General features: G+C 46.9%; 61 protein-coding genes, 1 tRNA gene and 1 other RNA gene (2 of these 63 cut by a window edge). 30 read left to right on the top strand and 33 right to left on the bottom strand.

All coding sequences use genetic code 11. From position 1 onward, the window contains the following. From nuoL to carA, 24 genes are all read right to left on the bottom strand, one after another. Window positions 1-451, bottom strand: partial view of an NADH-quinone oxidoreductase subunit L gene (gene nuoL, locus MDMS009_RS10245; protein ID WP_008291303.1) — the 5' portion only. It extends 1,496 nt beyond the left edge of the window; only the first 451 of its 1,947 coding nucleotides appear in the window; its start codon is at window positions 449-451; the stop codon falls past the left edge of the window. Between the two features lie 4 nt (window positions 452-455). Continuing rightward, window positions 456-761, bottom strand: coding sequence for an NADH-quinone oxidoreductase subunit NuoK (gene nuoK / locus MDMS009_RS10240; RefSeq protein ID WP_008291324.1), 306 nt, complete (start codon window positions 759-761; stop codon window positions 456-458). Further along, complete coding sequence (locus MDMS009_RS10235; protein ID WP_008291386.1) at window positions 758-1,357, bottom strand: NADH-quinone oxidoreductase subunit J; 600 nt, start codon at window positions 1,355-1,357, stop codon at window positions 758-760. Before MDMS009_RS10235 ends, nuoK begins: the two co-directional genes overlap by 4 nt. Window positions 1,358-1,369: 12 nt before the next feature. After that, a complete protein-coding gene (nuoI, locus tag MDMS009_RS10230) occupies window positions 1,370-1,858 on the bottom strand; it encodes an NADH-quinone oxidoreductase subunit NuoI (RefSeq protein WP_008291749.1) in 489 nt (162 codons plus the stop codon). Further along, window positions 1,858-2,907 carry an NADH-quinone oxidoreductase subunit NuoH gene (gene nuoH / locus MDMS009_RS10225; protein WP_008291240.1) on the bottom strand — a complete coding sequence of 350 codons (1,050 nt, stop codon included), beginning with the start codon at window positions 2,905-2,907 and terminating at the stop codon, window positions 1,858-1,860. Before nuoH ends, nuoI begins: the two co-directional genes overlap by 1 nt. A gap of 5 nt (window positions 2,908-2,912) precedes the next feature. Beyond that, window positions 2,913-5,018, bottom strand: a complete 2,106-nt coding sequence (nuoG, locus tag MDMS009_RS10220; RefSeq protein WP_272941077.1) for an NADH-quinone oxidoreductase subunit NuoG — start codon at window positions 5,016-5,018, stop codon at window positions 2,913-2,915. 75 nt (window positions 5,019-5,093) lie between these two features. After that, on the bottom strand, window positions 5,094-5,252 hold the full coding sequence (locus tag MDMS009_RS16505; protein ID WP_008291358.1) for a 2Fe-2S iron-sulfur cluster-binding protein: 159 nt from the start codon (window positions 5,250-5,252) through the stop codon (window positions 5,094-5,096). A gap of 12 nt (window positions 5,253-5,264) precedes the next feature. Next, window positions 5,265-6,542 (bottom strand): NADH-quinone oxidoreductase subunit NuoF, encoded by a 1,278-nt coding sequence (gene nuoF / locus MDMS009_RS10215; RefSeq protein WP_008291445.1) that lies wholly within the window; start codon window positions 6,540-6,542, stop codon window positions 5,265-5,267. Next, on the bottom strand, window positions 6,539-7,051 hold the full coding sequence (gene nuoE / locus MDMS009_RS10210; RefSeq protein WP_008291756.1) for an NADH-quinone oxidoreductase subunit NuoE: 513 nt from the start codon (window positions 7,049-7,051) through the stop codon (window positions 6,539-6,541). The genes nuoF and nuoE overlap by 4 nt, the downstream gene beginning before the upstream one ends. Beyond that, a complete protein-coding gene (locus tag MDMS009_RS10205; RefSeq protein ID WP_008291665.1) occupies window positions 7,048-8,301 on the bottom strand; it encodes an NADH-quinone oxidoreductase subunit D in 1,254 nt (417 codons plus the stop codon). The genes nuoE and MDMS009_RS10205 overlap by 4 nt, the downstream gene beginning before the upstream one ends. A 2-nt stretch (window positions 8,302-8,303) precedes the next feature. Then, window positions 8,304-8,963: an NADH-quinone oxidoreductase subunit C gene (locus MDMS009_RS10200; RefSeq protein WP_008291680.1), complete on the bottom strand. Its 660-nt coding sequence runs from the start codon at window positions 8,961-8,963 to the stop codon at window positions 8,304-8,306. Between the two features lie 11 nt (window positions 8,964-8,974). After that, on the bottom strand, window positions 8,975-9,463 hold the full coding sequence (locus tag MDMS009_RS10195; protein ID WP_008291298.1) for a NuoB/complex I 20 kDa subunit family protein: 489 nt from the start codon (window positions 9,461-9,463) through the stop codon (window positions 8,975-8,977). Further along, window positions 9,454-9,810, bottom strand: coding sequence for an NADH-quinone oxidoreductase subunit A (gene ndhC / locus MDMS009_RS10190; protein ID WP_036312609.1), 357 nt, complete (start codon window positions 9,808-9,810; stop codon window positions 9,454-9,456). The genes MDMS009_RS10195 and ndhC overlap by 10 nt, the downstream gene beginning before the upstream one ends. 400 nt (window positions 9,811-10,210) lie before the next feature. Next, window positions 10,211-10,296: transfer RNA gene (locus tag MDMS009_RS10185), tRNA-Leu, on the bottom strand. Window positions 10,297-10,310: 14 nt separating this feature from the next. Then, window positions 10,311-10,643, bottom strand: a complete 333-nt coding sequence (secG, locus tag MDMS009_RS10180; RefSeq protein ID WP_008291637.1) for a preprotein translocase subunit SecG — start codon at window positions 10,641-10,643, stop codon at window positions 10,311-10,313. 4 nt (window positions 10,644-10,647) lie between these two features. Next, window positions 10,648-11,433: a triose-phosphate isomerase gene (gene tpiA / locus MDMS009_RS10175; RefSeq protein WP_008291520.1), complete on the bottom strand. Its 786-nt coding sequence runs from the start codon at window positions 11,431-11,433 to the stop codon at window positions 10,648-10,650. A 163-nt stretch (window positions 11,434-11,596) separates the two neighbouring features. Further along, entirely contained in the window at window positions 11,597-12,943 is a 1,347-nt protein-coding gene (gene glmM / locus MDMS009_RS10170; protein WP_008291661.1) for a phosphoglucosamine mutase, read from the bottom strand. Continuing rightward, window positions 12,936-13,724 carry a dihydropteroate synthase gene (gene folP, locus MDMS009_RS10165; protein ID WP_008291222.1) on the bottom strand — a complete coding sequence of 263 codons (789 nt, stop codon included), beginning with the start codon at window positions 13,722-13,724 and terminating at the stop codon, window positions 12,936-12,938. The genes glmM and folP overlap by 8 nt, the downstream gene beginning before the upstream one ends. Before the next feature lie 65 nt (window positions 13,725-13,789). Beyond that, window positions 13,790-15,688, bottom strand: a complete 1,899-nt coding sequence (gene ftsH, locus MDMS009_RS10160; RefSeq protein WP_036312597.1) for an ATP-dependent zinc metalloprotease FtsH — start codon at window positions 15,686-15,688, stop codon at window positions 13,790-13,792. An 87-nt stretch (window positions 15,689-15,775) separates the two neighbouring features. Further along, a complete protein-coding gene (gene rlmE / locus MDMS009_RS10155) occupies window positions 15,776-16,393 on the bottom strand; it encodes a 23S rRNA (uridine(2552)-2'-O)-methyltransferase RlmE (RefSeq protein WP_008291696.1) in 618 nt (205 codons plus the stop codon). After that, window positions 16,394-16,852: a DUF4149 domain-containing protein gene (locus MDMS009_RS10150; protein WP_043888178.1), complete on the bottom strand. Its 459-nt coding sequence runs from the start codon at window positions 16,850-16,852 to the stop codon at window positions 16,394-16,396. It lies immediately after the preceding gene. A gap of 6 nt (window positions 16,853-16,858) precedes the next feature. Beyond that, entirely contained in the window at window positions 16,859-17,335 is a 477-nt protein-coding gene (greA, locus tag MDMS009_RS10145) for a transcription elongation factor GreA (protein ID WP_008291219.1), read from the bottom strand. Beyond that, on the bottom strand, window positions 17,335-20,553 hold the full coding sequence (gene carB / locus MDMS009_RS10140) for a carbamoyl-phosphate synthase large subunit (protein ID WP_008291666.1): 3,219 nt from the start codon (window positions 20,551-20,553) through the stop codon (window positions 17,335-17,337). The genes greA and carB overlap by 1 nt, the downstream gene beginning before the upstream one ends. 6 nt (window positions 20,554-20,559) lie before the next feature. After that, window positions 20,560-21,690, bottom strand: coding sequence for a glutamine-hydrolyzing carbamoyl-phosphate synthase small subunit (gene carA / locus MDMS009_RS10135; RefSeq protein WP_008291675.1), 1,131 nt, complete (start codon window positions 21,688-21,690; stop codon window positions 20,560-20,562). A 170-nt stretch (window positions 21,691-21,860) separates the two neighbouring features. Between carA and hemB the strand changes: the two genes are divergently transcribed. Together hemB and aroE are read left to right on the top strand one after the other, a co-directional pair. Next, on the top strand, window positions 21,861-22,871 hold the full coding sequence (gene hemB / locus MDMS009_RS10130; RefSeq protein WP_043888177.1) for a porphobilinogen synthase: 1,011 nt from the start codon (window positions 21,861-21,863) through the stop codon (window positions 22,869-22,871). Between the two features lie 46 nt (window positions 22,872-22,917). Next, window positions 22,918-23,751 (top strand): shikimate dehydrogenase, encoded by an 834-nt coding sequence (gene aroE, locus MDMS009_RS10125; RefSeq protein WP_008291529.1) that lies wholly within the window; start codon window positions 22,918-22,920, stop codon window positions 23,749-23,751. 81 nt (window positions 23,752-23,832) lie between these two features. On the opposite strand, the gene ssrS is transcribed toward aroE, so the two are convergent. From ssrS to MDMS009_RS10115, 3 genes are all read right to left on the bottom strand, one after another. Then, window positions 23,833-24,017, bottom strand: a non-coding RNA gene (gene ssrS, locus MDMS009_RS16100) — 6S RNA. A 43-nt stretch (window positions 24,018-24,060) separates the two neighbouring features. After that, window positions 24,061-24,366: a cell division protein ZapA gene (locus MDMS009_RS10120; RefSeq protein WP_008291724.1), complete on the bottom strand. Its 306-nt coding sequence runs from the start codon at window positions 24,364-24,366 to the stop codon at window positions 24,061-24,063. Further along, entirely contained in the window at window positions 24,363-24,572 is a 210-nt protein-coding gene (locus MDMS009_RS10115) for a TIGR02449 family protein (RefSeq protein ID WP_008291271.1), read from the bottom strand. Before MDMS009_RS10115 ends, MDMS009_RS10120 begins: the two co-directional genes overlap by 4 nt. 149 nt (window positions 24,573-24,721) lie before the next feature. Here MDMS009_RS10115 and MDMS009_RS10110 point away from each other — a divergent pair, with 149 nt between their 5' ends. From MDMS009_RS10110 to MDMS009_RS10090, 5 genes are all read left to right on the top strand, one after another. Next, a complete protein-coding gene (locus MDMS009_RS10110; RefSeq protein ID WP_008291563.1) occupies window positions 24,722-25,270 on the top strand; it encodes a UPF0149 family protein in 549 nt (182 codons plus the stop codon). Then, window positions 25,270-26,583 carry a Xaa-Pro aminopeptidase gene (pepP, locus tag MDMS009_RS10105; protein WP_008291768.1) on the top strand — a complete coding sequence of 438 codons (1,314 nt, stop codon included), beginning with the start codon at window positions 25,270-25,272 and terminating at the stop codon, window positions 26,581-26,583. The genes MDMS009_RS10110 and pepP overlap by 1 nt, the downstream gene beginning before the upstream one ends. A gap of 1 nt (window position 26,584) precedes the next feature. Beyond that, complete coding sequence (gene ubiH / locus MDMS009_RS10100; protein WP_008291429.1) at window positions 26,585-27,790, top strand: 2-octaprenyl-6-methoxyphenyl hydroxylase; 1,206 nt, start codon at window positions 26,585-26,587, stop codon at window positions 27,788-27,790. After that, window positions 27,787-28,998 carry a UbiH/UbiF/VisC/COQ6 family ubiquinone biosynthesis hydroxylase gene (locus MDMS009_RS10095; RefSeq protein ID WP_008291546.1) on the top strand — a complete coding sequence of 404 codons (1,212 nt, stop codon included), beginning with the start codon at window positions 27,787-27,789 and terminating at the stop codon, window positions 28,996-28,998. Before ubiH ends, MDMS009_RS10095 begins: the two co-directional genes overlap by 4 nt. Window positions 28,999-29,094: 96 nt before the next feature. Beyond that, window positions 29,095-29,697 (top strand): DUF502 domain-containing protein, encoded by a 603-nt coding sequence (locus MDMS009_RS10090; RefSeq protein WP_008291297.1) that lies wholly within the window; start codon window positions 29,095-29,097, stop codon window positions 29,695-29,697. Here the strand turns inward: MDMS009_RS10090 and MDMS009_RS10085 are convergent. The 3 genes from MDMS009_RS10085 to rhlB are packed head-to-tail and all read right to left on the bottom strand — an operon-like array spanning window position 29,694 to window position 32,020. Continuing rightward, window positions 29,694-30,389 carry a hypothetical protein gene (locus MDMS009_RS10085; RefSeq protein WP_043888176.1) on the bottom strand — a complete coding sequence of 232 codons (696 nt, stop codon included), beginning with the start codon at window positions 30,387-30,389 and terminating at the stop codon, window positions 29,694-29,696. The two genes, MDMS009_RS10090 and MDMS009_RS10085, sit on opposite strands and share 4 nt — an antisense overlap. Then, the gene (locus MDMS009_RS10080; protein WP_043888174.1) at window positions 30,376-30,723 is read right to left on the bottom strand and encodes a hypothetical protein; all 348 of its coding nucleotides are present in this window, start codon (window positions 30,721-30,723) and stop codon (window positions 30,376-30,378) included. The genes MDMS009_RS10085 and MDMS009_RS10080 overlap by 14 nt, the downstream gene beginning before the upstream one ends. Beyond that, window positions 30,707-32,020 carry an ATP-dependent RNA helicase RhlB gene (gene rhlB / locus MDMS009_RS10075; protein ID WP_043888173.1) on the bottom strand — a complete coding sequence of 438 codons (1,314 nt, stop codon included), beginning with the start codon at window positions 32,018-32,020 and terminating at the stop codon, window positions 30,707-30,709. Before rhlB ends, MDMS009_RS10080 begins: the two co-directional genes overlap by 17 nt. A 99-nt stretch (window positions 32,021-32,119) precedes the next feature. Here rhlB and trxA point away from each other — a divergent pair, with 99 nt between their 5' ends. From trxA to MDMS009_RS10030, 9 genes are all read left to right on the top strand, one after another. Beyond that, entirely contained in the window at window positions 32,120-32,446 is a 327-nt protein-coding gene (trxA, locus tag MDMS009_RS10070; protein ID WP_008291434.1) for a thioredoxin TrxA, read from the top strand. A 181-nt stretch (window positions 32,447-32,627) separates the two neighbouring features. Then, window positions 32,628-34,799: a DNA helicase II gene (uvrD, locus tag MDMS009_RS10065; protein WP_008291292.1), complete on the top strand. Its 2,172-nt coding sequence runs from the start codon at window positions 32,628-32,630 to the stop codon at window positions 34,797-34,799. Window positions 34,800-34,817: 18 nt separating this feature from the next. Further along, entirely contained in the window at window positions 34,818-35,930 is a 1,113-nt protein-coding gene (locus tag MDMS009_RS10060) for a TRAP transporter substrate-binding protein (RefSeq protein ID WP_008291720.1), read from the top strand. Then, window positions 35,930-36,181: a hypothetical protein gene (locus tag MDMS009_RS10055; protein ID WP_036312562.1), complete on the top strand. Its 252-nt coding sequence runs from the start codon at window positions 35,930-35,932 to the stop codon at window positions 36,179-36,181. The genes MDMS009_RS10060 and MDMS009_RS10055 overlap by 1 nt, the downstream gene beginning before the upstream one ends. Further along, window positions 36,181-36,687 (top strand): DUF411 domain-containing protein, encoded by a 507-nt coding sequence (locus MDMS009_RS10050; protein WP_008291519.1) that lies wholly within the window; start codon window positions 36,181-36,183, stop codon window positions 36,685-36,687. The genes MDMS009_RS10055 and MDMS009_RS10050 overlap by 1 nt, the downstream gene beginning before the upstream one ends. Before the next feature lie 6 nt (window positions 36,688-36,693). Then, window positions 36,694-37,560, top strand: coding sequence for a DMT family transporter (locus tag MDMS009_RS10045; RefSeq protein WP_008291621.1), 867 nt, complete (start codon window positions 36,694-36,696; stop codon window positions 37,558-37,560). Window positions 37,561-37,614: 54 nt separating this feature from the next. Then, on the top strand, window positions 37,615-38,487 hold the full coding sequence (locus MDMS009_RS10040; RefSeq protein ID WP_052298164.1) for an SMP-30/gluconolactonase/LRE family protein: 873 nt from the start codon (window positions 37,615-37,617) through the stop codon (window positions 38,485-38,487). Beyond that, the gene (locus tag MDMS009_RS10035; RefSeq protein ID WP_008291247.1) at window positions 38,487-39,695 is read left to right on the top strand and encodes a DEAD/DEAH box helicase; all 1,209 of its coding nucleotides are present in this window, start codon (window positions 38,487-38,489) and stop codon (window positions 39,693-39,695) included. The genes MDMS009_RS10040 and MDMS009_RS10035 overlap by 1 nt, the downstream gene beginning before the upstream one ends. Then, entirely contained in the window at window positions 39,685-40,188 is a 504-nt protein-coding gene (locus MDMS009_RS10030; RefSeq protein WP_319946226.1) for a paraquat-inducible protein A, read from the top strand. The genes MDMS009_RS10035 and MDMS009_RS10030 overlap by 11 nt, the downstream gene beginning before the upstream one ends. 4 nt (window positions 40,189-40,192) lie before the next feature. On the opposite strand, the gene ppc is transcribed toward MDMS009_RS10030, so the two are convergent. After that, on the bottom strand, window positions 40,193-43,036 hold the full coding sequence (gene ppc / locus MDMS009_RS10025) for a phosphoenolpyruvate carboxylase (RefSeq protein WP_008291289.1): 2,844 nt from the start codon (window positions 43,034-43,036) through the stop codon (window positions 40,193-40,195). A 3-nt stretch (window positions 43,037-43,039) separates the two neighbouring features. Then, window positions 43,040-44,503 (bottom strand): glycogen synthase GlgA, encoded by a 1,464-nt coding sequence (glgA, locus tag MDMS009_RS10020; RefSeq protein ID WP_008291738.1) that lies wholly within the window; start codon window positions 44,501-44,503, stop codon window positions 43,040-43,042. Window positions 44,504-44,581: 78 nt separating this feature from the next. Between glgA and zwf the strand changes: the two genes are divergently transcribed. Next, complete coding sequence (gene zwf, locus MDMS009_RS10015; RefSeq protein ID WP_081443617.1) at window positions 44,582-46,051, top strand: glucose-6-phosphate dehydrogenase; 1,470 nt, start codon at window positions 44,582-44,584, stop codon at window positions 46,049-46,051. A gap of 66 nt (window positions 46,052-46,117) precedes the next feature. On the opposite strand, the gene asd is transcribed toward zwf, so the two are convergent. Next, complete coding sequence (gene asd, locus MDMS009_RS10010) at window positions 46,118-47,095, bottom strand: archaetidylserine decarboxylase (RefSeq protein ID WP_237700513.1); 978 nt, start codon at window positions 47,093-47,095, stop codon at window positions 46,118-46,120. On the opposite strand from asd, the gene MDMS009_RS10005 reads away from it, so the two are divergent. The 13 genes in view from MDMS009_RS10005 to MDMS009_RS09945 are tightly spaced (at most 50 nt apart) and all read left to right on the top strand, a layout consistent with a single transcriptional unit that may run on beyond the window. Then, window positions 47,095-47,505 carry a flagellar basal body-associated FliL family protein gene (locus MDMS009_RS10005; protein WP_008291713.1) on the top strand — a complete coding sequence of 137 codons (411 nt, stop codon included), beginning with the start codon at window positions 47,095-47,097 and terminating at the stop codon, window positions 47,503-47,505. The two genes, asd and MDMS009_RS10005, sit on opposite strands and share 1 nt — an antisense overlap. 50 nt (window positions 47,506-47,555) lie before the next feature. After that, window positions 47,556-48,065 carry a flagellar basal body-associated FliL family protein gene (locus tag MDMS009_RS10000; protein ID WP_008291394.1) on the top strand — a complete coding sequence of 170 codons (510 nt, stop codon included), beginning with the start codon at window positions 47,556-47,558 and terminating at the stop codon, window positions 48,063-48,065. Between the two features lie 2 nt (window positions 48,066-48,067). Beyond that, entirely contained in the window at window positions 48,068-49,090 is a 1,023-nt protein-coding gene (gene fliM / locus MDMS009_RS09995) for a flagellar motor switch protein FliM (protein ID WP_008291425.1), read from the top strand. Further along, entirely contained in the window at window positions 49,087-49,554 is a 468-nt protein-coding gene (fliN, locus tag MDMS009_RS09990; RefSeq protein WP_008291500.1) for a flagellar motor switch protein FliN, read from the top strand. The genes fliM and fliN overlap by 4 nt, the downstream gene beginning before the upstream one ends. A 26-nt stretch (window positions 49,555-49,580) precedes the next feature. Further along, window positions 49,581-49,985, top strand: a complete 405-nt coding sequence (fliO, locus tag MDMS009_RS09985) for a flagellar biosynthetic protein FliO (protein WP_237700512.1) — start codon at window positions 49,581-49,583, stop codon at window positions 49,983-49,985. Continuing rightward, window positions 49,985-50,719 carry a flagellar type III secretion system pore protein FliP gene (fliP, locus tag MDMS009_RS09980; RefSeq protein ID WP_008291553.1) on the top strand — a complete coding sequence of 245 codons (735 nt, stop codon included), beginning with the start codon at window positions 49,985-49,987 and terminating at the stop codon, window positions 50,717-50,719. The genes fliO and fliP overlap by 1 nt, the downstream gene beginning before the upstream one ends. 2 nt (window positions 50,720-50,721) lie before the next feature. Beyond that, on the top strand, window positions 50,722-50,991 hold the full coding sequence (gene fliQ, locus MDMS009_RS09975; RefSeq protein ID WP_043888171.1) for a flagellar biosynthesis protein FliQ: 270 nt from the start codon (window positions 50,722-50,724) through the stop codon (window positions 50,989-50,991). 4 nt (window positions 50,992-50,995) lie between these two features. Continuing rightward, the gene (fliR, locus tag MDMS009_RS09970; protein ID WP_008291590.1) at window positions 50,996-51,778 is read left to right on the top strand and encodes a flagellar biosynthetic protein FliR; all 783 of its coding nucleotides are present in this window, start codon (window positions 50,996-50,998) and stop codon (window positions 51,776-51,778) included. Further along, a complete protein-coding gene (gene flhB / locus MDMS009_RS09965; RefSeq protein ID WP_008291270.1) occupies window positions 51,771-52,904 on the top strand; it encodes a flagellar biosynthesis protein FlhB in 1,134 nt (377 codons plus the stop codon). The genes fliR and flhB overlap by 8 nt, the downstream gene beginning before the upstream one ends. Window positions 52,905-52,910: 6 nt before the next feature. After that, window positions 52,911-54,995 (top strand): flagellar biosynthesis protein FlhA, encoded by a 2,085-nt coding sequence (flhA, locus tag MDMS009_RS09960; protein WP_008291226.1) that lies wholly within the window; start codon window positions 52,911-52,913, stop codon window positions 54,993-54,995. A gap of 23 nt (window positions 54,996-55,018) precedes the next feature. Then, on the top strand, window positions 55,019-56,221 hold the full coding sequence (flhF, locus tag MDMS009_RS09955) for a flagellar biosynthesis protein FlhF (protein WP_008291481.1): 1,203 nt from the start codon (window positions 55,019-55,021) through the stop codon (window positions 56,219-56,221). Beyond that, window positions 56,214-57,086 carry a MinD/ParA family protein gene (locus MDMS009_RS09950; RefSeq protein ID WP_008291273.1) on the top strand — a complete coding sequence of 291 codons (873 nt, stop codon included), beginning with the start codon at window positions 56,214-56,216 and terminating at the stop codon, window positions 57,084-57,086. The genes flhF and MDMS009_RS09950 overlap by 8 nt, the downstream gene beginning before the upstream one ends. Beyond that, window positions 57,083-57,468, top strand: the 5' portion of a protein-coding gene (locus tag MDMS009_RS09945; protein WP_043888170.1) for an RNA polymerase sigma factor FliA. The gene runs 337 nt beyond the window's last position; the window shows 386 of its 723 coding nt (coding positions 1-386); it begins with the start codon at window positions 57,083-57,085; the stop codon falls past the right edge of the window. The genes MDMS009_RS09950 and MDMS009_RS09945 overlap by 4 nt, the downstream gene beginning before the upstream one ends.

Below are 57,468 nucleotides of genomic sequence, written 5' to 3'. Positions count from 1 at the left end.
ACACCAGGCCTACAGCTTCCCAACCGAAGAACAATTGCAGGAAGTTATTTGCCATAACCAGCATTAACATCGCGAAGGTAAACAGCGATATATAGCTGAAGAAGCGGCAATAGCCATCGTCATCCTCCATATAGCCAATGGTGTAGATATGCACCATTAAAGACACAAAGGTGACTACCGTCATCATCACGGCAGTAAGCGCATCAACCATAAACCCGATTTCGAAGGTTAACGAACCGGCCTTGAGCCATTGATAAACACTGTCGTTAAAATAAGCGCCGTCAACAACAACTAGCTTGAACACCCACACAGACAGTGCAAAAGAAGTCGCCACGCCTGCAATCGTCAAACGATGCGACCATGTACGGCCTATTTTCTTGCCAAAAAAGCCAGCAAAAATGCTACCTAAAAGCGGTGCTAAGACAATGCTGAGCAGCAAATACTGACTCATGCCGTCACCCCTTCAACCGATCAAGGTCAGACACGTTAATGGTGCTAAGGTTACGGAACAACACCACAAGAATCGCCAAGCCTATTGCCGCCTCTGCCGCCGCAACGGTGAGGATAAAGAAAACAAACACCTGCCCAGCCGGATCGCCCAAGAAATGTGAGAAAGCGATAAAGTTAAGGTTCACCGCCAGTAGCATCAATTCAATGCACATCAATAAAATGATGATATTTTTACGATTCAGGAAAATGCCAGCCACAGAAAGGCTAAATAACAGCGCCGCGAGGATAAGATAATCAGATAAAACAATCATGATTGCTTCTCCTCCTTATCAACTTTGGCTGAACGTAAATCCACTAAACGCACACGTTCTTGCTTTCTGACCGCAACTTGTTTGCCTGGATCCTGTAGTTTTCGCGAATGTTCTCGCAAAGTGAGCGTAATCGCAGCCACAATCGCTACGGTCAGAATCACCGACGCAATCTCGAACGGATATACATAGACGGTATACAGCAAACGACCCAACATTCGGGTGTTGCTCTCACCCGCCACCGCTGTCGCGGCAATATCAAATTGCGGCGCATTTAACACGGTGATCATTTCAGCCACAATTAATGCTGCAACAATGATCCCAAGCGGTAGGTATTTGGTAAAACCTTCCTGTAGCGGTGCCAAATCAATATCCAGCATCATCACCACAAACAAAAACAATACCAATACAGCGCCAACGTAAACTAACACCAGACTGATAGCTAAAAACTCAGCTTGCAGCATCAACCAAATTGCTGCGCTGGTGAAAAAAGCTAGTACCAGGAACAGTGCTGCTCGTACCGGATTTCGCACCGTAATCACCATGGTGGCGGCAAACAGTAATATGGCAGCAAACGCATAAAAGATAATTTTTTCCATTAAGCTTTTATCCTAGCGGTATGGCGCATCTTCAGCTCGATCTGCGGCAATCTGATCTTCATATTTATCCCCAATGGCCAGCAGCTTGTCTTTGGTAATCACATGATCACCACGTTCTTCAAAGTGATACTCAAAGTGACGCGTTTCAACAATCGAATCCACCGGACAGGACTCTTCGCAGAATCCACAATAAATACACTTAAATAAATCAATATCGTAACGCGTAGTCCGCCGCGTCCCATCATCTCTTGGCTCAGTATCAATGGTGATAGCCAATGCTGGACACACGGCTTCACACAACTTACAGCCAATACAGCGTTCCTCGCCATTGGGATAACGTCGTAGAGCATGTAAACCACGGAAACGTGGTGACTGTGGCGTCTTCTCTTCGGGGTACTGAACTGTCACTTTACGGGCAAACAAATATTTGCCAGTCAGTTTCATCCCTTTCAGCAGCTCCCATAACAAAAAGCTTTTAAAGAAATGGCGTAGTTGGTTCATCACGCCCCTCCTGTAGCAATCGTCGCGTTTTCAGTAAACCATGGGCCAATATCAAAAACCTGAGCCGTTGCGATAATCACTAGCCAGACCAAGGTAACGGGGATAAAGATTTTCCAGCCCAGACGCATAATTTGATCATAGCGATAACGTGGAAAAGTAGCCCGTATCCACAAATAGATAAATAAGAAAAACGAGGTTTTTGCCAATAACCAGATTAACCCCGGTACCCAGGCAAACAGATCTTCCAGAACTGGAATCCCCTCAAAAGGTGATAACCAGCCTCCCATAAACATCGTCGCCGCCAACATTGATATCAAGATCATATCGGCATACTCAGCCAAAAAGAACACCGCAAACGCCATGCCTGAGTACTCGACATGAAAGCCGGCCACAATTTCTGATTCGCCTTCGGCAATATCAAATGGCGCCCTATTGGTTTCAGCAACACCCGATACGAAATAAACAACAAACAACGGTAATAAGGGTAGCCAGTACCAGTGCAAAATACCGCCTTGCTGCGCCAGTACGATTTCCCCCAGATTCAAGCTACCTGCTGCAATCAATACACCGACCAAAGCAAAGCCCATTGCTATTTCATAAGACACCACCTGCGCGGCACTTCGTAAGGCGCCAAGAAAGGCATAGCGTGAATTTGACGCCCACCCAGCCACAACAACGCCATAAACGCTCATTGATGTTATTGCCAGGATATAGAGCAAACCAGCATCAATATCAGCCAGCACCATGCCATCATCAAAGGGCATCACTGCCCACGCTGCCAAAGCAGGACCAATCGCCAGCACGGGGGCCACCAGGAACAAATAAAGGTTAGAGCGCGCAGGAAAAATAACCTCTTTCATCAATAACTTGAGGCCATCAGCAATCGGTTGTAATAAACCCCATGGCCCAACACGATTGGGACCAATGCGAGTCTGAATATAACCAATCACTTTACGTTCAAAATAGGTCAGATACGCCACACCCAACATTAACGGCACCACGATCAAGAATATCTTGGCGATATTGGGCAGGATGTACTCGAGTAGCATATCCATCAGCTTGATGGTCCTGCTTGAGTGATTTCAACCTGGCCAAACATTCGGCCAATAGCAACACTGGCCAGTGTTGCAGCAGCAACATAAATACAGCCATCCGCGATAGCATCATCAATCTCAAGGGGAAGACTGATTTGGTTTTCACCCTGTTTAATTATCACCGGTAATTGATGATTTACGCCCCGCTTGTCAGCTTCCTGCTGGTTCATTCGTGCAACATCATTCGCTTTATTTTCGGGCGTTTGCTGCAAGGCATTACTGTGCCGTAAAAGACTGTCTGTACGGTACATCGGCACTTCGGAAATCAGCATTAAATCTGATGTTACCGAGAAGGATTCGGGTATAAAATCATGGCTGGCGGGTTTCTGTCCCATGTTCCACTCAGACTCGATTTCATCCACCACATCCTGCGATGAAATATGTTCAAACCCATTCAACTGGCTGACATTTGCAAGGACACGCAAAATTTTCCAGCCGGGCCGACTATCGCCGCGCGGCTCAACGCCACCAGCAAATCGTTGCCATTGCTGATCAATACCAATAAATGTCCCTGATGTTTCAGCAAAACACGCTGCAGGTAAAATCACATCAGCATGTTCGTTGATAACATCACTATGGAAACTATTGATAGCCACAACGAAACTGGCCCTTTTCAACGCGCGTCGTGCATCATCCGGGATAGCCGTATCCATCTGTGGATCGACGCCCATGAGTACGTACGCACAAAGATCGCTTTGCCACATTTGCATGGTATTCATGCCGTTCTCAGATGGCAGTGTTTTCGCTTTCAAATGTGCATTGCTGTTGGCAGTTGGCAGGATCACCAAAGTGGTTTTACTCAAGGAGGCAATCAATTTTGCTAAAGCCCTAAAAACACTGGCCTGAGGGTGATGATTTATCAAATCCCCAACAAATAAGGTTGCATTCCTGGCATTGGATAACTGTAAGGCAACATTTTGTTCAAACGGCGAAGGACGTCTTTCGCCCAATAATTCTCGCCATTCCGCTGCGTCTTCTTTATTTGCCTGAGTAAGCGCTTTTGCAATGCCAGCCAGGGTATAATAGGCCATATCTTTTGCATCAACTGCTAGCTGATGCTGAACCGGCATCAATAAATCGCTTTCAAAAAAGTTGATATTACTCACCGTTGCCCCGGATAACGCCGCCTGACGTATGCGGTGAGCAATGATGGGTTGTTCCGCGCGAATATTGCTACCCAGCAAAACAATCGCATCGGAGTCATCAATGTCTGCTAGCGCCCAATCGTTCAGGCTGAAATCAGATTGACTGTCGGCAAAGTCTTGCTGGCGCAGACGATGATCAATATTTTTTGTACCCAGCCCACGTAGCCATTTTTGAAATAAATACGCTTCTTCCAATGTAGCTGTCGGTGAAATCAAGCCACCTAACTCTTCGGGGCCATGTTTGGCAACAATGCCTTTAACCCCTTCAACCGCCGTTTCCAAGGCTGTTTGCCAGTCTGTGGTTTGCCACTGCCCGGCTTTTTTTATCATCGGCTCAGCAATACGTTCAGCCGAATTAAGCCCAAGATAACTAAAGCGGTCCCTGTCTGAGAGCCATGCCTCATTGATTGCTTCGTTATCACGAGGCACAACCCGCATCACATCATTTTTGCGAATATGCAGTTCGATATTTGAGCCTACGGCATCATGAGGGGCTATGGTTGGGTGTGCTGTTAATTCCCAGGCACGGGCTTTGTAGCGAAACGGTTTTGACGTCAGGGCACCGACCGGGCATAAGTCAATGATATTGCCTGACAGCTCAGATACTAAGCTGTGCTCAACATAGGTGCCAATCTCCATATGCTCACCACGTCCTGTGGCACCCAGCTCCATAATTCCGGCGATTTCCTGACCAAATCGCACGCAGCGGGTGCAATGAATGCAACGGGTCATATCTGTCTGAATTAAAGGGCCAATATCTTTATCTTTAACAACCCGTTTGCCCTCAGTGAAGCGACTCACTCCGTCGCCGTATCCCATGGATAGGTCTTGTAATTCGCATTCACCACCCTGGTCACAAATCGGGCAATCCAGCGGGTGATTAATCAGTAGAAACTCCATCACACTACGCTGAGCATTAATCGCACTTTTGAGTCAGTATAGACTTTCTTGCCTTCCGAAACCGGTGTAGAACAAGCAGGCAGGGCTTTTCGCGCTCTATCGACTCAACCAGACACATTCGACAGTTGCAGCTATCGACAATTTTTTGTGGTAACAAAAACGAGGGATATCAATACCGGCTTCATCAGCGGCCTGAATAATCATTTTTGTTGAATCCACCTTAAGTGGAATACCGTCAATTTCGATATTAACCATATCTGTCAGTCTTTAACCTGTATGTTCCATACAATGACCGTGATCAATGTGATACTGGAATTCATCACGAAAATGTTTGATAAAACTCATCACCGGTGCCGCAGCCGCATCACCCAAGGCACAAATCGTGTTGCCATTGATGTTTTCAGCGACATTGACCAGCCTGTCTAAATCTTCCTGTTTGCCCTGCCCTTCTTCGATACGTTTGATCACACGATATAACCAGCCGGTGCCTTCGCGACAAGGGGTGCACTGGCCACACGACTCTTCGTAATAAAAATAGGCAATACGCTTCAACGCTTTCACCATGCAGGTTTTCTCATCCATAATGATGACGGAGCCTGCTCCCAGCATGGAACCACCTTTACCGATGCCGTCATAACTCATATCCAGTTGCAGCATTTTGTCGCCCGGTACCACCGGGGTAGAGGTGCCGCCCGGAATCACCGCTTTTAGCGAATTGCCATCCCTCACACCGCCAGCCAATTCCAGTAGTTCAGAAAATGGCGTCCCCAGCGGTACTTCATAGTTTCCCGGTTTGTTGACGTGACCTGTCATACAGAAGATTTTGCTACCACCATTATTCTGCGTGCCAATCTCATGAAACCAGTCACCGCCATATTGCAAAATAACGGGAATAGACGCCAACGTTTCAGTGTTGTTGATTGTAGTAGGACGGCCATATAAGCCATAACCGGCAGGAAACGGGGGTTTATAACGTGGCTGGCCTTTCTTCCCTTCTAATGACTCCAGTAATGCTGTTTCTTCACCACAAATATAGGCACCAGCACCGATGTGGGTATGCAACTCAAAATGGAAGTCACTACCTAAAATATTTTTACCTAACAGCCCTGCTTCCCGGGCTTCTTTTAATGCCGCTTCAAAACGTTCTATTGGCTCATAAAACTCACCGCGAATGTAGTTGTAACCGGTACCTGCTCCGATGGTATACCCCGCGATGATCATGCCCTCAATCAACTGATGCGGGTTATAGCGCAGAATATCGCGATCTTTACAGGTACCCGGCTCACCTTCATCAGAATTACAGACAATATATTTTTCGCCCGGCATGCGGCGTGGCATAAAACTCCATTTCAATCCTGTGGGAAAGCCTGCGCCGCCACGGCCGCGTAATGCTGAGTTTTTCACCTGCTCCAAAATTTCTTCCGGCCGCATTTTATTTTTCAGTAAATTTTCCAGCACCTGATAACCACCCACCTGACGGTAAGCATCCAAGGTCCATGACTGCTCAAGATGAGAGGTGCGAAAACAAATCTGATCGAGTTTCATGAATTCAGCCTATCAAGAATGTCATCAATTTTATCTTCCGTCAGGAATTCGTGATATTGCTTGTCAACCAACATCATAGGGGCACCAACACAGGCCCCCAAACATTCGACTTCTTTCAGCGTAAACAGACCATCTTCTGTTGTTTGTCCCGGCTTGATATTCAACTTCTGTTCGATGTGTTGCATCACCTTTTCAGAGCCACACAACATGCAAGAGATATTGGTGCAGACACTGATTTTATGTTTACCGACCGGTGATAACTCAAACATCGTATAAAAAGTGGCTACTTCATACACACTGATTGCGGGAATAGATAAATAACTTGCCAGTGCATCCATGATCGCTGTCGTCAGCCAGCCTTCATTAGCCGCCTGTAAAATATGCAGACAGGGAATAACAGCAGACTGCGCCTGACCAGCAGGGTATTTCGCAATCCAAGTATCCATCTGCTCACGCAGTGTCTCTGTGAATAAGCCTTCTTTTGGACCGGTTAGTAACATTTCCGTCATCGGTCTATCTCACCAAAAACGATATCCATCGTGCCGATAATAGCCACCACATCTGCCAGCATATGCCCTTTACTCATTTCATTCATCGCCGCCAGATGCGGGAAACCCGGCGCCCGAATTTTGACTCGATAAGGTTTATTGGCACCATCAGACACCATATAAATGCCAAACTCACCTTTGGGATGCTCAATCGCGCTATAAACTTCACCTTCCGGTACGCAATAGCCTTCTGTAAATAATTTGAAGTGATGGATCAGGGCTTCCATATCATCTTTCATCACCGCGCGTTTTGGCGGCGCGACTTTACTGTTATCAAGAATCACTGGGCCGGGGTTGGCTCGTAACCAATCAACACACTGTTTGATAATGCGATTGGATTGGCGCATCTCTTCTACTCTGACTAAATAGCGGTCGTAACAGTCGCCTTCCTTACCTATTGGAATATCAAAGTCGAGCTTGTCATAGACTTCATATGGTTGCTTACGACGAAGATCCCACTCAATACCACTGCCACGTAACATAGGACCAGTGAAACCAAGCTGCATGGCTCGTTCAGGGCTGACCACACCGATACCAACTGTGCGTTGTTTCCAGATCCGGTTATCTGTTAATAAGGTTTCATATTCATCAACACATTTTGGAAAACGCGTAGTGAAATCCTCGATAAAATCGAGCAGACTGCCTTCACGATTACTATTTTTCTTTTTAACTTCTTTTTCGTTATGCCATTTTGATGTTTGGTATTGCGGCATGCGAGCAGGCAAATCCCGATAAACGCCACCCGGACGATAATAGGTCGCATGCATACGCGCGCCGGAAACCGCTTCATAGCAATCCATCAGATCTTCACGTTCACGGAAACAATATAGGAAAACCGTCATCGCACCGATATCCAGTCCGTGTGCGCCCAACCACATCAAATGATTGAGTACACGCGTAATCTCATCAAACATCACCCGGATATATTGCGCCCGAATGGGTACTTCAAGACCAATCAGCTTCTCAATGGCCATCACATAGGCGTGCTCATTACACATCATGGATACATAATCGAGTCGATCCATATAACCAATACTTTGATTGAATGGTTTGGACTCAGCCAGCTTTTCCGTGCCACGATGCAATAAGCCAATGTGCGGATCAGCGCGCTCAATGACTTCACCGTCCATTTCCAAAATCAAACGTAATACGCCATGCGCTGCCGGATGCTGTGGACCGAAGTTAAGCGTGTAATTCTTAATTTCAGCCATTTTTAGTTCTGATCCTTGTGGTAGCGGTTATCATCTCGTATGACTCTCGGCACCAGCGTTCGGGGCTCAATACTGACCGGTTCATAAACCACCCGTTTTTTATCTGGGTCGTAGCGCATTTCCACATTACCAATTAGAGGAAAGTCTTTACGGAAGGGATGCCCAACAAAGCCATAATCAGTCAAAATTCGACGCAGATCATTGTGACCGTTGAATAAGATGCCAAACAGGTCAAATGCTTCACGCTCGAACCACTCAGCACTATTCCAGACAGACGTCACGCTATCCACCACTGGGCTATCGGCTTCTAACCTCACTTTCAATCTCAAGCGCTGGTTATGCTTTATCGATAGCAGGTGATAGACCACGGCAAAACGAAGTCCATCCTGAACGGGCTCAGCATGGCCCATGCCATCAACAGCACGACTGAAACCAAACTCACTGGATTGTTTTGTCTCCCATGCACTGCCACCATACTCAGAGTAATCAACGCCGCATAAATCTAGCAATTGTTCAAAGTCATATTGATCGCGTAAGCGTTGGCAGACGGCGACAATTTGTTCTGCTGCCACATGCATGGTGATTTCATCACGATCACTGTCACAATCCAGTAACTCATCCGCAAAATCCTGTTCCAGCTTGGCTTTCAACGCTTGCATCATCGTCTCCTGTCTTACCCGACGGCAGGTCTGGCTATGGTGTTAGTACGTTGAATTTTCTTCTGCAATTGCACAATGCCATATAACAACGCTTCTGCAGTGGGAGGACAACCAGGCACATAAATATCGACAGGAACAATACGATCACAGCCGCGTACAACCGAGTAAGAGTAATGATAATAGCCGCCCCCATTGGCACACGACCCCATAGAAATCACCCAGCGAGGTTCAGACATCTGGTCATACACCTTGCGTAATGCCGGTGCCATTTTGTTCACAAGGGTTCCTGCCACAATCATCACATCGGATTGGCGTGGGCTTGGGCGAAACACAACACCGAAACGATCCAGATCATAACGGGCGGCACCCGCATGCATCATTTCGACGGCGCAACAGGCGAGACCAAACGTCATTGGCCACAACGATCCTGTTCTTGCCCAATTGATTAATTTATCGGCGGAAGTGGTAACAACGCCTTTTTCAAGTACACCTTCTATTCCCACTCCAATGCCCCTTTTTTCCACTCGTAAACAAAGCCGACAACTAAGATGGCGAGAAACAGAAACATCGACAACAGCCCAAAAACACCGATGTCATCTAGAACGATGGCCCAAGGAAAAAGAAACGCGATTTCGAGGTCGAAGATGATGAACAGAATGGCTACCAAGTAATAGCGCACATCAAACTTCATATGTGAGTCTTCAAACGGTTCAAAGCCACACTCATAAGCGGACCGCTTTTCGTCATCGGGGTGACGTGGCCCCAAAATAAAACCAGCTAATAACGGCATGACACCAAAGCCAATGCCGATGATGATAAATAACAATATTGGGAGATAATTCTCCAACATACTGTCCATCCTCGATGATTTTATGAATCAATTCAGCATGATGGCGTGTTGTCACCAAACATGCCCCTGATCGAGCGTGACCGGCTATGCAGCAGCCGTCAACACACGATACTACACACTCTAGAGCATCATGAGAAGCCGCAATAATCGATAATTAATTTGTCAATAACGATTTAATTTTTTGTTACATGCTAAGGCGATGTTTATTGCACAAATTAACTAGCGAGTCACAAAGCTGACAACTGTATAAGGCAATCAGACGCCATTCGTTGTGAATAAAGAGTGAATTGCATCATTGATGACAAACAAAAATTTTTAAGGAAAGATTTTTATTAGGAAGAATGTTCAAACCACTAGACACAAAAAAAGCCCGATAAAATCGAGCTTTTCGCGTGTTTTTTGGTGCCGATGGGCGGAGTCGAACCGCCACGGGCTATGCCCACCACCCCCTCAAGATGGCGTGTCTACCAATTTCACCACATCGGCAAGGATTGCGTATTTTACGGTAATTCCGGTAAATCTGCAGGAGTTTCTTCTATTTTTTGTTCTGCAGGAGCGGTTTGTGTCACGCTCTGCACTTTGTCAGGTCTATCGACTGAAAAGTAGGCCAGCGTTAAGCTGGTCATAAAGAAGATTGCTGCCAAAATAGCACTGGTACGACTCAGGAAAGAGGCTGAGCCCTGACTACCAAACAGGCTGCCAGAAGCACCGCCGCCACCGCCACCGCCGCCAAAAGCTGCGCCGGCATCAGCGCCCTTACCATGCTGAATCAGTACAAAACCGACCAGCATCAGACAAACAATAATATGTATCGTCAAAATCAAAGCGTGCATGTATTTAACCTAATTTTAGAACTGCGGCCTGACATATTTTGACAAACTCGTCGGCGTTTAATGAGCCACCGCCTACAAGTCCACCATCCACATCAGGTTGTGAAAACAATGGCGCAGCATTATTACTGTTTACGCTGCCGCCGTAAAGTATCCGTAATGATTCCGCTATCGTCGGATCATGCTTTGCAACACGCTGACGCATGAAGCTGTGTACATCCTGAGCCCATTCCGGTGTTGCTGAACGACCCGTACCAATGGCCCAGACCGGCTCGTAAGCCAGTACGGTATGCGCGAGACCTTCAACCCCTTGATAGGCAATCACCGTATCAAGCAGTCTGGCAATAACTTCTTCTGTCCGCCCCACCGCGTGTTCTTCAGGACTTTCGCCAATACAGATGATCGGCGTAATGCCAGCCTTCACTGACATTTCATATTTTTCTGCAACGATGCGGTCTAAAACACGTTGATCGAGATCCAACTCTGCGTAAAGACAGCGTCGTTCAGAATGACCAATTAACACATAGTCACAATCAAAATCAGCCAGCATTAATGCGGAGATTTCGCCGGTGTAAGCGCCTTGGTTAAACTGGGACAGGTTTTGCGTTCCCCAGAACAGTCCTGTGCCTGCCAAGGCCTGTTGCACTTGATGCAAATAAACTGCAGGCGGAAACAGAGCAACATCCACGGATGCAAAGGTGTCAGACTTGGCGATGATACCGTCCAGTAACACGTTGTTACTCGCGCTAGAGCCGTTCATCTTCCAGTTACCAGCTACTAGCGGTTTACGCACAAATACAGTCTCTCGAAAGCAAAAATAGACACCAAGATTTCTTAACACTCCGTTGTTGCAACATCATTCGATGTTTACCCGAATCTGTTGCCAGAGCATGTCGTCAAAGGCTGTATTGTATAACAATTAGAGCACAGCAAAAAACTCATTGTTGGCCGATTGCTCAAGCGTCTAAAACTGCCTGAATAATATCGGCCAATTCTTGTGCAAGTTTTTTGGTCAGGGTTGCATCACGGCCTTCCACCATAACCCGAATCACCGGCTCTGTGCCTGATGGTCGCAACAATACTCGCCCTTCATCACCAAGGCGCTTCTCTACCGAGGCCACTGCACTTGCGATATCTTGATTACCGGCGATATCAACCATTTTACTGACTTTCACGTTAATCAGCTGTTGCGGATATTTAGTAACCACTGAACGTAAGGCATGCAGGTTATCACCTGTCTGACGAATTTCAGCCAGAACCTGAAGCGCAGCAACAATCCCATCACCGGTTGAGGTTTTATCAAGACAAATAATATGGCCTGATGCTTCACCGCCTATCAGCCCACCCACTTGTTTGAGTTTTTCCATCACATAGCGATCACCCACCTGAGCGCGATGCAATAATAAATTAAACTTCGCTAATGCATGCTCAAGCCCCAGATTAGACATCTGGGTACCTACTATATTACTGCTCTTATCGCCGTTACGCTGACGGGCACGTGCGATGATAAATAGCAGCTCATCCCCATCAACAATCTCGCCCCGATGATCGACCATGATGATTCGGTCACCATCCCCATCAAGTGCTAGTCCCAGGTCAGCTTTATTTTCTAATACGGCTTGCTGCAATAAACGCGGCTCTGTTGAACCACAATGCTGGTTAATATTAAACCCATCGGGTTCTGCCCCCATGACGACAACATCAGCGCCTAATTCACGAAAGACATCCGGTGCCACATGATAGGTCGCACCATGTGCGCAATCGACCACAATTTTTAAGCCATCTAAATCAACGCCGGAAGGTATGGTGCTTTTGCAGAACTCAATATAACGACCAGGTGCATCAGCAATACGATGTGCTTTACCAAGGCGGGTTGAATCAACCGTTTTTAATGGTTGATCCAGCATCGCTTCAATTTCATGCTCGATACTGTCAGGCAGCTTGGTGCCTTCTGCTGAGAAAAACTTAATGCCGTTATCATGGTACGGATTATGTGAAGCACTGATCACAATACCCGCCTGTGCATGAAATGTACGTGTGAGATAGGCCACCGCTGGTGTTGGCATGGGGCCTAACAAATAAATATCGACACCCGCTGCCGACAGACCAGCCTGTAGCGCTGATTCAAACATGTAACCTGAAATACGCGTATCTTTACCGATGATAACCCGGCTATTTTTTTCTTTCGCTAGGACACGACCAACAGCCCAGCCCAGCTTTAAAACAAAATCTGGTGTGATGGCACCATCGCCTACTTTGCCTCGGATTCCATCTGTACCAAAATAACGTCGTTGTTTAGTCAAAATCTGCTACCTGTTTAACGTGATGGCTCAGTTTTACCGCTTGAGCCGTCTCTTTCACGTCATGTGTTCGAATAAGTTTTGCGCCTTGCCAGACGGCAATAGAAGCTAATGACAGACTACCCGCTAAGCGTTCATCCACAGAAACCTTGAGCATATCGCCGATAATGGATTTACGTGACACGCCCACCAGTACCGGATAAGGTAAAGCCGTCAATCGTGACAAGTGTTTCATCAAGCGTAGATTATGACGTGCTCGTTTACCAAAGCCAAATCCAGGATCCAGCATAATCTTTTCGGCTTTAATTCCTGCCTTTTCGCATTCCGCAACACGTTCTAATAAAAAGTGCTCTACTTCAGTCACCACATCATCATAATGCGGCTCACTCTGCATTGTCTGTGGCGTACCTTGCATATGCATCAAGCAGACCGGCACGTCCAATTCAGCAGCGGTTTGCAGCGCATTTTCACTGCGTAACGCATTGACGTCATTGATCAAGCCAGCGCCAGCATTAACCGCCGCACGCATAACCTCAGCTTTCATCGTATCAATCGAAATAGGCACATCGATCTCAGCACGAATGGCTTCAATCACAGGGCTAATACGATCGATCTCTTGTTGAAGGGGGACAGCTTCGGAACCGGGACGGGTTGATTCACCGCCAATATCGAGAATATCGGCACCGTCTTCGACCAGTTTTAACGCGTGCTGAAGGGCCGCATCCGCTGAAAAGAATTTACCCCCGTCAGAAAATGAATCGGGGGTAACATTTACGATGCCCATAATACCAGGGACGGACAAGTCCAAAGACTTGCCCGCACAGTCAAATATCACGGATAGTTTCCTTCTTAGTGCAGTTGATCTGCCGGTTTACCAGAGGGTGTTTCCGACTCATCAGGCTCAGGACTGGCTGAAGGTGGTGTAGAACGATCGTTCCAATCTTTTGGTTCACCCGGTTCACGACCTTCCATAATCGCATCAATCTGTCCGCTATCAATTGTTTCGTATTTGATCAGCAACTGCGCCATGGTATGTAGTTTTTCCATGTTGTCATTGAGTAATTGCTGCGCACGATCATAGTTACGATTGATTACCGCTCTGACATCTTCATCAATTTGTTTCGCCGTTAAATCTGATACCGATTTATGTTGCGTGACGCTGCGGCCCAAGAAGACTTCACCTTCATCTTCACCATATGACAGTGGTCCCATATTGTCCGACAGACCCCATTTAGTGACCATGTTATGTGCCAGTTCTGTCGCACGTTGGATATCATTCGAAGCACCAGTTGTTACTGCTTCTTGACCAAAGATCATTTCTTCCGCCAAACGACCGCCATAAAGACTAGAAATCTGACTTTCCAGTTGCTGTTTGGTGTAGCTGTAGCGATCTTCTGTGGGCAAGAACATGGTGACACCGAGAGCACGACCACGCGGAATAATGCTCACTTTGTAAACCGGATCATGTCCTGGTACCAGACGACCAACAATGGCATGACCGGCTTCATGGTATGCAGTGAGTTCTTTTTCTTTATCACTCATCACCATCGAGCGGCGTTCAGCACCCATCATGATTTTGTCTTTCGCAAGCTCCAGCTGTTCCATGCTAACCAAACGTTTATTAGCACGAGCGGCAAACAAAGCTGCCTCATTAACCAAGTTGGCTAAATCGGCACCAGAAAAACCTGGCGTACCACGTGCAATCACGCGTGCATCAACATCTTCAGCTGCTGGTACTTTACGCAGGTGAACATTGATGATTTGTTCACGTCCACGAATATCAGGCAGTGGTACCACCACTTGACGGTCAAAACGGCCGGGACGCAGCAATGCAGGATCCAGCACGTCTGGGCGGTTTGTTGCAGCAATGACGATGACGCCTTCATTGCCTTCAAAACCATCCATTTCAACCAGTAATTGGTTCAACGTTTGTTCACGTTCGTCGTTACCGCCACCCAGGCCAGCACCACGATGACGACCGACCGCATCAATCTCGTCGATAAAGATAATACAAGGCGCATGCTTCTTAGCTTGCTCAAACATGTCACGGACACGTGAGGCACCGACACCAACGAACATTTCCACGAAATCAGAACCTGAAATCGTAAAGAAAGGTACTTTTGCTTCGCCAGCAATCGCTTTGGCAAGTAATGTTTTACCTGTACCCGGTGAACCCACCATCAAAATACCGCGTGGAATTCGACCACCCAGTTTCTGGAATTTACTTGGGTCACGCAAGAAATCAACCAGCTCAGCCACTTCTTCTTTTGCTTCTTCGACGCCGGCGACGTCTTTGAATGTGACTTTAACTTGGTCATCACTCAGCATGCGGGCTTTACTTTTACCGAATGACATGGGGTTTTTACCGCCACCGCCTTGCATTTGACGCATGAAGAAAATCCATACGGCTATCAAGAGCAGCATCGGGAACCAAGAAATGAAGATTTGCATGAACAAGCTGGTTTTTTCGACCGGTTCAGCTTGGATGGTGACGCCATTATCCAGCAAATCACCAATCAAACCTGGGTCGTAATCAGGGCTATAGGTAGTGAATTGGTTGCCATCAGTAAGCTCACCAGAAATGGTGCGCCCCTGGATTTCAACATTTGAGACAGCACCGTTTTTAACGTTGCTGATAAAGGTTGAATAATCCATTTCGCCGCTTTTACTGTTTTGAGGACCGAAATTATTAAACACGGACATCAGCACTATCGCGATGACGACCCACAGGACTATATTTTTCATCATGTCATTCAATGTTTGGTACCTCTGATTACCACTCTAAAAGTGGTTAACTAAAATCCCAGTAGTTGCTAAAGCGTTAAAACTACTGTGTTATTTGAGCCCTTTGCCCAATAAATATACTTCACGGCTTCTGGCTCTGGACGCCCCCGGCTTACGAGTCACGACTTTATTAAAACTATCACGCATTTGTTTTAGGTAGGCATCAAAACCTTCACCCTGAAACACTTTGACCAGAAAACAGCCCTGTTTACTTAAATTATTAACAGCAAAATCTAGGGCGAGCTCAACCAGATACATACTCGCTGGCTGATCAATCGACCCTACCCCTGACATATTGGGGGCCATATCCGATAATACAAGGTCTATTTCTCGACCATTGAGTACTTTATTAAGTTCATCGAGTACTTCATCCTCACGAAAGTCACCTTCAATAAAGTGTACTCCGGTCAGTGGTGTCATCGGCAAAATGTCCAGCGCAACTACTGTTCCACTGTCCCCTACTTTACGAAAAGCATAATCAGACCAGCCGCCAGGCGCAGCGCCTAAATCAACAACGCTCATGCCTGGGCGTAATAATTTATCTTTCTGATCAATCTCATCCAGCTTGAATGTGGCTCGCGAGCGATGACCTTCTTTTTGTGCCTTTTTGACATATTGATCGTCGAAATGTTCTTTTAACCAACCCTGACTGGATTTGCTTTTCGCCATTTAGACCTCGTCTGCTTCTGCGCTTTTGTCTGTGGTCAACACTAACATTAACCCAAACAGGCTCAGCAGCATATACAGGTTTTCACTTAGTTTATGTAAATCATCGAAACGCTCGAAAACACCTTCGGGTTGAGCTGCAATTTGTTTCAATGCCTGCATTTCTGGCTGTAAATAGGCGACAAAAAACAGACTCATTGCCAACATCAGCAGCAGCATCCAGCTTCGCCAGTACAAATGAAAACGTTTAAAACCAAAGATAAATAATCTGCTGATCAGCAGAATAACCGCAGCAGCAATACCAAGAATGTTGACGGCAAAAAACAGTTTGCCGGCATAGTCGCCGGCAATGCTGGTATCGAGATTAGCAAAAGCGATTGGGACGGCAAGATAGCCTATCGCCCATAAACCACCGACCCAGAGGGTCAGTAAAAGTCTTTCACCGGTGTAGCCGGACATCATCGTTATTTAATTCTCGTAACTAATCTCAATAATTTCATATTCAATATTGCCACCCGGAGCTTGCACAGTGGCAATGTCATCAATCTCCTTGCCAATCAGTGCGCGTGCAATTGGCGATGACACAGAAATACGATTAAGTTTGATATCTGACTCGTAGTCACCCACGATTTGGTATGCCTTTTCTTCATCCGTATCGATATTCAGCAAAGATACAGTGACACCAAATACGACTCGGCCATCTTGTGGCAAGCTTGCCGGATCGATCACTTGGGCGTTCGATAAAACGCCCTCTAATTCTTGAATACGACCTTCAATAAAGCTTTGTTGTTCTTTTGCCGCATGATATTCCGCATTTTCTTTTAGATCACCATGTGCACGGGCTTCTGAAATCGCAGCGACCACAGTGGGACGAGCAACCGACTTCAGTTCTTTCAGTTCATGCTTCAGTGCTTCCGCACCGCGGGATGTAATAGGTACAGCCATTAATTCAATTCTCCATGCAACGATTGCAGTCTGTTTACAGAAACAATATCTTCGCTGCTTAATGCTTGGATAGTGGCACGCGCCGCTGCGAGCGTCGTGGTGTAGTTCACCTGATGCTGTAATGCAGCACGACGAATTTCACGCGAATCAGCGACAGATTGACGACCTTCAGTGGTGTTAACGATAAGGCTAATTTCGTCATTTTTGATCATATCAACAATATGCGGCTGACCTTCAGCCACTTTGTTAACAGGCTCACAGCCAACACCGGCATCAACCAGTACTTTTTGCGTACCGCGAGTTGCCATCAATGAAAAGCCAAGTGCAGCCAAGTCTTTTGCTATTTGAACGGCAGAAACCTTATCAGCCTCACGGACACTAATAAAGGCTTTACCACCCGTTGGTAATACAACAGATGCCGCTAATTGCGATTTAGCAAAGGCTTCACCAAAGCTACGACCAACGCCCATGACTTCACCGGTAGACTTCATTTCAGGGCCGAGAATCGGATCCACACCTTGGAACTTGATAAATGGGAATACGGCTTCTTTTACTGAGTAATAACTCGGTACGATTTCTTTGTTAACGCCCTGCTCATCTAAAGAACGTCCAGCCATAGTTCGTGCAGCCACTTTGGCCAGTGGCACACCGATAGACTTAGAAATGTAAGGCACCGTTCGTGATGCACGCGGGTTCACCTCAAGGATATAGATTTCATCTCCCTTGATCGCAAACTGCGTATTCATCAAACCTTTTACGCCAAGTTCCAGCGCCATTTGACGCACTTGCTCACGCAACTTATCCTGGATTGCATTGCTCAAACTATAAGGTGGAATCGCACATGCTGAGTCACCTGAGTGAACACCCGCCTGTTCGATATGCTCCATGATGCCGCCAATCAGGACTTCTTTACCGTCACAAATTGCATCAACATCCACCTCAATCGCATCGTCAAGGAAGCGATCCAGCAGAACGGGCGAGTCATTAGACACTTTTACTGCATTTTGCATATAGCGTTGCAGTTCGTCTTCGTTGTAGACGATTTCCATGGCACGTCCACCCAATACATACGAAGGTCGGACTACCAGCGGATAACCAATCTCAGAGGCCAAGGCAACTGCCGTATCTGCTGAGTGCGCCAATCTGTTAGGTGGTTGCAACAAATTGAGTTTGTCCACCATTTGTTGAAAGCGCTCACGATCTTCCGCATGGTCAATCGCATCAGGTGAGGTACCAATAATCGGTACACCCGCCGCTTCCAGCGCTCGCGCCAGTTTTAACGGTGTTTGACCACCGAACTGTACGATCACGCCTTTGGGTTTTTCCAGATCAACAATTTCGAGCACATCTTCCAGTGTCAATGACTCGAAATACAAGCGATCCGATGTATCGTAATCGGTAGAAACCGTTTCCGGGTTACAGTTCACCATAATGGTTTCATAACCATCTTCACGCAATGCCAACGCCGCATGAACACAGCAATAATCGAACTCGATACCTTGACCGATACGGTTAGGACCACCGCCCAAAATCATGATCTTGTCACGATCAGTCGGGTTAGCCTCACATTCCATATCGTAGGTTGAGTACATATAGGCTGTGCTTGTTGCAAACTCTGCCGCACAGGTGTCGACTCGTTTATAGACAGGACGGATCTGCATTTCCTGACGATACTCGCGTACCTGCTTTTCAGTTTTTTGTAGCAGCTTAGCCAGTCGTGAATCGGAGAAGCCCTTACGTTTCAGGGCAAACATTTGGCTTTGGTCCAGATCATTCAACGAGCGTTCTTTCAGCTCATTTTCAATCGTGACCAATTCCTCAACTTGCACCAAGAACCATGGGTCGATATGTGACAGGCGCTGCACTTCTTCAAAGCTGAAACCAAAGCGGAACGCATCAGCAACATACCACAGGCGATCTGACCCAGGCAGGCTAAGCTCACGGCGTAACGTTTCTTCGATATTCTCTTCGTTTAAATCGATGATCTCAGTGAGGCCGTCTTTATCGATTTCCAAACCTCGCAAGGCTTTTTGCAAAGACTCTTGGAAGTTACGACCAATCGCCATCACCTCACCCACAGATTTCATCTGCGTGCTCAAACGGTTATCGGCTTGTGGGAATTTTTCAAAGGTAAAGCGCGGCACTTTGGTCACGACATAGTCGATTGAAGGCTCGAATGAAGCCGGTGTTGCATTACCGGTGATTTCATTTTGCAGCTCATCCAAGGTGTAGCCGACAGCCAGCTTCGCTGCCACTTTCGCAATCGGGAAACCGGTTGCTTTAGACGCCAACGCTGAAGAACGCGATACCCGCGGGTTCATTTCGATGATGATCAAACGACCACTTTCGGGATTCACCGCAAACTGGACGTTAGAACCACCAGTATCAACACCAATTTCGCGCAGAACGGCCAGTGAGGCATTCCGCATGATTTGATATTCTTTATCGGTCAGCGTTTGCGCAGGTGCAACGGTAATCGAGTCACCAGTATGAACGCCCATTGGATCAAAATTTTCAATCGAGCAAATGATGATGCAGTTATCTTTACGATCACGCACCACTTCCATTTCATATTCTTTCCAACCAATGATGGATTCTTCAATCAACAGTTCAGAAGTTGGGCTCAGATATAAACCGCGTTGGCAGATTTCGATAAAATCTTGTTTGTTATAGGCGATACCGCCACCACTGCCACCCATGGTGAAGGATGGACGAATAATAACGGGGAAGCCGAACTGACCTTGCACCTCAAGCGCTTCATCCAAGGTATGAGCGATATCTGATTTGGGCATATCCAAACCAATCTTACGCATCGCGGCACGGAATAAATCACGATCTTCCGCTTTATTAATCGCTTCACTATCAGCACCGATCATTTCCACGCCGAATTTTTCTAAAATGCCATGTTTTTCCAAATCCAATGCACAGTTAAGCGCGGTTTGGCCACCCATGGTAGGCAGGATCGCATCCGGACGCTCAGCTTCAATCACCTTGCTGACCGCTTGCCAATTAACTGGCTCGATATAGGTTGCATCAGCCATATTCGGATCGGTCATGATGGTGGCCGGATTCGAATTCACCAAAATGACACGATAACCTTCTTCTTTTAGCGCTTTACATGCCTGGGCACCGGAATAATCAAATTCGCAGGCCTGGCCGATAACAATCGGACCCGCGCCCAGAATAAGAATACTTTGAATATCAGTACGTTTAGCCATCGTGTGTTATTTACCTGTCGCTTGTTCAAGTAGATCGATGAAGTGATCAAATAAAGGAGCTGCATCTTGCGGACCAGGACTTGCTTCCGGGTGGCCCTGAAAACTGAATGCAGGTTTGCTTGCGTGATGAATACCTTGCAATGTGCCGTCGAATAGAGAACGGTGCGTTGTATTCAACGTGTCCGGCAGGCTGTCTTCATCAATCGCAAAACCGTGGTTTTGACTTGTAATCATAACTAGCCCCGCCAGTAACTCTTGTACTGGATGGTTAGCGCCGTGATGACCAAACTTCATTTTCACCGACTTAGCACCGCAAGCCAGACCCAACAATTGGTGGCCTAAGCAGATACCAAACACTGGCAACTCTTTTTCAAGGAAAGTTTGAATCGCTTTAATGGCGTAATCGCATGGCTCCGGGTCGCCTGGGCCATTCGATAGGAAAATACCATCTGGATTCATCGCCAGTACTTCTTCTGCCGATGTTTGCGCCGGCACCACTGTAAGCTTGCAGCCTCGCTCAACCAGCATACGCAGGATGTTTTTCTTAGCACCAAAATCATAAGCCACCACGTGGAAACGGGGTTCTTGTGCTTGGCTTTCACCATTCAGATGCCAACACCCGGTCTCCCAAGAGTAGGTTTCTTTAGTGCTGACCACTTTCGCCAGATCCATTCCTTTCAGACCGTCGAAGTTTTGTGCTGCTTCAATAGCCGCTTTCACATCAATATTTTCGCCAGCCACGATGCAACCTTTCATTGCACCCTTCTCACGTAAGCGACGTGTTAAAGCACGTGTATCAATTCCAGCCAGTCCCACCACATTGTGGCGCACCAAATATGTATCAAGAGATTCTTCACTGCGCCAGTTACTGACAACAGGTGACAAGTCTCGAATAATTAGGCCGCTGACAAAAGGTTTATCTGACTCTTCATCTTCTGCATTGACACCAACATTACCGATATGCGGATAGGTTAATGTCACAATCTGACGGCAGTATGATGGATCGGTCAGGATTTCCTGATAGCCAGTCATTGACGTATTAAACACAACTTCACCGACAGATTGACCAACTGCGCCAATCGATTCGCCGTGATAGACCGTGCCATCTTCAAGAGCAAGTAATGCACTCGTTCGCAAGGGAGACCTCCACCAGATAAAAATAATGGGGCAAACTTGACGTTCTCCCCAGACAAAATCTTTGCAATTTTATCTTATAACCGCCCCACTCGTCCACGCCAAAAACGATGACAAGCATCGCCACTGCCGGTACTATTGGGCTCACAACAAACGGTTTTCAAAGGTATTGGATGGCTAACTTTATACCCACACAATCTGGATTTCCTATGCACAGACCCCGCCGCATGCGGAAAGATGACTTTTCCAGACGTCTGATGCGCGAGAATCAGTTGCATGTGAACGACCTGATTTACCCGTGTTTTGTTTTGGAAGGCAATAAGCAACGTGAAGCCGTGACGTCGATGCCTGGCGTTGAGCGTCTCAGCATTGACCTATTACTCAAAGAAGCAGAAACCATTCAAACACTCGGTGTACCGATGATGGCGCTGTTTCCTGTCACTGCCAGCGAAAAAAAGTCACTCGATGCAGCAGAAGCTTATAACCCCGAGGGGCTGGCTCAGCGTGCCGTTCGGGCATTACGTAGCGAGTTTCCTGAACTAGGCATAATGACCGATGTTGCCTTGGATCCGTTTACTACGCATGGCCAAGATGGCTTGATCGATGATGACGGTTACATCATCAATGATGAAACCGTCGAGGTTTTAATTAAACAGGCTTTATCGCACGCTGAAGCAGGCGCTCAGGTTGTCGCGCCCTCGGATATGATGGATGGTCGTATTGGCGCTATCCGTGAAGCTCTCGAGTTTAACGGCCATATCCATACACGAATCATGGCTTACTCGGCTAAATATGCATCCAGCTTTTATGGCCCTTTTCGCGATGCGGTTGGCAGTGCCAGTAACTTGGCCGGTGGTAATAAGTACGGTTACCAAATGGATCCAGCTAACAGTGATGAAGCTTTACACGAAGTGGCTTTGGATATTCAGGAAGGCGCCGATATGGTGATGGTCAAACCCGGCATGCCCTATTTAGATGTACTGTATCGGGTGAAACACACCTTCCAGAAACCGACCTTTGTGTATCAAGTCAGTGGCGAATACGCGATGTTAAAAGCGGCTGTATTGAATGGCTGGCTCAGCGATGATGCGGTGATGGAGAGTCTACTTGCATTCAAACGTGCAGGCGCCGATGGCATTCTCACCTATTTTGCTAAAGATATTGCGCAACAACTCAAAGCCTAAAAGTTGGCCAAAGAGCCAACAGAGATTTAAGAGATAGATTTTATTTATGACAGACAACTATGCCGTCATCGGCAATCCTATCAGTCACAGCAAATCACCACTGATTCATTCTGAGTTTGCCAGACAGACTGAGCAAGACATGGCATATACCGCGATTGAAGTACCTTTAGATGGCTTCACCAATAGCCTCAAACAGCTACGAGATGTGCTTAAATTGAGAGGCATCAACATCACCGTGCCATTTAAAGAGCAAGCTTGGCAGCAGATTGAAAATAAATCGGAACGAGCCATGCGTGCTGGCGCTATCAACACCATTCTGTTTAATCGAGATGGGTCAATGTATGGCGAAAATACCGATGGTATTGGTCTTTGCCAAGATCTGACCGTCAATCACGCTGTTAGCCTCAAAGATAAACGCATCCTTTTACTGGGTGCGGGAGGCGCGGCACGCGGTGTGGTTGAACCTATTCTCGCTTACCAACCCGAAGCATTGTTTATCGCCAATCGAACGGCATCCAAAGCGGAACAACTGGCCACAATTTTTGCCGAGTTAGGTACTGTTCGGGGTGGTGGTTTTGACGATATCACAGCTCAGTTCGATGTGGTGATTAATGCCACTGCAGCCAGTTTACAAGGTGACGTGCCTCCACTACCGGATAATCTGCTCGCCGATAACGCCTGTTGCTACGACATGATGTACAGCGACAATGATACGGCCTTTATCACCTGGGCAAAAAACCATGGCGCAGCAAAAGCAATTGATGGTTTAGGCATGCTGGTGGAACAAGCGGCAGAAGCCTTTCGTTTGTGGCGTGGTATTAAACCAGCTACTAATCACGTCATCGACATGATCAAAAATAACGATAGCGACGTAAATTAAGGCAGGATTGAAAAATATCCTCACCGCAGTACGAATTAATTGATTATTGTTTTGTAACTGAGATGAGGATAAAGGGGAAAAATATGCCCCACAGTGTCGGTACGAACGGGGTTCTTGAACCAAGGGGTCCAAGAGGGAAACTTCATGAGGATGGCAAACTTCCCGTCAAAAGCGGGCCTGTTTTTCAACCTCGTCATATCAGTTTCCTTAAGCATTTGCTTATCGGCTCAAGACACGCTTGTCGCTATCGAGCACCGCAGGGACATAACTAAATTGTACGCAAGTTCTTGTCTGTTCGTTCAAGTTTTTTCAGAGTTCTAGTTGCCTATCTTCATCCAAAAAAGCGCTAACTCGCTCTTTAAGTTGCATAATTTTATTATTCACTTTTTCCATGTCATGACCTTCATCATGCTGGAAGACAATCAGCTCGTGCGCTAAATTCAAGGCGGCCATTACTGCAATACGGTCAACACCAACCACCTTGCCAGAATCGCGAATCTTTTTCATATTGTCATGAACCAGCCTCGCAGAAGACATCAACGCTTCTTTTTCTTCTTCCGGGCAGGCAATTTGATATTCCTTACCGAGAATATTGACGGTTACCGGTGAACTCATAATTCGCTATCCAATCCTTTTAATCGGCTGACCATCTTTTCGATACGGCCGCGTGCTACATCAGTTTTCTCAATGAGCTGAGCACGTTCAGTCAACCACGCTGCCTGCTGAGATCGCAGTAACATGTTTTCTTCCCGCAAACGGCGACTGGTGCGAAGTAGTTCATCTACTTGCTGTTCCAATTGTTGAATCGCATTTTTATCCATTAATATGAGTTCTTGACTGTGCGAGAATAAGGCTAACTATAGACGCGGCCTGCCGACCGGGTCAACAACTGTCATAATAGTCAGCATTCAGGGTCTAATGAGTTACGACTGATTATGGCTATCTACATTACAACATTCAGGTTTTATTTATGTCACAACTTTACTTTCCTTCATTGTCACCGGATAAACAGACTGGTGACGGTCCTGCCACTCTGGCCGAGCTTCAAGGCGCATTATGCGGCTTACTTTGTATGGATTCTATGGCTGACCGCACAACTTGGTATAAAAAGTTATTTGATGACTTCGCGCCAGCTGAAGAAGAAAAACTGGATTTAACGCATTTATTTGATGACACTATTCAGGCACTCAACAGTCTCGACTTTGACTTCCAGATGGAACTGCCCGCTGATAATGCACCGCTCTCATCAAGGCTTTCCGCGCTATCAGACTGGTGTCAGGGGCTTGCCTATGGATTGGGAGCTTCTGGTATGAGCAATGAAACTGAATTGTCTGATGATTGTCAGGAATATGTCACTGATGTCATTAAAATTAGCCAAGTTAGCTTTGATGATGTCGAGGAAAGTGAAGACGAACGCGCTAATTTTGAAGAACTGGTCGAATATCTGCGCATGGGTCTGTTTTTGCTCTATGGCGAAATGCAGCCTGTCGACCCGACCCAAGAAAGCACTGAGCACTAATGTTGAAAAAAGAATTTGCTAAACGTCGGCAGCGACTCATGGAAATCATGGGTGAGGACAGTATTGCTGTGTTACCTAACGCCCCGGTTGCTAACCGTAATCGCGATGTTGATTTTCCTTATCGCAGCGACAGTAACTTTCATTACCTGACCGGGTTTGATGAACCAGAATCCGTCATGGTACTTATCCCGGGACGCGAACATGGCGAATATATTCTATTTTGCCGTGAACGAGACCTAGATAAAGAAATCTGGGATGGATACCGCGCTGGTCAAGAAGGTGCAGTCAGTACCTTCGGCGCGGATGACTCATACCCGATTACCGATCTGGATGATATTTTGCCCGGCCTTGTTGAGGGCAAAGAGAAGGTCTACTACACCATGGGCAATCAGCCCAGCTTTGATCAACATATGGTGACCTGGCTTAATCATCTGCGGCAGGCATCACGTGCCGGCAAACACTCCCCTACCGAAATCATTGAGCTAGAACACTGTCTGAATGAATTACGCTTATACAAAAGCAGTCAGGAAGTGAAAGCAATGCGTCATGCTGCCAAGGCTTCGGTTCAGGCGCATATTCGAGCCATGCAATTCACAGCTTCAGGCAAGTGGGAATATGAAGTCGAAGCAGAATTAATTCACGAGTTTATGAAAAATGGCTGTCGCTCGCCGGCTTACCCATCAATTGTCGGTGGTGGTGAAAACGGCTGCATTCTGCATTACATTGAAAACAGCAATAAACTGAAAAACAATGATTTACTACTCATTGATGCCGGTGCTGAATTTGAATGTTATGCCGCAGATATCACCCGCACATTCCCTGTTAACGGTAAGTTCACCCAAGCTCAAGCGCAGTTGTATCAAATTGTACTGGATGCACAAAAAGCGGCGATTGCTGCGGTAAAACCAGGGAATCACTGGAATCAGCCACATGAAGCGGCCATTGAAGTATTAACGCAAGGATTGGTTGAGCTAGGCTTACTTAATGGTGACGTGCAACAGTTAATTGAGGATGGTGCTTACCGCGAATTTTATATGCATCGCACCGGTCACTGGTTAGGCATGGATGTACACGATGTCGGCGACTACAAGGTCGGCGGTGAATGGCGCTTGCTCGAACCCGGCATGGTACTGACCGTCGAACCGGGCCTGTATATACGCGACCCTGCGCATGTTGATAAAAAATGGCACTTCACCGGCATTCGCATTGAAGATGACGTGTTAGTCACTAAAGAAGGTTGCGATGTCTTAACCGAGGCAGCACCGAAAGAAATCGCAGAGATAGAAGCTTTAATGGCGGAGGCTGCGCACTAAGGTGAAGCAAACTGAGTTCGATTTGTTAATTGTTGGTGGCGGCATGGTCGGTGCCAGTTTGGCCATTGCACTTGAGAACAGTGAGCTCACAATTGGCCTTATCGAAACTCATCCGCTTAAAAGCAACAGCCAACCCAGTTATGACGATCGTGGCATTGCCTTGAGCTATGGTTCACAGCGGATCTTTGACAGTATGGGGTTATGGTCGGATATAGCGGCATATGCGACGCCAATTAAACAGATCCATATTTCTGACCGGGGACGCTTTGGTGTAACACGCTTATCCGCAGATGCTGAACACGTGCCTGCTCTGGGACAAGTGCTTTTAGCCAGAGAATTAGGTTTCCAGCTCAACCAACGATTGCAGCAACAAGCTAACCTGACTTTACTTTGCCCTGCCCAAGTCGAAAAACTAAATCAACATACCGATGCTGTTGAGCTGACATTAAACACCGGACAGCATTACTCAGCTAAATTAGTCGTCGCTGCTGATGGCAAGAACTCTACCATCAGGCAACTTCTGGGTATTGGGAGCTGGCAACAGCAGTACCAACAAACCGCACTCACGGCCAACATTAGTACTGATAAAAAACATCAAGGCTGGGCTTATGAACGCTTTACCGACACCGGCCCCTTGGCGTTGCTGCCCATGTCGGAGAATCGTAGCAGCTTGGTTTGGACCGTCAAAACAGGTGAAGAAAAGGCCTTGCTCGCGCTGAGTGATGCTGATTTTCTTCAGCGTCTACAACAGCGCTTTGGTTATCGTGCCGGACGCTTTGTTCGCGTCGGCCAACGTCACAGTCACCCACTCACCTTGATGCAAGCGGATATGCCGATACAACACCGCATCGTGTTTATTGGTAATGCTGCGCATAGTCTTCACCCTATCGCCGGTCAAGGTTTTAATCTCGGTTTACGCGATGTTGCCGTTTTGGCAGAGCTACTTCACAACGAGCACGACGACTGTGGCAATATGCAAATTTTGCATTGTTATCAACAATGGCGCGAGCAAGATCAGGATCACGTGGTCAAAGCAACGGACAACTTGGTGAAGCTGTTCAGTAACGATATAAAAATGCTGGGACATCTTCGTGGTGCGGGCTTAGCCATTATGGACAACCTGCCGTTCGCCAAACACTGGTTAGCTCAGAAAAGTATGGGCTTAGGTCAAAAACAACCTCGCTTAGGTAGAGGTATGCAGCTATGAACACACACTATGATATTGCAATAGTCGGTGGCGGTATGGTCGGCGCTACCTTGGCATTGGCCCTGTCACAACATGCTGCGTTTCGTATTGCATTGATTGAAGCGAATGCACCCGCCACTTTATCACCTGATGCGCCGTATGATCTGCGTGTCAGCGCATTAACCAGAAGCAGTGAAGTTATCCTGCAAAACCTGAATATTTGGTCACAACTTCCAACGCAACGACTTAGTGCCTTCACCGATATGCGGGTCTGGGAAACCAGTGCCAGTGAGTTGCACTTTAATAGTGCCGATATGGGCGAGCCTTGGCTTGGGCATTTACTGGAAAACCGCGTGCTGCAACAAACCTGCCTCACTGCATGTAAACAGAAAAGTAATATTGACCTCATAAGCCCAGTCAAACCGGTCAGCTATGAACCACATGAGCTTACGCTGGATAATGGGCAACACATACACGCACAGTTAATCGTGGCTGCGGATGGTGCACAATCATTATTAAGAGAATGGTCAGGTATCGCCCAAAAAGGCTGGGCATACCAGCAAAAGGGACTTGTTTGCACCGTCACCACGCAACACAGTCACCAACACACAGCCTGGCAACGTTTCTTAACTGAAGGTCCGCTCGCGTTTTTACCGTTACCTGATGTGCATCAAAGCTCCATCGTCTGGTCTTTAAATACCGATACAGCCGATCGGCTATTAGACGTTTCAGATAAAGCCTTTATTGACGAATTAAACGACGCTTTCGAACACAAGTTAGGGCAGATTACAGCGGTCAGTAAACGTGCGGCGTTTCCACTGCAACTAAGGCACGCAGAAGCTTATATCCAGCCCGGACTGGCATTAGTGGGCGATGCAGCACACACCATCCATCCACTTGCCGGGCAAGGCGTCAACATCGGTTTATTGGATGCCGCCACGCTAAGTGAGGTCGTCATCCATGCCGCCTCTCATGGCCGTGATATTGGCAGCTTGCACACCTTACATAAATATCAACGCCAACGTCGGGCTGATAATGTCTTGATGCAATTGAGCATGGACATGCTTAAACGTGTCTTTACCAGCCAACTGACACCCATCAAGTGGGTTCGTCAGGCTGGTTTGAAGCACGTGAATTCCTCCACGTGGCTAAAAAATGTATTCATGCAGCAAGCAGCCAGTCGTCGTTTTGCCCAACCCACACTGAGCAAACCTTCTATTACTGACTAATCAAACGATTCTGTGATGCATATCGCGGGCTGAGCTTGACCACAAAGAAGCATCAAGGCCTATACTAGCGCCACCCTTTTTTTCGGAGATCGCCACATGATTCGATTCCTGACTCGCCAGTTTATTACCGGTTTAATTACCATCTTGCCTGTAATGCTGACGTTATACCTGGTTTACTGGTTTGTGATCTCGACAGAGCAGGCATTGGGGCAAATCATAAAGTTTATTTTACCAGATGTACTTTATTGGCCTGGTATGGGCTTTGTTGCCGGTATCGGACTGGTATTTGTTATCGGTTTATTAATGCAGGTATACGTGATCAAAGCGCTGTTCAATAAGGTTGAAGAACTGCTTTATCACATGCCATTGATTAAATCAGTCTATGGCGCGATTCGTGATTTCTTCCAATATTTTTCCCCTAATCGTAGCAGCGAGTTCCAACAGGTGGTCGCTGTGCAATTCGATAACGGAATGGAGCTGATTGGCTTTGTGACGCTTAGCTCATCTGAGTCCTTACCCATCGTTGATGGTGATGAAGAAGAACGTGTCTTAGTTTACTTACCGATGAGCTATAACATTGGCGGCTATCCAGTCATGATTGCCAAAAGCAAACTCCGCTCAGTTGATATGACGATGGAACAAGCCATGCGTTTTGTGTTAACTGCCGGGGTAGCATCCAATAATAGCGAGAGTAGTTAAATTGGTAAAAACACTAGCGATGCGGCTCTAACCACAAAGGTTTTGAGTATCCGGCCGGTTTTCTGAGAAATGATCAAAGCCAAGTTGTCTTGGGTGGCGATCATGCGGCCAATCAAACGCTGATAGCTGAGATTACGGGTTTCATCGGATACGCTATCGCTCAAAATCAATAAATTGCCGTCTTTATCGTTATTTTTGGCCAGCAGCCAAGCCGCGATTTCAATATTGCGCGCACTGTTATATAGCTTTTGTTGATCGATTGAGGTGAGATAAAAAAACTCGCTGTGATTGTCATATGACGCCATCAGCATTTTCCGCAAGCCCACAATAAATGCTAACACTCTGTCACCTTGATAATGCTCATCCAATGCTAAGCGAACAATATCCGTCGGTCTTTTGATAGTTTTATATTCAGGGTAGTTAAAATCAAACCGACGCGAAAACGTCAGATCGACACTTTCTTTGATCGTTCGTATTTCGCGATCATAGCGAAGGTTTGGATTACGCTTGTAAAGTTTGACCATTAGCTTTTTCAGATCACGCATAACGGCTTTTTGATGAATTTCTATAACTTCATCAACATCACTTTTTGCCAGTCGGGAAATGCCGCCATTATTAGTTTGTGTGGAATGGCTGCTTGCGCAGCCTGTCAAAAGCCATACACTGCAAAGCAGGATGCTAAACCATCTCATCCAGAAACTGTCCTTGTGCTGAAGTTTTTTGATTCGGGATATCGTCAACAAGCAGATATTGTTGAACCGCTGCAGGCAATAGAGGTTGTTGCTGAGTAGAGGAACTCAGCTGTCTGTCTGAGGCAAAAAAATCACGTACAAACCGTGCTTGCTGACTATCCTGATTAGACGTCGTGGGTAACACGACCGTGGTGTTATCAGCGCGTTCCTTGCTGACAACGGGTTTTAATTGTTCTGTAGTTGCATCAAAAACAACAGGCAAACGCGTATTATTACGCCCATCGGTTGAGCTAATGGGGTAATAATCAGCAGGCCTGTTACTGTTTATCTGCATTGGAATTCATCTTTTCCGGAGCCTTACCTTGCCGTTTGTTATTACGACGTGGACGTCGGCTTTTAGCTGAGTCATTTCTGTTGCGGTTGTGTACCGGTCTTTTCTCAGGTCGTACACGTGGTTTGGGCTCTATTAAGCTTTCATCAGAGGTCGAGGCAACAGGCAATTTATGCTTAATGTAGTCCTCAATTTCAGGTAATGAAAATACAAACTCTTCACAGGCAAAACTAATCGCCACACCACTGGCACCCGCGCGCGCGGTTCGCCCGGTACGGTGCACATAATCTTCTACATCCTGAGGCAGGTCGTAGTTGAAAACATGGGTAACGGCCGGTATGTGTAGACCACGTGCCGCAACGTCAGTGGCAACCAGAAATGGAAACTCACCATCCTGGAAATGTTTCAGCAGTTGCTCACGCTTTTTCTGTGGAACATCACCCGACAACAAGGCAGCTTTGTGTTCGTTGCCTTCTAAATAGCCCCAGACAACATCAGCCGCCTGTTTGGTGTTGACAAAAATAATGCCGCGTTCCGGTTGCAGGCGTTCAATCAGCGCCAGTAACAAAGGTACTTTTTCATCATTTGCAGGGTAGTAGACCCATTCTTCAATGCGATCACCCATCATTTTTTCAGGCGCAACCTGCACTTTTTCAGGGTTATTCATATGTTCATAAGCCAGCTCACTGACTTTATAACTGAGTGTTGCTGAAAACAGCATGCCTAAACGTTTTTCTGGTTTTGGAATACGTCTCAAAAAATAGCGCACATCTTTGATAAAGCCTAAATCGAACATACGATCCGCTTCATCTAACACCATCGCATCAATAAACTTAAGGCTGAACACGCCCTGTTTTTGATAGTCAAGCAATCTGCCCGGCGTGCCAATCAACACATCAACACCTTCAGTGATGTTATCGCGCTGCCGCTGATAGTCTTTACCACCATGCGCAATCGCAATTCTCAACCCCGCCTCGACATTTAGCAGTTCAGCGTCTTTTGCGATTTGAATCGCCAATTCACGCGTCGGCGCTAAGATAAGCGCACGAGGTTGCTTTTTGTCCCAATTATCCGCTGCGGGGATTTCCAATAAGCGCTGAAATGTCGCTAACAGGAAGGCAATTGTTTTACCCGTTCCGGTTTGAGCTTGCCCCGCTACATCGCGGCCTGACAGCAAAAGAGGTAAAGACTGCGCCTGAATCGGCGTACAGAATTCAAAGCCTGCCTGAGCCAATCCGGCCCGCAGGGAAGCGTGGAGCGGCAAACTAGAGAAAGCCTGCTCGGTTAAATGTGCACTCATATAAATACTTGCATTAGCGTTGATGATCGGAAAAAATGTTAGGCTCTATCGCATGGGAGTATAGCCCTACGATACTTTATATACCACTGGAGATGAAACATGAGCGAAAACGTCACCAACGTGACCGATGGCGACTTTGATAGCCAAGTATTACAGTCCGACATGCCTGTTTTGGTTGATTACTGGGCGGAATGGTGTGGTCCTTGCAAAATGATCGCGCCTGTTTTGGAAGAAATCGGTTCTGAATATGCAGGCAAATTAAAGATCTGCAAACTGAACATTGATGAAAATCAGGACACGCCACCGCGCTATGGCATCCGTGGTATCCCGACTCTGATGCTGTTTAAAGGCGGTGAAGTCGAAGCGACTAAAGTCGGTGCACTGACGAAATCACAACTGACAGCGTTCTTAGATAGCAATATTTAAAACGTGTCATCCTCCCCACATCTGATTGATGTGGGGAGGACCCCATCCACTCTTAATTGTCATCCTGACACTGTAAATAGCCCCCTAACAGTGAAGATGGAATGATAATACCGACCCCTATCTGCCTGTCTGGCGCCAAAGGTGCCGGTCTTTAGATGTTATCCGACGCTATGATCAAATAATGGATGTTTCTGAGTTATTAAACGACCTAAACAAACCGCAGCGTGAAGCTGTTGCTGCGCCCTTGGGCCATGCCCGAATTCTCGCCGGTGCCGGAAGTGGTAAAACGCGCGTACTGGTGCACCGTATTGCATGGTTGATTCAAGCGGAAGATTTTTCGCCTGCCAATATTCTGGCTGTTACCTTTACCAACAAAGCAGCCGCGGAAATGCGTGGTCGTATTGAAGATATTCTGGGCTACCCGCCCGGCGGCATGTGGGTGGGCACATTTCATGGTCTGGCGCATCGTCTGCTCCGCTCACATTGGAAAGACGCGGATCTGCCGCAAAGCTTTCAAATTCTCGACAGTGACGATCAACTGCGCATGATCAAACGCATCGTTCGCGCTATGGAGCTTGACGAAGCGCAATGGCCGCCAAAGCAAGCACAGTGGTACATCAACGGTCAAAAAGACGAAGGATTGCGTGCTAAAGATATCCAGGCAGGCAATGATCCTTACTCTCAAAAAATGCTGGCGATTTATCAAGCTTATGAACAAGCGTGTCAGCGCGCTGGCGTTATCGACTTTGCCGAAATTTTACTGCGTAGTCACGAATTATGGCTTAAGCGGCCCGATATTCTGGCGCAATATCAGCAGCGTTTCCGTCAGATCCTGGTCGACGAGTTTCAGGATACCAATACCTTACAATATGCATGGTTGCGTCTGCTAACAGGTCATAGCGGCAATCTGTTTATTGTTGGCGATGACGATCAGTCTATTTACGGTTGGCGCGGTGCCCGCATCGAGAATATTCTCCAATTCGATAACGATTATCCCAACTCCACCACGATCAGGCTGGAACAAAACTATCGTTCCACCGGTAATATCCTTAAAGCTGCCAATGCGGTCATTGCTAATAACAGTGAGCGCTTAGGCAAAGAATTGTGGACAGATGGCGAAGACGGCACACCGATTCAGGTCTATAACGCTTTTAACGAGCGTGACGAAGCCTCCTATCTGGTTTCTCAAATCAACAAATGGGTGGATGACGGTAAGCAACGCAGTGATACTGCCGTTTTATATCGTTCAAATGCTCAATCGCGAGTGATTGAAGAAGCTTTATTACAGGCCAACATGCCCTATCGGGTTTATGGTGGTTTACGGTTTTTTGAACGCGCCGAAATTAAAGATGTATTAGCTTATTTACGTCTCGTCGCAAACCGCCAAGATGATGCGGCATTTGAACGTATTGTGAATACACCTACTCGCGGTATTGGTGCCGCAACGCTAACCCAGCTCAGGCAATACGCCCGCGAGCGTGGCATTACCATGTGGCAAAGCTCGCGAGAAATGCTGGATGCCAAAGCCTTTGCTGCTCGCGCCGGTAATGCCCTGGCAGGATTTATTACCCTTATTGACTCTTTGACGCCCGAACAGCCGGATATGCCACTGCATGAATTAACGCAACTGGTGATTGATGAAACCGGATTACGTGCGCACTTTGCCAAAGATAAATCCGAAAAAGGCCAAGGTCGGATTGAAAACCTTGATGAATTGGCCACTGCCACTCGCCAGTTTGTGCGTCCGCAAGACGAAGAATTTGAAAGCATGTCCGACTTGGATGCATTTTTGTCGCATGCCGCATTAGAAGCCGGCGAAAACCAAGGTGATCGATGGGAAGATTGTGTTCAGCTGATGACCCTGCACTCAGCCAAAGGCTTAGAATTTCCCATGGTGTTTATGGTGGGCATGGAAGAAGGCTTATTTCCAGGGCAGAAATCCAGCGATGATCCGCTAAGGCTCGCCGAAGAACGTCGGCTTTGCTATGTCGGTATGACCCGTGCTCGACAAACCTTGTATTTGCTCTACACCGAGCAGCGCTTCCTCTACGGTCAGGAAATGATACAACGCCCATCACGCTTTTTAAGTGAACTGCCAACGGCCTGTATTGAAGAAGTGCGAGCGCGCAATAATCTTGTCTCACCGAGCTTAGCATCAAAAGGACGCTCAAGCGGCGTAGACACCAATGAAACCGGTCTTAAAACCGGACAACAGGTTCATCATCAAAAATTTGGCAGTGGTATTGTCATTGATACCGAAGGCGCTGGTAAAAATGCACGGGTACAGGTTAACTTTAAACACGCAGGAAGTAAGTGGCTAGTACTGGCTTATGCTAAGTTAGATGTCTTATAACTCAGGAACGAAACAACCATGCTGAAAACGGCTTTTATCCGTTCGTTACTCTTTACTTTGCTTGTTATCGCCGTCGTCGCATTAACGGCGTGTGGCCCCGAGGACAACGCAGACTCTGCGGTTGGGGTAAACAGCAATAAAACCTATCACTGGAAGATGGTCACTACCTGGCCCCCAGGTTTCCCGGTTCTTCAGGAAGGCGCTGAACGCTTTGCTGAAAATGTGAAAGCCATGTCTAACGGGCGCATTAAGATCAAAGTCTACGCTGGTGGTGAGTTGATCCCGGCTCTGCAGACGTTTGATGCGGTATCTCAGGGCACCGTTGAAATGGGTCATGGCAGTGCCTATTACTGGGCTGGCAAAGTACCCGAAGCACAGTTTTTCTCAACCGTACCATTTGGTATGACACCTCGCGGTATGAATGCCTGGTTGTATCACGGTGGTGGCCTGGAGTTGTGGCGCGAAATCTATGAGCCGTTCCATGTTGTGCCCTTCCCGCTCGGTAATACTGGCGTACAGATGGGCGGCTGGTTCAATAAGGAAATTAACTCTGTTGACGATCTTCAGGGCTTGAAAATGCGTATTCCGGGATTGGGCGGCAAAGTCTTTGCCAAAGCGGGCGGTAACCCGGTATTACTTGCTGGCAGTGAAGTCTACACCGCGCTTGAACGTAACACGATTGATGCTACTGAATGGATTGGCCCCTATCACGATCAACGTTTAGGCCTGTACCGTGCAGCAAAACATTACTACTACCCAGGCTGGCATGAGCCAGGCACCGTATTAGAACTGACGGTCAATAAGCGCGCGTGGGATAGTTTACCTGCCGATCTTAAAGCCATCATCACTCACGCAGCCGAGTCTGAAAATGTATTAATGCTGTCAGAGATGGAACAGAAAAACCTGACTGCGCTCAAAGAAATGCGAGCCCGTTCCGATATTCGGATTCAACGCTTTCCCGATGATGTGTTAAGCCGACTTGCTGCCATGACTGAGGAAACTTTGGCAGAAGAAGCCACAGCCGATCCTAAGTTCAAACGTGTCTATGAGGCTTATGAAGCATTTCGTCAGAAAGATGATGCCTGGACAGCCATTTCAGAAAAATCGTACCTCGCAATCGAGCACGATTAATGATTTTTGTGATTTTTACTGAAGACGGTCTACAACAAGCTGAAGCTGAGATTCTTGCTGAAAAAGCAACGCTGTGGCTAAACCCTTCTTTGCTTGAAGGCTCAGATTTATCACGTTTACAAGCTGCAGGTATCGACATACATGGCTTGCCCGATCAGGTTGATACGATCAATGAAAAAACGGTAATGGCAGCTGTCACCCATATTGAAAGTATCAGTCCTAAAACCGAAATTCTGGTTGAATATAACTAATGAAACGTTTACTCACCTTATTTTTTGTCTTTGCATTGCCTGTCATGGCCGACAGTGAATGGGACAGCGCCACACTGAATTTAGAACAGGAAACGGAAATTACTGTCTACCGCAGCCCGGATTGTCAGTGCTGCCACAAATGGATTCAACATCTGGAAAAACATGACTTCAATGTGCTGGATGAAGTCACGCACAACCTAGCGGAGATAAAAGATAAGGCAGGTATTCCAACTGTAATGGGCTCATGCCACACAGCCCTTGTTGACGGTTATTTGATCGAGGGCCATGTGCCCGCTGATGACATTAAACGCTTACTCCTTAACAAGCCGGACATTAAAGGGCTCTCCGTTCCCCAAATGCCCGTCGGTACGCCCGGCATGGAAATGGGCGAAAAGAAAGACATGTTTACCGTGATAAGTTTTGATGAAATGGGTAATTATCGTATTTTCAATCGCTACAACGTGGACTCAGAGAACCTTTACTACCGCGTTCCACCTCAGGAATAAGTCTAGGTGGAAGCTTTTGTTGTGCTGGGACGACTCTTGTTCTCGGCGTTTTCCAATGTATTTCAGAAGCAATTAACCCATCGTGGCTTGCATCCTTTTTTTATCGTCTTTGCTTCGTATCTGGTATTGGCGATTATTTGTCTGCCCTTGTTATGGACATTCAACCCTTTTGAACTGAGCACACGATTCTGGATTAATATCTTTTTTGCCGCCTTATTGGATATGGCGGGCACCTTATTTCTGGTGATGTCGCTATCCAGAACGGATTTATCTGTATTTGGTCCACTCAATGCCTACAAAGTCGTTATCTCGATGTTGTTAGCGATGCTGTTTATCGGTGAAATTCCTAGCTTGCAAGGCTTTTTAGGTGTTTGTGTGATCGTCGCGGGGAGTTACTTTTTATTTCCACCCAAATCACATCAGGGCAGGATGTGGCACTTATTTACGGAAAAAGGCGTACAATTTCGCTTTCTTTCTATCCTACTGTTCTCGATTGGCACCTTGCCGCTGAAAAATGCAGTCATTGCAGGCGGCGCATTACCAACGACGGTTTTTTGGTGTCTGATTGGCTTACCACTGGCAGGCGTGGCGCAGCTCATCTTTGTGCGTGATAATTTTCGTGACGATCTTGTTTTAGCCAGGAATCAGGTTTACCCACTGCTCTATTTGGGCTGTCTGATTTTCTTGATGCAGTACATGACCATGTTTGTTTTTTCGCAGTTACTAGTGGCGTACTCACTGGCATTGTTTCAACTGAGCATGGTGCTGCAGGTATTTCTGGGCTATCGCATCTTTAATGAAAAACACATTTTTCGCCGTCTAGCAGCCTGTTTGGTGATGGTCGGCGGCAGCCTGATGGTATTAAACGCCTGAGCGTAAAAACCGAGTGACTGCTATCATATTCTTATTCTGACAACGGAGATAACGATGAAATTTCTTCCCGTTATTGTGGCTTTTTGCCTAATTTCAACAAGCGCCATGGCCGGCCCAAAATTAAAACCCATCTGGAAAACAACGCCAGATCTGAAAGGACCTGAATCAGTGATTTATCATCCTGGCAGTGACTCCTTATTTGTGTCTAACGTTAATGGCAGTCCTGATGCCTTTGATAGTAATGGCTTTATTTCGCAATTATCAGTCGATGGCAAAATACTCAGCTTACATTGGCTCGATGATCTGAATGCCCCCAAAGGACTGGCCTTAAATGGTGACTATCTTTATGTTGCTGACATCAACGAGTTAGTTGTCATTGATGTTGCAAACAAAAAGATCGTACAACGCTATCAAGCAGAAGGCGCTAAATTCCTCAATGATGTTGCTATTGATAAACGCGGCAATGTCTATGTCAGCGATATGATGACCAACCGTATCTATCGACTCGCAGCGGATGAGTTCACTTTGTGGTTTGTCGATCCCGCATTAGAGTCACCAAATGGTCTGCTCGTTGAGCATGAAAGTCTTATCGTCGGCAGTTGGGGCAATATGACCGGAGACGGTTTTGCAACCGATGTCCCGGGTCACCTGAAAAAAATTGATCTGAATACACTTGAAATCAGCAGCCTTGGAGATAAAACCCCGATCGGCAATCTCGATGGTGTTGAAGCTGATGGAATGGGGAATTACCTCGTCACCGACTGGATGAGTGGTCGACTCATGCTGGTGTCGCCTAATGGTAGTAGTGAGACCCTAATTGAATTTGAGCAAGGCAGTGCTGATCATACCGTGATGCCAGAGAACGATCTGGTTATCGTGCCTATGATGCTGCAAAACAATGTTTTGGCTTTTCGGATGATTCGTTAATGCAATTTGAAGATTTAATGCTCGACGAGTCGTTGCTATTAGCCGCCTCGGATAAAGGCTATAAAGAGCCTACCTTGATTCAGCAAGAAGCCATTCCCTTACTTTTGGCGGGTGAAGATGTGCTTGCCTGCGCCGCGACTGGCACCGGTAAAACAGCGGCCTTTGTTTTACCCTTATTACAAAAGCTATTGGACGAACCTAATCATGGCCGATTACCAAAAGCGTTAATTCTGGCTCCGACCAGAGAACTAGCGTTTCAGATCCAACATGTGATTCATCACTTAGGTAAAGCCAATCAGCCACATATTGCAATGGTGACAGGTGGTCAAGCACCTACCGCACAGCTGGCATATCTAGAAAATGGTTGTGATATCGTTATCGCGACACCGGGACGCTTATTAAACTTGGTCGAAAACGAGCAAGCCGACTTGTCTGAGATAGAATTTGTCGTTATCGATGAAGCCGACAGAATGCTGGATATGGGCCAAGGCCCCGATGTCGCTAATGTACTCGCGACCATTACCACGGCATTCCAAACCAGTTTATTCTCAGCAACATTGGCAGGATCAGGTGTGGAATTGTTTGCCAATGCCCTACTGCCCAACGCTTCTCGTATTGAAGTTGATGCGGCTAATCAATATGCCCAGCAAGTTAGCCAGCAAGTATATCTCGCCGATAATCGTGAACATAAGCAAGCCCTTCTCGCGGCAGTAATTAAACAAACAGACTGCGAAAGTGCTTTAATTTTCTGCAATAAAAAAGAACGCGCAGAAGAAGTCAGTGCGTTTTTACAATCGCAGAATATTTCGGCGCAAGTGGTACATGGTGATTTCAATCAGGCTGATCGCCGCGAACGTACTCGTAAATTTCGCCAAGGCAAAGTGAAAGCATTGGTGGCTACCGATGTTGCTGCTCGTGGCCTTGATTTACCCCAAGTCAGTCATGTCATTAACTACGATGTGCCGTTTCGTGGCGATATTTATATTCATCGCGTAGGTCGTACGGGGCGTGCAGGACAAACTGGGACTGCCGTGAATCTGGTAGAACCGCATGATCATAAAAATCTGCAACGCGTAGAGCATCACATCGGCCAGCCTTTACCGGTTTTGAAAATGAAAGGGCTGACACCGAAAGCAAAAAGCAATAAAACCAAAAGCAAGAACAAAGACAAACCGCGTTATATCGCTAAAAAAGATCGTGCTGAGTAGCCAACATCAACATCGTTATGTGCAACTTCGCTGGCTGCTTGTTATAAGCAGTATATTGCTGATAGCGGGCTTATTCCTGCCCATGCTGACCATTACGCAGTTTATTGTCATTCGTAATGACTTCTCGGTGATTTCAGGCATCACAGAACTCTGGAAGGCCGGGCAATATATTTTATTTATCGTCATTGCCTGCTTCAGTGTGGTGGTGCCACTGACAAAAATTGCGTTGCTGTTCAAACTCTTACAAAACGATAATCGGCCGCATCCGATCAAAATGAAGTTACTTCGCTTGATTCACGACTATGGTCGCTGGGCGATGCTTGATGTCATGGTAGTAGCGATGCTCATTGTCACGGTCAAAATGGGTGCTATCGCCAGTATTCAGATTCACCCCGGGTTGTACGTGTTTGGTGTCGCGGTATTGTTGATTATGTTAACCACCCAATCAACGGTGAAGCTATTGGAAAACCAACAGCCTCACCCTAGTCGCTAAATCGCTAACCCGTATTGCGCATCCCGGCTGAAATCGCACTGATAGTGCGTAATAGCGGATCGCTCCACTGTTCACGCTCTTGCTCATCAACAGCGCTATCTCGATAGCGTTGCAGCAACATGATTTGAATGTAATTGATCGGATCCAAATACGGTTCACGTCGACGCAGTGACATACGCAGTTCCGGCGTTTCGGCCATCAACTTATCGGCTTCGACCACAAATAACACCTGCTCTACGGTTTTATCGTATTCGGCGGCAATCAGTTCAAACACCTGCTGCCCCTGAAAGGCATCTTCACATAAGGCAGCATAACGGCTGGCAATACTCATATCTGCCTTTGATAAAGACATTTGTGTGTTGCTTAGCAAGGCACGGAAAAATGGCCATTGTTGAACCATTTTTCGTAAAAAAGCGATCTTTTCCGGATCATGCTGATGCCAGTTTTCTAGGGCTGTGCCAATGCCATACCAGGCAGGCAAGGTATGTCGAGATTGCGCCCAAGAAAAGACCCAGCCGATAGCTCTGACTGAAGACTTGGAACGATCACCGGCTTTACGATGTGAGGGCCGCGAACCAATGTTCATCATGCCAATCTCAGTGACTGGGCAGACCTCATAAAAATAGTCCAAAAATCCTGCGGTATCTTCTGTCAGCTTGCGATAACTGGCTTCACCGGTTTGAGTGATTGCCTGCATCACTGTCAAAAAGTCAGGTTCCACCTGCTCCGTTTCAGAGATCACGCTACGTGATGCTTTCATCAAACCAGATACGCCCATACCCAGCTCATAGGCAGCCGTTTCGATGTTACCGTACTTGAATGACAGCACTTCGCCCTGCTCGGTAAATTTGATTTGTCCCTGTACCGTGCCCATCGGCTGCGACAAGATCGCATCATGGGTTGGGCCACCACCGCGACCAATAGTACCGCCACGACCATGGAACATTCGGCATTTAACATTATGCTTTTGTGCCAGCCCAGACACTTTTTTCTGTGCCTGATACAAATTCCAACCTGATGCCAGAATACCGCCATCTTTACATGAGTCTGAGTAGCCGAGCATCACTTCCTGCAGGTTGCCGGAGGCGTCAAGCAAGCGACAGTATTGTGGATTATTCAGTAATGCCGACATCACAGGTTCGATATGACTTAAATCTTCAATCGTTTCGAATAAAGGTGATACACGGATATGACAAAAGGTTTGCCCATGCTCGTCATAGCCACATAAGCCAGCAAAACGCCCCAGCATCAGGACTTCCAGAATATGACTCGCCTGATGTGTCATCGAAATGACATAGCTGCCAAATGCGCGTGCGCTCACATCACGATGCAGTCGCGTCATCAGTTTGAATACAGCAAGCACTTCCTGATTCTGACCATCAATATCCGGCATTTCAGGCAAAGCGTCTCGTGACAACAGCTCCGTTAAAAGTTGTTGTCGCTCTGTTTCATCAAGCTGGTGGTAGTCATCACACAGTCCGGTCACTTTTAACACATCAGCCAGTGCTTCACTGTGACGGGTTGATTCCTGACGGATATCGAGGTGATAAAGATAAAAACCAAATGTTTCCACTAAGCGGATCAGGTCATTTAATTCACTCCCTGCCAACTCAGCATCACCATGTTCAACTAAAGAATCGTAAATAAGGTGTAAGTCTTGCAGTAATTCATCTTCATTTGCGTACGCCACACCGAGGGCAGTAGGCGCTAAGTCAGGACGAAAATACTGTTGAATCAGTCTGAGATTATCTTCAAGACGATGCCGCATCATGTAGAGTTTACGGCGATAGGGTTCGTGCAAAAAGCGGTCTGGCTTCGCTCTGAAAGCACCAGCATATTGCTGCTCTGATTGCTCAAGACTATCAGCCAAAGCGTCACTGATAGTGCTCAGTGATGCTGACTGGGTCAGCACATAGCTAAGCTTGGTGACATCATCAAGGTAGCGGCGAATCACCGTTCGCTTTTGCAGTTGAATCGCCATTTCAGTGGTTTCTGCGGTAACAAATGGATTGCCATCGCGGTCACCACCGATCCAGGAACCAAATTTCACCAGCCCCGGCACGGTAAACTCGGTACCTGCAGCAATTTCATCGCTATATACCCGACGAATCGCATTTTCGATATTGCGATAGGTTCTGGGCACCGCATCGAATAAACTGACATTGAAGTAATACAGGCCATTTTTTATTTCATCACGCACGGTAGGTTTGATGGCGCGCACTTCATCTGTTGACCACAGCAGTTGTACCTGCTTCTTAATCTCTTTGCGGGTGCGCTCTTCATCAAATGGCGTTAATGGATCATTGGTGAGCTTTTCATCAAGCAGGAAAATGCGGCGCAGGATTTCCATTAAGGTACGGCGTTTAGACTCCGTGGGGTGCGCAGTAAACACCGGCATGTACACCATTTCATCCAACAAATGCTGAAGCTGCTTCAGACTGACACCTTCTTGTTTCAACTGGGTCAGGGTATCGAGATATGAACCATTCCAAAGCTCACCGCCATTGCGCAGTTGAATCATGCGGTTGTGGTAGTTGAACGCCTCTTCAGCCGTGTTAAGCAAGCTGAAATAGAGGCTAAACGCACGAATCACTTCTTTGAGCGTTGTGGCGTCCAACGTATTTAAAAAACTCAGCAACTCGGTGCGTAACGCTGCATTGTCATCCTTACGCAAAGTAATAAAGCCCTGACGTAAGCGCTCGACCGTCTCAAATACTTCTCGACCGGCGCGTTCATCAATTACTTCACCAAGGATATGTCCCAGAAAGCGGACATGTTGGCGCAATTCTTTGTCACTGAGTAACGACAGTTTTTCAACTGTACTCAATACAGGCTGGTAATCAGTCATAAATTAGCGATTTTTTATCTGGTGGTAGAGTTCGATATAGGTATTGGCACTGTTTTCCCAGCTGAAATCGTGCTGCATTGCAACGTTTATCATGCTGCGCCAAAGTCTTGGTCTTTGAAATAATGCGACAACTCTAAGCAAGGTGGTGTGAAGAGATTCAACCGTCGCATCATTAAAACAAAAGCCATTTGCCACTCCAGCTTTGCGGTTTTCATCGGTGGCGTCAACTACTGTATCAGCGAGCCCGCCGGTATGGCGCACTACAGGTAAGGTGCCATAGCGCAAACTGTACATCTGATTTAGTCCACACGGCTCAAAACGCGACGGCATTAAAAAAACATCCGAGCCTGCTTCAATATGATGAGACAAGGCTTCGTCATAGCCGATCGTAATCGCCACCTTATCGGGAAAACGCGCTCTTAAAATGCGCAATTCCTGTTCGTAGCTATGCTCGCCGCTTCCCAAACAGATAAACTGCACATCATGTCCGGCTTCAATGATTTGGGTCATCGCCGTGATGGCTAAATCAATGCCTTTTTGAGACACCAAACGACTGATCAAGCCCACCAGCAAACTATCCTTGGACTCATCTAAAAAGAATTGCTGCTGCAGCGCCGTTTTGTTGAGTGCTTTATGACGTACGGTTTTCAAGCTGTAGTTTTTATTCAGCAAGCTATCATGGGCAGGATCCCATACATGGGTGTCAATCCCGTTTAAAACACCGCTGAGCCGTCCTTGATCTGCTCTTAAAGCGAGCAAGCCTTCCAGGCCATAACCAAATTCATGACCACATATTTCTTTAGCATAGGTGGGACTAACGGTCGTAATGTGATCAGCGAAAATGAGACCGGCTTTCATAAATGACATCATGCCGTAGAACTCAAGTCCATTCATGTGCCATAACGCCTTAGGCAAATCCAGAGACTGAAATTCATCGAAAGAAAACAAACCTTGATAGGCAAGATTATGAATAGTAAAGACAATATCCGGACGATTTTTATGTGTCGATAATAATGCCGGAGCTAAGCCGGTTTGCCAGTCATTGCAATGCAATACATCAGGTTGCCAATCCAGGCCGACATGGTTGAGTGCAACTTGAGCAGCAGCACGCGAAAATAAAGCAAAGCGTGCGGCGTTGTCTTCCCAGTCATGGCCATCAGGGTGACTATATGGGCCGCCATCACGATCAAAGTGATGCGGTGAGTGCAACAACCACAGTACAACATCACTATCTGGCAAGGTGGCTTGCAGAATATCAACGGGCAGATGATAGCCATCCAGCTTGATGGTGGCGACGGTTTCCACTGTGTCCAGTTGCTGCAGACATTGTCGGTATGCAGGCATGATTATGCGTACATCCTGGCCATGCTCATGCAGCGCGATAGGCAGGCTGGCAGAGACATCTGCAAGGCCGCCGGTTTTGATTAATGGGTGTACTTCGCTACTGGCAAAGAGAATTTTTCGCACGCCAATCTCCTAAAAATTGTACAATTCTGCAATTATATACGGTCAAGGGCTGAGTTAGAGTCTGCAACGGGAGAAATCATGCAATCTTGTACAATTGTTATTTTTGGCGCCACTGGCGACCTATCTAAGAAAAAATTGCTACCTGCTCTGTATCATCTGGATGCAGAAAACAGATTAACCGATGATACGCGCATTATTTGCATGGGTCGTCGTGAGTGTGCACAGGAAGACTGGAAACAGCAAGTCACAGAATTCGTTACACCTAAAGCACGTGACGGCGTCGATAATGATCTGCTGAGTTCATTTTTGGATCGTATCCACTACTTCAAATGCGATATCAATGACGCATTCGGCTATCACGAATTGAAAGATCTCGTCACAAACGCTGATAACGGTTTTTCTCAGAATATTGTGTTCTATCTCTCTATCAGTCCTGCTTTATTTGGCGTTGTTGGCGATCAACTTGCTGCTGTCGGTATGAATAGAGAAGATGATGGCTGGCGTCATCTGGTTGTTGAAAAACCATTCGGTTTTGACCAAAAAAGCGCCGAAGATCTGGAGCGCATTCTCAGCAAAAATTTCACTGAGAAACAAACCTACCGCATCGACCATTACCTTGGTAAAGGCACCGTTCAGAATATCTTTGTATTCCGCTTTGCTAACTTATTATTAGAACCATTGTGGAACCGCAACTACATTGACCACGTTCAAATCACCCATGCTGAACAACAAGGCGTTGGTGGCCGTGCTGGTTACTATAATGATTCCGGCGCATTGCGTGACATGATTCAAAGTCATCTTATGCAGGTGATGGCATTGGTTGCGATGGAACCACCAGCCGATTTGGATGATGAATCTTTACGTGACGAAAAAGTAAAAGTACTGAAATCAATTCGTCCTATCACTGAAGACATGGTTGATGATCATGCATTTCGTGGTCAGTACTCTGCTGGCGAAGTTAATGGCCAACCGGAACCGGGTTACTTGGAAGACGATGAAGTACCTAACGATAGCGTCACCGAAACCTATGCGGCAATGAAAATTTACATTGATAACTGGCGCTGGCGTGGTGTGCCATTCTACCTGCGTACTGGTAAATGCATGCCTGAATCAAAAGCCATGATTGCGATTCGATTCAAGAAACCACCTCAAGAGTTGTTTAAGGACACTGAGATTGGTGATAGTCACGCCAACTGGATTGTGATGGGCTTACAACCAGACAACACCTTACGTATCGAACTACAGGCTAAGCAACCTGGTTTAGAGCTGACCAATCACACGGTTGGTTTGGAAACCGTTGAATCTGACGAAAATAAACATCGCCTGGATGCTTATGAAGCACTGATTCTGGATGCCATCCAAGGTGACCGTTCATTGTTCCTGCGTTCAGATGAAGTAAGCTTGGCTTGGAAAGCGGTCGATCCCATCATCGAGAAATGGGCCAAAGACAAATCGCATGTCCACACTTACCCAGCGGGTACATGGGGACCAGAAGAAGTCTCACGCATACATGAAAACTCATGTCATGCTTGGCGTAATAACATTTAACGCTGATAAAACAGACACAAAAAAGCCGGCATTAATGCCGGCTTTTTTGTATATAACAAATATCGCTTAGCTCATTGCCTGGCCTAGCTTAATAGCATCACCCGCCTGCCAGCGAGGGTTGAAATCATTCATTTTGCCCGGCACTAACATTACTACCGTTGACCCCATGTTAAAGCGTCCCATTTCCTGCCCTTTTTTCAGTGTAATGGCTTGCTCACCAGTATATTGCCAATCTTGAACCGCTTTACCATAAGGCGGCGTTACTTGCCCCGACCAGACAGTCTCCATACTGCCCACAAAAATCGCCCCGACCAATACCATCACCATCGGCCCAAACTCCGTTTCAAACTGACAGACAAGACGCTCATTTCGCGCAAATAACTCTGGCACCGCACGCGCTGTGCGCGGATTGACAGAAAACAGTTTCCCCGGCACATAGCGCATCGCCACGAGTTTACCTGTTACCGGCATATGAATTCGGTGGTAATCTCTGGGCGACAGGTAAATGGTTGCAAATTGGCCCGACTCATACTGTTTGGCTAACAGCTGATTACCTCCGAGTAATTCCGTGACCGAATAATCGCGGCCTTTTGCTTGAATAATACGACCATGAGAAACCTTACCTAATTGGCTGATCGCGCCATCTACCGGCGAGACGATAATGTCATCACCTTCGGCAACCGGTCTGATACCATCGCGCAACTGGCGGGTAAAAAACGCATTGAAGCTGGCATAGTCAGTTAAATCAGCCGTTGCAGCCTCATCCAAATTAACCTTAAATTTCCAACAGATGAAACGAATAAACAGGTTTTTAAACCAGGTGACGTTACTTTGAGTCAAGCGGTGCATAAGTACCGACAGACTGTGTTGTGGAATCAGGTACTGGGGCAAAGTCAGTAATTGATCTACCAAACTGCATGATTTTAGTTGTTTATTATGGTTATCTTCCAACTTCACGTGTTGCCCCTCTTTAACCTGCTGCCTAAGCTTGTCATAATCCTCGCTTATGCCTTTGCTGTAATAAAACACGGAGTATACAAGCAATGAACAAGCTGCTCACCTCAATTTTCCTAATATTCAGCCTGATTGGCGCATCCCCCTTGATGGCGGCAGAAAGCGCAGCGGAGACCTCCTCTATCTATTACAGCATTGAGGAACCATTCACCATCAATTTTCTCAACCAAAGTCAGGAAAAAGCACGTTACCTGCAGATCAAAGTTGCGCTGATGTCACATGAACCCACTGTGCTTGATAGCGCCCAACATAATTTGCCGATGATTCAGGATGCCTTGCGCACCTTATTCACCGAACAAGGCTATGACACCGTCAGTACCGTAGCGGGACGTGAACAATTACAGCAGCAAGCCTTGACGAAAATACGCACACTATTACAACAGGAAACGGGTAGTGATGGTCTTGAGCAAATTTATTTCACCAGTTTTATCCTGCAATAAAACGGCATACTCCTTGCTAACTAATAACCAAATAAGAACGGAATGCATTAATGGCTGAACAACGAGACGACATAGAAGTAACGGAAGAAAAAAGCGGTAACAAAACCAAGCTACTGATCATTGTGATCGCTGTGATGTTGCTTGCTGCCATCAGTCTGGTAGCCGTCATGTTGATGGGCGGTAACGATGAGGATGCAACTGAAAGCCAAGACAATGCCGCAGCCGTCAAACAGGCGCCTATTTACTTTAGTGTCAACGATCCGTTTATCGTTAATTTTTCTGAGCAAAGTAACGATTCGGTACGTTATATGCAGGTAAAAATGAAAGTAATGGCACGTGATCAACGGGTTATTGATGCATTTAACGCACATTTGCCAGCACTTCAGCATGAGTTGCTAATGCTGTTCTACAGTCAAAATTATGACGAACTGCAGACCAGCGAGGGTACCAAGGCATTACAGAAAAAATGCTTGGAAACGATTAATCGGGTGCTGAAATCCGAAACCAGTATGGAGAATGAGCTAGAAGCGGTGTATTTCACCAGCTTCATCATGCAATAACCATGGCTGTACACGACATACTCTCACAAGATGAGGTTGACGCCCTCCTTAACGGTCTCGGCGATGGGGAAGTAGAAACCTCATCCGCACAAGAGGATGATTCTGGAGCGCCTCGTGACTATGACTTTGGCAATGAAGAACGCATTATTCGCGGTCGCATGCCAACACTGGAAATGATCAACGAACGATTTGGTCGTTACCTACGAATTAGTTTGTTCGATATGCTTCGCCGTTCTGCAGAAATCTCCGTTAGTGGCATTCAGGTAATGAAATTTTCTGAGTATATGCACACCTTGTTCGTTCCCACCAGCCTTAACTTGATTCACCTTCACCCTCTACGCGGTACAGGGCTGATCGTGCTGGAACCCAAGTTGGTCTTTACTATTCTTGATAACTATTTTGGTGGCGAGGGACGCTTTCAGGCACGAATAGAAGGTCGTGAATTTACTGCCACTGAACTTCGCGTTATCCGCATGGTATTAAACCTCTGCTTTACCGATCTAACGGAAGCTTGGTCACCCGTCATGGAAGTCGACTTTGAGTTTGTCAGTCATGAGGTGAATCCACAGTTTGCCAATATCGTCAGCCCGAGTGAGGTTGTGGTTATCTCAACCTTCCACGTTGAGCTTGATGGTGGTGGTGGCGATATTCACCTCACCTTCCCCTACTCGATGCTGGAACCAATTCGTGAGTTACTGGATACCGGCCTGCAAAGTGACCGTACGGCAGATGATGGCCGTTGGTCCAAGGCCATGCGAGAAGAGCTTATGGTTGCCGATGTTGAAATCTGGGCAAAATTAGCTGAAACCTCGCTCACACTGGCCCAAATTCACAAACTCAAAACGGGCGATATTATCCCGATTCAAATGCCGAAAAATGTCGTTGCTATGGTTGAAGATGTACCGATGTTTCGAGCAAGCTATGGCGAACATAATGAAAAAGCAGCACTGAAAATTGCTGAAGTCATTGAACACCCGAAAGACCCCAACCCGACCTATCATCTCAAGAAAGGTAAGAAAAAATGAGTGAAGACACCCAAGAACAAAATCAGGAGCTGGCTGATGAATGGGCTGCTGCACTAGAAGAACAAACAGGCGATGCTGGCGACGCTCAACAGGAAGATCCCTGGGCAGAAGCAATGGAAGAACAAGCCGCGGCTGAATCAACACAACAAAAAGCCAATCCGGCTCCCGTTGCTCAACTGGATGATGATGGCAAGCCACGCAAGGATGTTGACCTCGATATGGTGATGGACATCCCTGTCACTATCTCGATGGAAATTGGCCGCACCCGTATAAGTATCCGAAACCTGCTGCAATTGAGTCAGGGGTCGGTAGTTGAGCTGGATCGATTAGCAGGTGAACCGATGGACGTCTTAGTCAACGATACGCTAATCGCACACGGTGAAGTCGTCGTGGTGAATGATAAGTTTGGTATTCGTTTAACCGATGTCATTAGTGCCTCAGAACGCATCAAGAAACTTCGCTAATGAGACGCTTTGTTACCCAAGCTAGCATGCTGCTGTTGAGTATGCCGTTGTTCGCCGCAGAACAAACTGAAAAAGCACGCACCCTGACAGAGTCACCTTTGTCTGCGGTCAATCTGCTCCAGACGCTGATGGGCTTATTATTGGTATTAGCTTGTGTGGTGTTAGTGGCTTGGCTATTGAAACGCACAAACAGTTTTCATACCGCCGCCAATGGCAAGCTGAAAGTCATTGCAGGTATTCCACTCGGCAGCCGCGAACGAGCTGTTTTGGTACAAATTGGTGACGAGCAAATTTTACTGGGCGTCACTCCGCAGCAGATCAATACTTTGCATAAACTGGAAACGCCGCTTAGCGTTGCAAGCAGCAATGGCATCTCGTCAGACTTTGCTGGCAAGCTACGTAAAATCATGCAACAACGAGGTGACAAATAATGCGTGTGTTGTTGGCATGCTTACTGTTATTTGCGCCACTGTTAGCTGTAGCCGAACCGGGTATTCCTGCGGTAACGGTAACTGGAAACGAAGACGGCGGCCAAAGTTACACCGTCACGCTGCAAATTCTGGCATTAATGACCGTACTGACGCTGCTGCCCGCCGCGTTGATGATGATGACCTCATTCACACGGATCATTATTGTATTGGCTATTTTGCGCCAAGCCATGGGGGTGCAATCCACACCCTCGAACCAAATTTTGATTGGTCTGGCTCTATTTTTGACTATCTTTATCATGCACCCGGTTTTCAATCAGTCTTACCAAAATGCCGTTGTGCCGTATATGGACGGTGAAATCGAATTCACGACCGCGTTTGAACAGGCCAGTCAGCCTTTTAAAGAATTTATGATCGCACAAACACGTGAGACCGATATTGAACTGTTTGCTTCTATCGGCGGTTATGAAGAGCTACAAAGCGCTGAAGATATTCCATTTAGCCTGCTGTTACCTTCATTTGTCACCAGTGAATTGAAAACCGCATTTCAGATTGGTTTTTTGATATTTATCCCATTTCTTATCATTGATCTGGTGGTAGCCAGTGTGTTGATGGCCATGGGTATGATGATGTTGTCACCAATGCTAATTTCGTTGCCCTTCAAGCTCATGCTGTTTGTATTAATTGATGGCTGGGCGTTGTTGATGGGTACACTTGCTTCTAGTTTTTACGTATAACGATGACGCCTGAAACTGTTCTCACTGTCATGCAACAAACGCTACAGGTCATTAGTCTGTTAATTGCTATGATTTTGCTGCCTGCCCTGGGTATCGGGCTTATTGTCAGTATGTTTCAAGCGGCAACGTCGATCAATGAACAAACCCTGACCTTTATTCCAAAACTTTTCATCACCATTTTAGTGTTGATCTTTGCAGGCCCCTGGATGCTTAGCATGCTGCTGAGTTTTACCCAGCGTTTGTTTGAAGATATTCCTTTCTTAATAGGCTGACCATATGGACGTCAGCAGCGCCGAAATCACCGGCATTCTGGGCGCTTATCTCTGGCCCTTTTTTCGCATTGCCGCCATGGTGATGGTAGCGCCAATTTTCAGCAGTAACTTTATCAGCCAACGCTCACGTATTCTGATGGCCGTGGCGATAAGCATTGTTATCGTGCCCAACATCCCTGTTCAAGTACCGCAGGTCGACGCGTTGAGCGCTGAAGGTTTACTGATTATTGCTCATCAAATTCTGATTGGCGCCTGCATGGGGTTTATGCTGCAACTGTTGTTCAACGCCTTTATCGTTGCCGGTCAGATTATCGCTATGCAGATGGGCCTGGGCTTTGCCTCAATGGTCGATCCACAAAACGGTGTCATGGTGCCGGTAATCAGTCAGTTCTACCTCGTCTTTATTACCTTAATTTTTGTCAGCATCAACGGTCACCTGATTCTTATTCAGGTCATGAGCGAGAGCTTTGTCACTTTACCCATCGCGGCAACAGGTCTCAGCCCGGTTGATTTTCGAGATATCGTCGCCCAGGCCAGTTGGATGTATGCTGCTGGTGTCATTATTGCATTACCTGCGATAGGTTCCTTAATGATGGTGAATCTGGCATTCGGTATTTTGTCTCGGGCGGCACCGCAAATCAGTCCATTCAGTATCGGTTTCCCGATGACCATCATTTTAGGGTTTGTGGTGATGCTAATTACCTTACCTAATGTGGCAGGGCATTTGGTCAATATGAGCGACTACATGCTGCAAATGGCACGCTTGCTGGTACAAAAAGATGGCTGAACAAAGCGCACAGGAAAAAACAGAAGAGCCAACCGCCAAGCGCCTTGATGAGGCGCGAAACAAGGGCCAAGTTCCACGCTCCCGTGAACTCACTACAGTAATGGTTCTGATTGCCAGTGCTGTGGCATTGTTATTCATGGGGAAAAACATCATTGCCAGCATGGCTCAGGTAATGAACAAGTCTTTCAGCTTCACCCGAAAAGAACTATTCGATCCGATGGCGATGATTCATCACTTCATTTATACCATCGAAACCATCGCCTTTGATTTAAGTATGTTTCTCGGTGTTACTGTCTTAGCTGCCTTGGCTGCGCCAGCGCTGATAGGCGGCTGGAATTTTTCAGCACAAGCCATGGCACCGAAAGGTGAACGCATGGATCCATTGAAGGGCTTAAAACGTATTTTCGGCCCTCAAGGCTTAATCGAACTAGCAAAAGCGCTGGGTAAATTTATTCTGGTCGGTGTCATTTCCACCGCTATTTTATGGAGTATCCGCGACCAATTATTGACGCTCGGTCGACAGGAAGTAAACGTTGCCATGGCCGATCTGGGCTATTTGACGATGTGGGTATTTCTGGCCATCTGCGCCAGCCTGATTCTGATTGCACTGATTGATGTACCGTTCCAGATTTGGAACCATAACCGACAACTGCGTATGACTAAGCAGGAAGTCAAAGATGAAATGAAAGAAACCGACGGCAACCCTGAGGTTAAAGGTCGGATTCGTCGGATGCAGGTGGAATTATCACAACAACGCATGATGCAGGATATTCCCTCTGCCGATGTTGTTATCACTAACCCGACCCATTACGCGGTGGCATTACGTTATGACCAAACCAAAACCGGTGCGCCTGTCGTGGTCGCTAAAGGTGCCGACTTCATCTCACAACAAATTCGTTTGGTCGCTGAGCACAATGACGTCCCTATCCTCTCTGCACCACCATTAACACGAGCGGTTTATTATTCCACAGAAATCGGCGATGAAATTCCATCTGGTCTATATATTGCAGTGGCTCAAGTATTGGCCTTTGTGTTCCAGTTACGTCGTTATCACAAAACCGGTGGTAACAAACCGAACCTGAACCCAGATGACCTGCCAATACCGGATGAACTGAGACGAGATTGATTGTAGATGGAAAATAATGTCATGGCCGCACGCTTGAAGTCAGTTGTGAATGGCCACCTCGCCGCACCGATGTTACTGGTCGCCTTACTGGCTATGGTAATTTTGCCATTACCGGTGTTTATGCTGGATATGCTATTCACCTTTAATATTGCCTTGTCGTTGGTCATCGTCTTAGCCAGCATCTACATGTTAAAACCGCTTCATTTCGCGGCTTTTCCCAGCATTTTGCTGATTGCCACCTTGCTCCGTTTGGCGTTAAACGTTGCATCCACCCGTATTATCTTACTCGAAGGCCATACCGGCGCCGCTGCTGCTGGTAACGTTATTGAGGCGTTTGGTGAGTTTGTTATTGGTGGTAACTACGCTGTCGGTTTTGTGGTGTTTGCTATCTTAGTCATTATCAACTTTGTGGTGGTCACAAAGGGCGCGACCCGTATCGCCGAAGTGAGCGCTCGTTTCACCTTGGACTCGATGCCCGGTAAACAAATGGCAATCGATGCCGATCTGAATGCCGGATTAATTGATCAAGACGAGGCCCGGCGCCGGCGTGAAGAAATCATGCAGGAATCTGACTTTTACGGCTCTATGGATGGTGCCAGTAAATTCGTCCGTGGTGATGCCATAGCCGGTATTTTGATTTTATTTATCAATATCATTGGTGGCTTCATTATTGGCGTAGCGCAACATGATTTAAGCTTTGCACAAGCGGCGCAGAACTACACATTGCTGACTATTGGTGATGGTCTGGTCGCACAAATCCCTTCATTATTACTTGCCTCTGCTGCCGGTTTACTTATCACCCGTTCGACTAAAGAACAGGATATGGGCGAGCAGATTGTTGGGCAGCTACTCAGCAATCCCAAAACCTTGGCAGTGACGTCGGCCATCTTGGCGGGGCTCGGCTTGATCCCAGGTATGCCTAACGTCCCCTTTCTGACGCTAGCGGCCTTAGGTGGCGGGAGTGCTTATTTTATTCATCAACGTCAAAAAGCCGCCGCCGTCGCTGAGGTTGCAGCTCAGGCACCACAAGCTGAAGCACCACGCGAACAAAAAGAACTGAGTTGGGACGATCTGAGCCCCGTTGACCCTATTGGTTTAGAAGTTGGTTACCGTTTGATTCCCTTGGTTGATACAAACCAAGGCGGCCAATTAATGAATCGAATCAAAGGCATAAGAAAGAAAATCTCTCAAGAAATGGGCTTTTTAATTCCCCCTGTGCATATTCGTGACAACCTTGATTTAGCACCTACCGCCTATCAAATCACCCTATTTGGTGTGACATTTGGTGAGGCAGAAGTCTTTCCCGATCGCATGCTGGCTATCAACCCGGGTCAAGTTTTTGGCGACCTTGATGGGGTGCAAACGCACGACCCTGCCTTTGGGCTTGATGCAGTCTGGATTGATACCAGCCAACGTGAACATGCTCAGGCACAGGGTTATACCGTTGTAGATGTCGATACGGTTATTGCCACCCATTTAAGTAAAATTCTGAATAATCATGCGCATGACTTATTAGGGCGTGAAGAAGTACAACACTTGTTGGATAACCTCGCTAAAACCGCGCCAAAACTGGTGGAAGGCCTGGTACCAGACACAGTACCACTGGGCACTGTACAGAAGGTGCTGCAAAGCCTGCTGGAAGAAAACATTCCGATTCGCGACATCCGTACTATCACTGAGTCCATCTCAGAACAGGCTGCTCGTAATCCTGATCCTGAAGCGATCACAGCTGCAACGCGAATGGCCTTGAGTCATTCTATTGTGCAGCACATCAATGGCACCCGATCCGATCTGCCTATCATCACGCTAGATCCAGAACTGGAACAGATATTGCTGAAAACTTTACAGGCTTCTGGTGAAGGTGGCGCCAGTCTGGAACCCGGACTGGCAGAGAACATGCACAAGAACCTGCAGGATGTGACACAAAGACAAGAAATGACTGGCGATGCTGCCATTCTTGTTGTTCAGGCAGGTTTGCGTAGTTGGATATCTCGCTTCATCCGACACTCTATCCCGGGGCTGAATGTGTTGTCCTACAATGAAATACCGGACGACAAGCAAATTAGGATAGTGGCCAATATTGGTCGATGAAAGACAGATTGAGGTTGTGATTTATGAAAATCAAACGATTCCAAGCAGCAGATGTGCGTCAGGCAATCCGCGAAGTACGGGATGTACTGGGTCCGGATGCTGTTATTCTGTCCAACACAAGGGTTGATGGCGGCATAGAAATTGTTGCCGCAACAGACTATGACGAATCACAGTTTCGTCGTCAGGCTGAGCCTGCCAGAGTGGCACAACAAGAAAAGCCTCGTGTTGAAATCAACCCATCAGTAGAACCACTGCAAGAGGCACCTCGCTCCGCGCCGAAAGAGAATATCTGGTCACAAGAACCGACCCTGGTTCAAATGCGTAAAGAAATCGCCAGTCTGCGCGATATGCTACAAAACCAGCTGTCTGATTTAACCTGGAAAGATATGGAGCGCCAAAGCCCGACGCAGATGCAGTTATTGAAACGTTTTCTGCATATGGGCGTGGAGGTTGAAATTGCCAAACAGATCACCGCTCAAATGCGTGGCATCGATGACTTGGAAACAGCCTGGCGTCAATCTTTAGGCCGTTTAGCAGCACAAATCGATCTGCCCGAAGAAGATATGCTCAGTGAAGGCGGTATCTTTGCCTTGGTTGGCCCAACCGGTGTCGGTAAAACCACCACCATTGCAAAGATGGCCGCACGTTGTGCATTGAAATACGGTGCACGTGAAGTGGCATTGGTTACCACAGATTGTTACCGCATCGGTGGTCAGGAACAATTGCGAAGCTATGCACGTATTCTCGGTGTACCCGTGCGCGTTGCCAGAACGCATTCAGAACTGGCTTATACCTTAAACGACCTGCTTGATCGTCGCTTTATCCTGATCGATACTGCTGGCATGAATCAGCGAGACATGCAGCTTACTGAGAAATTTGCATTACTAAAACAGCAGTCACCACGCGTGAAAACGTATTTAACTTTGTCTGCTAACACTCAAGCAAGCGGCATCAATGATATTATCAATGCTTTCTCACATTTGGATTTGAGTGGTTGTATAGTTACCAAAACAGATGAGACAAGTAGTTTAGGCGGTGCACTATCTGCATTGATTCGACATCGACTGCCATTAGCCTATGTGGCCAATGGGCAGCAAGTGCCTGAAGACCTGAGTCAGGCTCGCCCAAATGCATTGGTTAACCAAGCCAGTGATTTAATGAACGACGAACAACAACTGGATCCACAAACATTATCCAGTTACGGAGGGTTTGCCGCCTATGGCTGAAAATTCCCACGATCAGGCCGCCGGCCTGAGACGACAAGCTAATCCCCCTCGCCCAGTCAAAGTGATTGCTGTGGCAAGTGGTAAAGGTGGTGTCGGTAAAACCAATGTCACGGTTAATCTGGGTGTTGCGCTCGCCGCGCAAGGCAAAGAAGTGGTGTTGCTTGATGCTGATCTGGGATTAGCCAACATTGATGTCATGTTGGGACTCCACCCACAATTCAATTTGTTGCATGTACTCGATGGCAGCAAATCCCTCAGAGAAATCATCGTTGAAGGCCCTTCTGGTCTGAAAATTATCCCGGCCGCGTCAGGCGTTCAGAAAATGGCTGAACTCAGCAGTGCAGAACACGCAGGCATGATTCAGGCATTTAGCGAAATGGACCAGCATATCGATGTGTTATTAATCGATAGTGCGGCTGGTATTGCTGACAGCGTAGTTAGTTTCAGTCGCGCCGCCCAAGAAGTTGTCATCGTGGTCTGTGATGAACCCGCCTCCATCACTGATGCATACGCTTTGATTAAACTGCTCAGTCGTGAGTACGGTGTTGAACGTTTCCATGTCGTCGCCAATATGAGTCGAAGTGTTCAGGAAGGTCGTGAGTTATTCGACAAGATCTCATTAGTCTGTGATCGTTTTTTAGACGTAACCCTGGATTTTATGGGCATCGTGCCGTTTGATGAAGACTTGCGTCGCGCCGTCAAAAAGCAACGCAGCGTTGTCGAAGCATTTCCCCGCAGTAAGTCAGCCACGGCCTTTGCCCATCTAGCAAAAAAAGTAGAATACTGGCCGGTGCAGAAACAACCTCGTGGTCATATGGAATTTTTTGTAGAAAGACTCATACAAGCGAGTATGGAAATGGCATGAATAGCCGAGCTGCTATGTATACATCTGGGCAATCAAAAAGCGAGCTGGTCGAACAAAACGCCGCGCTGGTAAAACGTATTGCCTATCACCTGATTGCCCGCCTCCCTGCATCTGTCGATGTCGAGGACTTAATACAGGCAGGTATGATCGGTCTGCTCGACGCATCTCATCAGTTTGATTCTTCTCAGGGCGCCAGCTTTGAAACCTATGCTGGCATTCGCATTCGCGGTGCAATGCTGGATGAAATTCGTCGTAATGACTGGGCGCCACGTTCGGTTCATCGAAAAGCCCGTGAAATATCAAGCACCATGCAGGTAATAGAGCAACAAAAAGGTCGGAATGCCAGCGATGCTGAAGTCGCACAGGCAATGGGACTGGATAT

This window comes from Methylophaga thiooxydans DMS010 (assembly GCF_000156355.1).
Lineage (GTDB): Bacteria > Pseudomonadota > Gammaproteobacteria > Nitrosococcales > Methylophagaceae > Methylophaga > Methylophaga thiooxydans.
This window is presented reverse-complemented; position numbering and strand designations above follow the sequence as displayed.

Excerpts from the sequence above, each read along its gene's own strand:
- nuoK (WP_008291324.1), bottom strand. The coding sequence starts at position 761 with ATGATTGTTTTATCTGATTATCTTATCCTCGCGGCGCTGTTATTTAGC.
- MDMS009_RS10235 (WP_008291386.1), bottom strand. The coding sequence starts at position 1,357 with ATGGAAAAAATTATCTTTTATGCGTTTGCTGCCATATTACTGTTTGCC.
- nuoI (WP_008291749.1), bottom strand. The coding sequence starts at position 1,858 with ATGAACCAACTACGCCATTTCTTTAAAAGCTTTTTGTTATGGGAGCTG.
- nuoH (WP_008291240.1), bottom strand. The coding sequence starts at position 2,907 with ATGCTACTCGAGTACATCCTGCCCAATATCGCCAAGATATTCTTGATC.
- MDMS009_RS16505 (WP_008291358.1), bottom strand. The coding sequence starts at position 5,252 with ATGGTTAATATCGAAATTGACGGTATTCCACTTAAGGTGGATTCAACA.
- nuoF (WP_008291445.1), bottom strand. The coding sequence starts at position 6,542 with ATGAAACTCGATCAGATTTGTTTTCGCACCTCTCATCTTGAGCAGTCA.
- nuoE (WP_008291756.1), bottom strand. The coding sequence starts at position 7,051 with ATGACGGAAATGTTACTAACCGGTCCAAAAGAAGGCTTATTCACAGAG.
- MDMS009_RS10205 (WP_008291665.1), bottom strand. The coding sequence starts at position 8,301 with ATGGCTGAAATTAAGAATTACACGCTTAACTTCGGTCCACAGCATCCG.
- MDMS009_RS10200 (WP_008291680.1), bottom strand. The coding sequence starts at position 8,963 with ATGATGCAAGCGTTGAAAGCCAAGCTGGAACAGGATTTTGCGGATGAG.
- ndhC (WP_036312609.1), bottom strand. The coding sequence starts at position 9,810 with ATGTTGGAGAATTATCTCCCAATATTGTTATTTATCATCATCGGCATT.
- secG (WP_008291637.1), bottom strand. The coding sequence starts at position 10,643 with ATGCACGCTTTGATTTTGACGATACATATTATTGTTTGTCTGATGCTG.
- folP (WP_008291222.1), bottom strand. The coding sequence starts at position 13,724 with ATGGGCATCGTAAATGTTACCCCCGATTCATTTTCTGACGGGGGTAAA.
- ftsH (WP_036312597.1), bottom strand. The coding sequence starts at position 15,688 with ATGATGAAAAATATAGTCCTGTGGGTCGTCATCGCGATAGTGCTGATG.
- rlmE (WP_008291696.1), bottom strand. The coding sequence starts at position 16,393 with ATGGCGAAAAGCAAATCCAGTCAGGGTTGGTTAAAAGAACATTTCGAC.
- MDMS009_RS10150 (WP_043888178.1), bottom strand. The coding sequence starts at position 16,852 with ATGATGTCCGGCTACACCGGTGAAAGACTTTTACTGACCCTCTGGGTC.
- greA (WP_008291219.1), bottom strand. The coding sequence starts at position 17,335 with ATGGCTGTACCTATTACATCCCGCGGTGCGGAAGCACTGAAGCATGAA.
- carB (WP_008291666.1), bottom strand. The coding sequence starts at position 20,553 with ATGGCTAAACGTACTGATATTCAAAGTATTCTTATTCTGGGCGCGGGT.
- hemB (WP_043888177.1), top strand. The coding sequence starts at position 21,861 with ATGGCTAACTTTATACCCACACAATCTGGATTTCCTATGCACAGACCC.
- aroE (WP_008291529.1), top strand. The coding sequence starts at position 22,918 with ATGACAGACAACTATGCCGTCATCGGCAATCCTATCAGTCACAGCAAA.
- MDMS009_RS10120 (WP_008291724.1), bottom strand. The coding sequence starts at position 24,366 with ATGAGTTCACCGGTAACCGTCAATATTCTCGGTAAGGAATATCAAATT.
- MDMS009_RS10115 (WP_008291271.1), bottom strand. The coding sequence starts at position 24,572 with ATGGATAAAAATGCGATTCAACAATTGGAACAGCAAGTAGATGAACTA.
- MDMS009_RS10110 (WP_008291563.1), top strand. The coding sequence starts at position 24,722 with ATGTCACAACTTTACTTTCCTTCATTGTCACCGGATAAACAGACTGGT.
- pepP (WP_008291768.1), top strand. The coding sequence starts at position 25,270 with ATGTTGAAAAAAGAATTTGCTAAACGTCGGCAGCGACTCATGGAAATC.
- MDMS009_RS10095 (WP_008291546.1), top strand. The coding sequence starts at position 27,787 with ATGAACACACACTATGATATTGCAATAGTCGGTGGCGGTATGGTCGGC.
- MDMS009_RS10090 (WP_008291297.1), top strand. The coding sequence starts at position 29,095 with ATGATTCGATTCCTGACTCGCCAGTTTATTACCGGTTTAATTACCATC.
- MDMS009_RS10085 (WP_043888176.1), bottom strand. The coding sequence starts at position 30,389 with ATGAGATGGTTTAGCATCCTGCTTTGCAGTGTATGGCTTTTGACAGGC.
- MDMS009_RS10080 (WP_043888174.1), bottom strand. The coding sequence starts at position 30,723 with ATGCAGATAAACAGTAACAGGCCTGCTGATTATTACCCCATTAGCTCA.
- rhlB (WP_043888173.1), bottom strand. The coding sequence starts at position 32,020 with ATGAGTGCACATTTAACCGAGCAGGCTTTCTCTAGTTTGCCGCTCCAC.
- trxA (WP_008291434.1), top strand. The coding sequence starts at position 32,120 with ATGAGCGAAAACGTCACCAACGTGACCGATGGCGACTTTGATAGCCAA.
- uvrD (WP_008291292.1), top strand. The coding sequence starts at position 32,628 with ATGGATGTTTCTGAGTTATTAAACGACCTAAACAAACCGCAGCGTGAA.
- MDMS009_RS10060 (WP_008291720.1), top strand. The coding sequence starts at position 34,818 with ATGCTGAAAACGGCTTTTATCCGTTCGTTACTCTTTACTTTGCTTGTT.
- MDMS009_RS10055 (WP_036312562.1), top strand. The coding sequence starts at position 35,930 with ATGATTTTTGTGATTTTTACTGAAGACGGTCTACAACAAGCTGAAGCT.
- MDMS009_RS10050 (WP_008291519.1), top strand. The coding sequence starts at position 36,181 with ATGAAACGTTTACTCACCTTATTTTTTGTCTTTGCATTGCCTGTCATG.
- MDMS009_RS10040 (WP_052298164.1), top strand. The coding sequence starts at position 37,615 with ATGAAATTTCTTCCCGTTATTGTGGCTTTTTGCCTAATTTCAACAAGC.
- MDMS009_RS10035 (WP_008291247.1), top strand. The coding sequence starts at position 38,487 with ATGCAATTTGAAGATTTAATGCTCGACGAGTCGTTGCTATTAGCCGCC.
- ppc (WP_008291289.1), bottom strand. The coding sequence starts at position 43,036 with ATGACTGATTACCAGCCTGTATTGAGTACAGTTGAAAAACTGTCGTTA.
- zwf (WP_081443617.1), top strand. The coding sequence starts at position 44,582 with ATGCAATCTTGTACAATTGTTATTTTTGGCGCCACTGGCGACCTATCT.
- MDMS009_RS10005 (WP_008291713.1), top strand. The coding sequence starts at position 47,095 with ATGAACAAGCTGCTCACCTCAATTTTCCTAATATTCAGCCTGATTGGC.
- MDMS009_RS10000 (WP_008291394.1), top strand. The coding sequence starts at position 47,556 with ATGGCTGAACAACGAGACGACATAGAAGTAACGGAAGAAAAAAGCGGT.
- fliM (WP_008291425.1), top strand. The coding sequence starts at position 48,068 with ATGGCTGTACACGACATACTCTCACAAGATGAGGTTGACGCCCTCCTT.
- fliN (WP_008291500.1), top strand. The coding sequence starts at position 49,087 with ATGAGTGAAGACACCCAAGAACAAAATCAGGAGCTGGCTGATGAATGG.
- fliO (WP_237700512.1), top strand. The coding sequence starts at position 49,581 with ATGCTGCTGTTGAGTATGCCGTTGTTCGCCGCAGAACAAACTGAAAAA.
- fliP (WP_008291553.1), top strand. The coding sequence starts at position 49,985 with ATGCGTGTGTTGTTGGCATGCTTACTGTTATTTGCGCCACTGTTAGCT.
- fliQ (WP_043888171.1), top strand. The coding sequence starts at position 50,722 with ATGACGCCTGAAACTGTTCTCACTGTCATGCAACAAACGCTACAGGTC.
- fliR (WP_008291590.1), top strand. The coding sequence starts at position 50,996 with ATGGACGTCAGCAGCGCCGAAATCACCGGCATTCTGGGCGCTTATCTC.
- flhB (WP_008291270.1), top strand. The coding sequence starts at position 51,771 with ATGGCTGAACAAAGCGCACAGGAAAAAACAGAAGAGCCAACCGCCAAG.
- flhA (WP_008291226.1), top strand. The coding sequence starts at position 52,911 with ATGGAAAATAATGTCATGGCCGCACGCTTGAAGTCAGTTGTGAATGGC.
- flhF (WP_008291481.1), top strand. The coding sequence starts at position 55,019 with ATGAAAATCAAACGATTCCAAGCAGCAGATGTGCGTCAGGCAATCCGC.
- MDMS009_RS09950 (WP_008291273.1), top strand. The coding sequence starts at position 56,214 with ATGGCTGAAAATTCCCACGATCAGGCCGCCGGCCTGAGACGACAAGCT.